72 protein-coding genes and 5 tRNA genes (1 of these 77 cut by a window edge) are annotated in these 54,307 nt (G+C 54.2%); 8 read left to right on the top strand and 69 right to left on the bottom strand.

Annotation, left to right across the window (positions count from 1 at the left end; translation table 11 throughout):
• Nucleotides 1–468 carry the 3' portion of an ATP-dependent DNA ligase gene (locus ACFOTD_RS25915; RefSeq protein ID WP_378122845.1) on the top strand. Its footprint begins 366 nt before the window's first position, so only the last 468 of its 834 coding nucleotides appear in the window; its start codon lies off the left edge, out of view; it ends in the stop codon at nt 466–468.
• A gap of 39 nt (nt 469–507) precedes the next feature.
• Nucleotides 508–1,113, top strand: coding sequence for a hypothetical protein (locus ACFOTD_RS25910; protein WP_378122844.1), 606 nt, complete (start codon nt 508–510; stop codon nt 1,111–1,113).
• A 1-nt stretch (nt 1,114) separates the two neighbouring features.
• Here the strand turns inward: ACFOTD_RS25910 and ACFOTD_RS25905 are convergent, their stop codons facing one another.
• From ACFOTD_RS25905 to ACFOTD_RS25830, 16 genes are all read right to left on the bottom strand, one after another.
• Nucleotides 1,115–1,963: a glycoside hydrolase family 25 protein gene (locus ACFOTD_RS25905; RefSeq protein ID WP_378122843.1), complete on the bottom strand. Its 849-nt coding sequence runs from the start codon at nt 1,961–1,963 to the stop codon at nt 1,115–1,117.
• Nucleotides 1,944–2,318, bottom strand: coding sequence for a phage holin (locus ACFOTD_RS25900; protein WP_378122842.1), 375 nt, complete (start codon nt 2,316–2,318; stop codon nt 1,944–1,946). Before ACFOTD_RS25900 ends, ACFOTD_RS25905 begins: the two co-directional genes overlap by 20 nt.
• Nucleotides 2,318–2,695 carry a hypothetical protein gene (locus ACFOTD_RS25895; RefSeq protein WP_378122841.1) on the bottom strand — a complete coding sequence of 126 codons (378 nt, stop codon included), beginning with the start codon at nt 2,693–2,695 and terminating at the stop codon, nt 2,318–2,320. The genes ACFOTD_RS25900 and ACFOTD_RS25895 overlap by 1 nt, the downstream gene beginning before the upstream one ends.
• 4 nt (nt 2,696–2,699) lie before the next feature.
• Complete coding sequence (locus tag ACFOTD_RS25890; RefSeq protein WP_378122840.1) at nt 2,700–2,879, bottom strand: hypothetical protein; 180 nt, start codon at nt 2,877–2,879, stop codon at nt 2,700–2,702.
• A gap of 3 nt (nt 2,880–2,882) precedes the next feature.
• The gene (locus tag ACFOTD_RS25885) at nt 2,883–3,158 is read right to left on the bottom strand and encodes a hypothetical protein (protein WP_378122839.1); all 276 of its coding nucleotides are present in this window, start codon (nt 3,156–3,158) and stop codon (nt 2,883–2,885) included.
• 337 nt (nt 3,159–3,495) lie between these two features.
• Nucleotides 3,496–4,185: a DUF6338 family protein gene (locus ACFOTD_RS25880; RefSeq protein ID WP_378122838.1), complete on the bottom strand. Its 690-nt coding sequence runs from the start codon at nt 4,183–4,185 to the stop codon at nt 3,496–3,498.
• Nucleotides 4,186–4,279: 94 nt separating this feature from the next.
• Nucleotides 4,280–4,429, bottom strand: a complete 150-nt coding sequence (locus ACFOTD_RS25875) for a CD1375 family protein (RefSeq protein ID WP_378122837.1) — start codon at nt 4,427–4,429, stop codon at nt 4,280–4,282.
• A 55-nt stretch (nt 4,430–4,484) separates the two neighbouring features.
• Nucleotides 4,485–4,592, bottom strand: a complete 108-nt coding sequence (locus ACFOTD_RS25870; RefSeq protein WP_378122836.1) for a CD1375 family protein — start codon at nt 4,590–4,592, stop codon at nt 4,485–4,487.
• Nucleotide 4,593: 1 nt separating this feature from the next.
• Nucleotides 4,594–5,115 (bottom strand): hypothetical protein, encoded by a 522-nt coding sequence (locus ACFOTD_RS25865; RefSeq protein ID WP_378122835.1) that lies wholly within the window; start codon nt 5,113–5,115, stop codon nt 4,594–4,596.
• A 13-nt stretch (nt 5,116–5,128) separates the two neighbouring features.
• A complete protein-coding gene (locus ACFOTD_RS25860) occupies nt 5,129–5,713 on the bottom strand; it encodes a hypothetical protein (RefSeq protein ID WP_378122834.1) in 585 nt (194 codons plus the stop codon).
• A gap of 4 nt (nt 5,714–5,717) precedes the next feature.
• Entirely contained in the window at nt 5,718–8,531 is a 2,814-nt protein-coding gene (locus tag ACFOTD_RS25855) for a hypothetical protein (protein WP_378122833.1), read from the bottom strand.
• A 12-nt stretch (nt 8,532–8,543) separates the two neighbouring features.
• Entirely contained in the window at nt 8,544–9,107 is a 564-nt protein-coding gene (locus ACFOTD_RS25850; RefSeq protein WP_378122832.1) for a putative phage tail protein, read from the bottom strand.
• The gene (locus tag ACFOTD_RS25845; protein ID WP_378122831.1) at nt 9,100–10,173 is read right to left on the bottom strand and encodes a baseplate J/gp47 family protein; all 1,074 of its coding nucleotides are present in this window, start codon (nt 10,171–10,173) and stop codon (nt 9,100–9,102) included. The genes ACFOTD_RS25850 and ACFOTD_RS25845 overlap by 8 nt, the downstream gene beginning before the upstream one ends.
• The gene (locus ACFOTD_RS25840) at nt 10,166–10,555 is read right to left on the bottom strand and encodes a DUF2634 domain-containing protein (RefSeq protein ID WP_378122830.1); all 390 of its coding nucleotides are present in this window, start codon (nt 10,553–10,555) and stop codon (nt 10,166–10,168) included. Before ACFOTD_RS25840 ends, ACFOTD_RS25845 begins: the two co-directional genes overlap by 8 nt.
• Entirely contained in the window at nt 10,552–10,848 is a 297-nt protein-coding gene (locus ACFOTD_RS25835) for a DUF2577 domain-containing protein (RefSeq protein WP_378122829.1), read from the bottom strand. Before ACFOTD_RS25835 ends, ACFOTD_RS25840 begins: the two co-directional genes overlap by 4 nt.
• Nucleotides 10,835–11,824: an XkdQ/YqbQ family protein gene (locus ACFOTD_RS25830; protein ID WP_378122828.1), complete on the bottom strand. Its 990-nt coding sequence runs from the start codon at nt 11,822–11,824 to the stop codon at nt 10,835–10,837. The genes ACFOTD_RS25835 and ACFOTD_RS25830 overlap by 14 nt, the downstream gene beginning before the upstream one ends.
• An 83-nt stretch (nt 11,825–11,907) precedes the next feature.
• On the opposite strand from ACFOTD_RS25830, the gene ACFOTD_RS25825 reads away from it, so the two are divergent.
• Nucleotides 11,908–12,693, top strand: a complete 786-nt coding sequence (locus ACFOTD_RS25825) for a DUF4393 domain-containing protein (protein ID WP_378122827.1) — start codon at nt 11,908–11,910, stop codon at nt 12,691–12,693.
• Here ACFOTD_RS25825 and ACFOTD_RS25820 read toward each other — a convergent pair whose 3' ends face one another.
• The 25 genes from ACFOTD_RS25820 to ACFOTD_RS25700 form a co-directional block, all read right to left on the bottom strand.
• Entirely contained in the window at nt 12,694–13,416 is a 723-nt protein-coding gene (locus ACFOTD_RS25820; protein ID WP_378122826.1) for a LysM peptidoglycan-binding domain-containing protein, read from the bottom strand.
• Nucleotides 13,417–13,461: 45 nt separating this feature from the next.
• Entirely contained in the window at nt 13,462–14,205 is a 744-nt protein-coding gene (locus tag ACFOTD_RS25815; RefSeq protein WP_378122825.1) for a stalk domain-containing protein, read from the bottom strand.
• A gap of 69 nt (nt 14,206–14,274) precedes the next feature.
• Nucleotides 14,275–16,662: a hypothetical protein gene (locus ACFOTD_RS25810; RefSeq protein WP_378122824.1), complete on the bottom strand. Its 2,388-nt coding sequence runs from the start codon at nt 16,660–16,662 to the stop codon at nt 14,275–14,277.
• Nucleotides 16,663–16,679: 17 nt separating this feature from the next.
• Nucleotides 16,680–16,808 (bottom strand): hypothetical protein, encoded by a 129-nt coding sequence (locus ACFOTD_RS25805; protein ID WP_378122823.1) that lies wholly within the window; start codon nt 16,806–16,808, stop codon nt 16,680–16,682.
• A 56-nt stretch (nt 16,809–16,864) separates the two neighbouring features.
• Nucleotides 16,865–17,287, bottom strand: a complete 423-nt coding sequence (locus ACFOTD_RS25800) for a phage tail assembly chaperone (RefSeq protein ID WP_378122822.1) — start codon at nt 17,285–17,287, stop codon at nt 16,865–16,867.
• Between the two features lie 23 nt (nt 17,288–17,310).
• Nucleotides 17,311–17,778, bottom strand: a complete 468-nt coding sequence (locus ACFOTD_RS25795; protein ID WP_378122821.1) for a phage tail tube protein — start codon at nt 17,776–17,778, stop codon at nt 17,311–17,313.
• Nucleotide 17,779: 1 nt separating this feature from the next.
• A complete protein-coding gene (locus tag ACFOTD_RS25790) occupies nt 17,780–19,093 on the bottom strand; it encodes a phage tail sheath family protein (RefSeq protein ID WP_378122820.1) in 1,314 nt (437 codons plus the stop codon).
• A gap of 3 nt (nt 19,094–19,096) precedes the next feature.
• Nucleotides 19,097–19,330, bottom strand: coding sequence for a hypothetical protein (locus tag ACFOTD_RS25785; RefSeq protein ID WP_378122819.1), 234 nt, complete (start codon nt 19,328–19,330; stop codon nt 19,097–19,099).
• Nucleotides 19,323–19,745, bottom strand: a complete 423-nt coding sequence (locus ACFOTD_RS25780) for a phage tail terminator family protein (RefSeq protein WP_378122818.1) — start codon at nt 19,743–19,745, stop codon at nt 19,323–19,325. The genes ACFOTD_RS25785 and ACFOTD_RS25780 overlap by 8 nt, the downstream gene beginning before the upstream one ends.
• Nucleotides 19,746–19,749: 4 nt before the next feature.
• Nucleotides 19,750–20,151 (bottom strand): HK97 gp10 family phage protein, encoded by a 402-nt coding sequence (locus ACFOTD_RS25775; RefSeq protein ID WP_378122817.1) that lies wholly within the window; start codon nt 20,149–20,151, stop codon nt 19,750–19,752.
• Entirely contained in the window at nt 20,151–20,543 is a 393-nt protein-coding gene (locus tag ACFOTD_RS25770) for an ABC transporter ATP-binding protein (RefSeq protein ID WP_378122816.1), read from the bottom strand. Before ACFOTD_RS25770 ends, ACFOTD_RS25775 begins: the two co-directional genes overlap by 1 nt.
• A 2-nt stretch (nt 20,544–20,545) precedes the next feature.
• Nucleotides 20,546–20,938, bottom strand: coding sequence for a hypothetical protein (locus ACFOTD_RS25765; RefSeq protein WP_378122815.1), 393 nt, complete (start codon nt 20,936–20,938; stop codon nt 20,546–20,548).
• Nucleotides 20,925–21,272, bottom strand: coding sequence for a Rho termination factor N-terminal domain-containing protein (locus tag ACFOTD_RS25760; RefSeq protein ID WP_378122814.1), 348 nt, complete (start codon nt 21,270–21,272; stop codon nt 20,925–20,927). The genes ACFOTD_RS25765 and ACFOTD_RS25760 overlap by 14 nt, the downstream gene beginning before the upstream one ends.
• 42 nt (nt 21,273–21,314) lie before the next feature.
• The gene (locus ACFOTD_RS25755; RefSeq protein WP_378122813.1) at nt 21,315–22,358 is read right to left on the bottom strand and encodes a major capsid protein; all 1,044 of its coding nucleotides are present in this window, start codon (nt 22,356–22,358) and stop codon (nt 21,315–21,317) included.
• A 27-nt stretch (nt 22,359–22,385) separates the two neighbouring features.
• Nucleotides 22,386–22,757: a hypothetical protein gene (locus ACFOTD_RS25750; protein ID WP_378122812.1), complete on the bottom strand. Its 372-nt coding sequence runs from the start codon at nt 22,755–22,757 to the stop codon at nt 22,386–22,388.
• A gap of 15 nt (nt 22,758–22,772) precedes the next feature.
• Complete coding sequence (locus tag ACFOTD_RS25745) at nt 22,773–23,396, bottom strand: phage scaffolding protein (RefSeq protein WP_378122811.1); 624 nt, start codon at nt 23,394–23,396, stop codon at nt 22,773–22,775.
• 332 nt (nt 23,397–23,728) lie between these two features.
• Nucleotides 23,729–25,546 (bottom strand): minor capsid protein, encoded by a 1,818-nt coding sequence (locus ACFOTD_RS25740; protein ID WP_378122810.1) that lies wholly within the window; start codon nt 25,544–25,546, stop codon nt 23,729–23,731.
• On the bottom strand, nt 25,543–25,764 hold the full coding sequence (locus tag ACFOTD_RS25735; RefSeq protein WP_378122809.1) for a hypothetical protein: 222 nt from the start codon (nt 25,762–25,764) through the stop codon (nt 25,543–25,545). The genes ACFOTD_RS25740 and ACFOTD_RS25735 overlap by 4 nt, the downstream gene beginning before the upstream one ends.
• Nucleotides 25,754–27,232, bottom strand: coding sequence for a phage portal protein (locus tag ACFOTD_RS25730; RefSeq protein ID WP_378122808.1), 1,479 nt, complete (start codon nt 27,230–27,232; stop codon nt 25,754–25,756). Before ACFOTD_RS25730 ends, ACFOTD_RS25735 begins: the two co-directional genes overlap by 11 nt.
• A 17-nt stretch (nt 27,233–27,249) precedes the next feature.
• The gene (locus ACFOTD_RS25725) at nt 27,250–28,533 is read right to left on the bottom strand and encodes a PBSX family phage terminase large subunit (RefSeq protein ID WP_378122807.1); all 1,284 of its coding nucleotides are present in this window, start codon (nt 28,531–28,533) and stop codon (nt 27,250–27,252) included.
• Nucleotides 28,526–29,395: a phage terminase small subunit gene (terS, locus tag ACFOTD_RS25720; protein ID WP_378122806.1), complete on the bottom strand. Its 870-nt coding sequence runs from the start codon at nt 29,393–29,395 to the stop codon at nt 28,526–28,528. Before terS ends, ACFOTD_RS25725 begins: the two co-directional genes overlap by 8 nt.
• A gap of 34 nt (nt 29,396–29,429) precedes the next feature.
• The gene (locus ACFOTD_RS25715; RefSeq protein ID WP_378122805.1) at nt 29,430–29,645 is read right to left on the bottom strand and encodes a hypothetical protein; all 216 of its coding nucleotides are present in this window, start codon (nt 29,643–29,645) and stop codon (nt 29,430–29,432) included.
• 134 nt (nt 29,646–29,779) lie between these two features.
• Nucleotides 29,780–31,075, bottom strand: a complete 1,296-nt coding sequence (locus tag ACFOTD_RS25710; RefSeq protein ID WP_378122804.1) for a site-specific DNA-methyltransferase — start codon at nt 31,073–31,075, stop codon at nt 29,780–29,782.
• A 49-nt stretch (nt 31,076–31,124) separates the two neighbouring features.
• Nucleotides 31,125–31,316: a hypothetical protein gene (locus ACFOTD_RS25705; protein WP_378122803.1), complete on the bottom strand. Its 192-nt coding sequence runs from the start codon at nt 31,314–31,316 to the stop codon at nt 31,125–31,127.
• Nucleotides 31,317–31,411: 95 nt separating this feature from the next.
• Complete coding sequence (locus tag ACFOTD_RS25700) at nt 31,412–31,654, bottom strand: sporulation protein Cse60 (RefSeq protein ID WP_378122802.1); 243 nt, start codon at nt 31,652–31,654, stop codon at nt 31,412–31,414.
• A gap of 70 nt (nt 31,655–31,724) precedes the next feature.
• Between ACFOTD_RS25700 and ACFOTD_RS25695 the strand changes: the two genes are divergently transcribed.
• Complete coding sequence (locus tag ACFOTD_RS25695; RefSeq protein WP_378122801.1) at nt 31,725–31,919, top strand: hypothetical protein; 195 nt, start codon at nt 31,725–31,727, stop codon at nt 31,917–31,919.
• 370 nt (nt 31,920–32,289) lie between these two features.
• On the top strand, nt 32,290–33,267 hold the full coding sequence (locus ACFOTD_RS25690; RefSeq protein WP_378122800.1) for an OmpH/Skp family outer membrane protein: 978 nt from the start codon (nt 32,290–32,292) through the stop codon (nt 33,265–33,267).
• 677 nt (nt 33,268–33,944) lie between these two features.
• On the opposite strand, the gene ACFOTD_RS25685 is transcribed toward ACFOTD_RS25690, so the two are convergent.
• From ACFOTD_RS25685 to ACFOTD_RS25575, 23 genes are all read right to left on the bottom strand, one after another.
• The gene (locus ACFOTD_RS25685; protein WP_378122799.1) at nt 33,945–34,385 is read right to left on the bottom strand and encodes an ArpU family phage packaging/lysis transcriptional regulator; all 441 of its coding nucleotides are present in this window, start codon (nt 34,383–34,385) and stop codon (nt 33,945–33,947) included.
• A 96-nt stretch (nt 34,386–34,481) separates the two neighbouring features.
• Complete coding sequence (locus ACFOTD_RS25680; protein WP_378122798.1) at nt 34,482–34,901, bottom strand: LexA family protein; 420 nt, start codon at nt 34,899–34,901, stop codon at nt 34,482–34,484.
• 287 nt (nt 34,902–35,188) lie between these two features.
• Nucleotides 35,189–35,347, bottom strand: a complete 159-nt coding sequence (locus ACFOTD_RS25675; RefSeq protein WP_378122797.1) for a hypothetical protein — start codon at nt 35,345–35,347, stop codon at nt 35,189–35,191.
• Entirely contained in the window at nt 35,340–35,837 is a 498-nt protein-coding gene (locus ACFOTD_RS25670; protein WP_378122796.1) for a hypothetical protein, read from the bottom strand. Before ACFOTD_RS25670 ends, ACFOTD_RS25675 begins: the two co-directional genes overlap by 8 nt.
• Entirely contained in the window at nt 35,837–36,070 is a 234-nt protein-coding gene (locus ACFOTD_RS25665; protein ID WP_378122795.1) for a hypothetical protein, read from the bottom strand. Before ACFOTD_RS25665 ends, ACFOTD_RS25670 begins: the two co-directional genes overlap by 1 nt.
• A gap of 316 nt (nt 36,071–36,386) precedes the next feature.
• On the bottom strand, nt 36,387–37,427 hold the full coding sequence (locus ACFOTD_RS25660) for a DUF5131 family protein (protein WP_378122794.1): 1,041 nt from the start codon (nt 37,425–37,427) through the stop codon (nt 36,387–36,389).
• 687 nt (nt 37,428–38,114) lie between these two features.
• Nucleotides 38,115–39,344, bottom strand: coding sequence for a hypothetical protein (locus tag ACFOTD_RS25655; protein WP_378122793.1), 1,230 nt, complete (start codon nt 39,342–39,344; stop codon nt 38,115–38,117).
• 53 nt (nt 39,345–39,397) lie between these two features.
• On the bottom strand, nt 39,398–40,483 hold the full coding sequence (locus ACFOTD_RS25650) for a hypothetical protein (RefSeq protein ID WP_378122792.1): 1,086 nt from the start codon (nt 40,481–40,483) through the stop codon (nt 39,398–39,400).
• A gap of 3 nt (nt 40,484–40,486) precedes the next feature.
• Nucleotides 40,487–40,906, bottom strand: a complete 420-nt coding sequence (locus ACFOTD_RS25645) for a RusA family crossover junction endodeoxyribonuclease (RefSeq protein ID WP_378122791.1) — start codon at nt 40,904–40,906, stop codon at nt 40,487–40,489.
• Complete coding sequence (gene dnaB / locus ACFOTD_RS25640; protein WP_378122790.1) at nt 40,903–42,345, bottom strand: replicative DNA helicase; 1,443 nt, start codon at nt 42,343–42,345, stop codon at nt 40,903–40,905. Before dnaB ends, ACFOTD_RS25645 begins: the two co-directional genes overlap by 4 nt.
• Nucleotides 42,342–42,689, bottom strand: coding sequence for a hypothetical protein (locus ACFOTD_RS25635; protein WP_378122789.1), 348 nt, complete (start codon nt 42,687–42,689; stop codon nt 42,342–42,344). Before ACFOTD_RS25635 ends, dnaB begins: the two co-directional genes overlap by 4 nt.
• The gene (locus tag ACFOTD_RS25630; RefSeq protein ID WP_378122788.1) at nt 42,676–43,524 is read right to left on the bottom strand and encodes a hypothetical protein; all 849 of its coding nucleotides are present in this window, start codon (nt 43,522–43,524) and stop codon (nt 42,676–42,678) included. The genes ACFOTD_RS25635 and ACFOTD_RS25630 overlap by 14 nt, the downstream gene beginning before the upstream one ends.
• Before the next feature lie 13 nt (nt 43,525–43,537).
• Nucleotides 43,538–43,690 (bottom strand): DUF6906 family protein, encoded by a 153-nt coding sequence (locus tag ACFOTD_RS25625; RefSeq protein WP_378122787.1) that lies wholly within the window; start codon nt 43,688–43,690, stop codon nt 43,538–43,540.
• Between the two features lie 201 nt (nt 43,691–43,891).
• Nucleotides 43,892–46,426, bottom strand: a complete 2,535-nt coding sequence (locus tag ACFOTD_RS25620) for an AAA family ATPase (RefSeq protein ID WP_378122786.1) — start codon at nt 46,424–46,426, stop codon at nt 43,892–43,894.
• Nucleotides 46,423–47,610, bottom strand: coding sequence for a metallophosphoesterase family protein (locus ACFOTD_RS25615; RefSeq protein WP_378122785.1), 1,188 nt, complete (start codon nt 47,608–47,610; stop codon nt 46,423–46,425). The genes ACFOTD_RS25620 and ACFOTD_RS25615 overlap by 4 nt, the downstream gene beginning before the upstream one ends.
• Before the next feature lie 3 nt (nt 47,611–47,613).
• On the bottom strand, nt 47,614–48,639 hold the full coding sequence (locus tag ACFOTD_RS25610) for a hypothetical protein (protein WP_378122784.1): 1,026 nt from the start codon (nt 48,637–48,639) through the stop codon (nt 47,614–47,616).
• A gap of 1 nt (nt 48,640) precedes the next feature.
• A complete protein-coding gene (locus tag ACFOTD_RS25605; RefSeq protein WP_378122783.1) occupies nt 48,641–48,976 on the bottom strand; it encodes a hypothetical protein in 336 nt (111 codons plus the stop codon).
• A gap of 327 nt (nt 48,977–49,303) precedes the next feature.
• Complete coding sequence (locus ACFOTD_RS25600) at nt 49,304–49,510, bottom strand: hypothetical protein (protein ID WP_378122782.1); 207 nt, start codon at nt 49,508–49,510, stop codon at nt 49,304–49,306.
• Nucleotides 49,494–49,766 (bottom strand): AbrB/MazE/SpoVT family DNA-binding domain-containing protein, encoded by a 273-nt coding sequence (locus ACFOTD_RS25595; RefSeq protein ID WP_378122781.1) that lies wholly within the window; start codon nt 49,764–49,766, stop codon nt 49,494–49,496. The genes ACFOTD_RS25600 and ACFOTD_RS25595 overlap by 17 nt, the downstream gene beginning before the upstream one ends.
• A gap of 489 nt (nt 49,767–50,255) precedes the next feature.
• The gene (locus ACFOTD_RS25590) at nt 50,256–50,459 is read right to left on the bottom strand and encodes a hypothetical protein (protein WP_378122780.1); all 204 of its coding nucleotides are present in this window, start codon (nt 50,457–50,459) and stop codon (nt 50,256–50,258) included.
• An 18-nt stretch (nt 50,460–50,477) separates the two neighbouring features.
• Nucleotides 50,478–50,675, bottom strand: a complete 198-nt coding sequence (locus tag ACFOTD_RS25585; RefSeq protein WP_378122779.1) for a hypothetical protein — start codon at nt 50,673–50,675, stop codon at nt 50,478–50,480.
• Nucleotides 50,672–50,971 (bottom strand): helix-turn-helix domain-containing protein, encoded by a 300-nt coding sequence (locus ACFOTD_RS25580; RefSeq protein WP_378122778.1) that lies wholly within the window; start codon nt 50,969–50,971, stop codon nt 50,672–50,674. Before ACFOTD_RS25580 ends, ACFOTD_RS25585 begins: the two co-directional genes overlap by 4 nt.
• Nucleotides 50,972–51,006: 35 nt before the next feature.
• Nucleotides 51,007–51,192, bottom strand: a complete 186-nt coding sequence (locus ACFOTD_RS25575; protein WP_378122777.1) for a helix-turn-helix domain-containing protein — start codon at nt 51,190–51,192, stop codon at nt 51,007–51,009.
• A gap of 228 nt (nt 51,193–51,420) precedes the next feature.
• Between ACFOTD_RS25575 and ACFOTD_RS25570 the strand changes: the two genes are divergently transcribed.
• From ACFOTD_RS25570 to ACFOTD_RS25560, 3 genes are all read left to right on the top strand, one after another.
• A complete protein-coding gene (locus ACFOTD_RS25570; protein ID WP_378122776.1) occupies nt 51,421–51,852 on the top strand; it encodes a helix-turn-helix domain-containing protein in 432 nt (143 codons plus the stop codon).
• A 14-nt stretch (nt 51,853–51,866) separates the two neighbouring features.
• Nucleotides 51,867–52,283 (top strand): ImmA/IrrE family metallo-endopeptidase, encoded by a 417-nt coding sequence (locus ACFOTD_RS25565; RefSeq protein ID WP_378122775.1) that lies wholly within the window; start codon nt 51,867–51,869, stop codon nt 52,281–52,283.
• 100 nt (nt 52,284–52,383) lie between these two features.
• Nucleotides 52,384–53,595: a tyrosine-type recombinase/integrase gene (locus ACFOTD_RS25560; RefSeq protein WP_378122774.1), complete on the top strand. Its 1,212-nt coding sequence runs from the start codon at nt 52,384–52,386 to the stop codon at nt 53,593–53,595.
• A gap of 129 nt (nt 53,596–53,724) precedes the next feature.
• Here ACFOTD_RS25560 and ACFOTD_RS25555 read toward each other — a convergent pair.
• The 5 genes from ACFOTD_RS25555 to ACFOTD_RS25535 all read right to left on the bottom strand — a co-directional run bounded on the left by ACFOTD_RS25555 (nt 53,725) and on the right by ACFOTD_RS25535 (nt 54,174).
• Nucleotides 53,725–53,807 (bottom strand) — tRNA-Leu (locus ACFOTD_RS25555).
• A gap of 34 nt (nt 53,808–53,841) precedes the next feature.
• A tRNA-Gln gene (locus ACFOTD_RS25550) sits at nt 53,842–53,916 on the bottom strand.
• A 17-nt stretch (nt 53,917–53,933) separates the two neighbouring features.
• Nucleotides 53,934–54,009 (bottom strand) — tRNA-Val (locus ACFOTD_RS25545).
• 7 nt (nt 54,010–54,016) lie between these two features.
• A tRNA-Glu gene (locus ACFOTD_RS25540) sits at nt 54,017–54,091 on the bottom strand.
• Nucleotides 54,092–54,098: 7 nt separating this feature from the next.
• Nucleotides 54,099–54,174 (bottom strand) — tRNA-Thr (locus tag ACFOTD_RS25535).
• Nucleotides 54,175–54,307 lie beyond the last annotated feature (133 nt).

Below are 54,307 nucleotides of genomic sequence, written 5' to 3'. Positions count from 1 at the left end.
TGGCCGCTTACAAGGCGTAAGGAATTGCTGCAGGAAGTGCTGCGGCCGAACTTATTCTATAGTGATGTGATGAGCGTAGAAGGATCGGGAACGGACTTGTTCGAGGTGATCAGGCAGCGGAAGCTTGAGGGTATCGTCGCCAAACGTGCGAACAGCCCTTACGTCAGGCGCCGGGATCCGCGATGGATCAAGATCATCAATTACGAATACGCCGAAGTGACGATCGCCGGATACCGCCGTGATCAATTCGGTTGGCTGACGCACTATAAAGACCGCCCGACCGGAATCATTGAATTCGCGCCTGCAGCCCAAAAGAATGCTTTTCGTGCCGTTGCCGGTGGACTGATCACGGGTCAGGACAAAAACTTTGTATATGTAGATCCGCAGATACGGGCGCGAGTGCGATTTCGGAATTGGACAAGGCGTGGGATGCTTCGGGCTCCAGAGTTTGTGAAATTCATCTGTTAATAGAAGGAAATTTGGAGGATTATGTAGAATTTCAATATCATGAACAATCTAAATATATTTTCAGTTGTGTCGGTGACAGTATCAATTGTAATGGCGGTTCTTTCTTTTATTAATGTGAATAGACAAAAAACGGCTTCTTTGATAAATGATCAAGAAAAGTTTGTTCGGGAACTAAATCTAAAAACAAATGATGAAGTAATCGATAATTTATTTAACTTGCTTGAAATTTTAAAAAATTATCGGACTCTTGATACTTCGTATAAGTTCTTCCAGGGTAATGAAAAAGAAATCAACAAAGAATTCAACGAGAAATATTGGAACATAAATCGGTCTTTTTTCTCTCAAATATTTACTATTGAATCTATTTTTTTAAAACGAAATATTATCTTAAAAAAACACCTGCATGACTTTAATATATTAAAAGCATCCGGTCTAAACGCGGATAAATATTTTTGGGATATTAAGACTAGAGTCGACAGGGGGAGCAATCTCAAGGATATAATTCAAGAAGTTCGGCAAGCACAAATACAAGCTGAAGAAGTTATAAATCAAACCGAGAATTTGATTATAAAAATTCAAAATGACTTTATGGGGCACCTGTATAAACAAAATAATGCCCGAAAGCCGAAGCCCCCGGGCTTCTAAATCACAGCAGATAAAGCTTTTTCGTCTCGTTGTCGTATGCAAACGGGACACCGGCCGCCTTCAACACTTCGGCGATGGGAGCGACCAGCCGGCCGTCCACGATCTCGCCAGTCGTAATGACCACGTTCCCTTCCATACGTACGACCTTCGGCACGATCTCTGCCGCCGTAGACGCGGGCTTCCTGCCGAACGCGAGCTGCAGGTCTGCAAGCGTGCCCGTGTACTCGTTCAAGTCGACGTTACCAGATACGCCTGAGACCTTCCTGGTGCCATTCTTACGCGTGCCGCCCGCGCTGCCATCGCTATACTGCCAGATCGTCCATTCCCGCCAGGCTTGATTGTTGTCCGGCGGGATAGTCGCGCTGTACCTGGCGATCCAAAGCGGATAAGACGCCAATAACGGACCGAAGTTGAAACCGAAAGCGTTGCCCGTGTACACCATCGGGCGCCGCCCTGTCAGCCGCTCGAGCTCGCCAAGGAACGCCATTGCGACGGCGTTGATCTGCGTCTGCTTCAGATTGCCCGGATTGTTTTCGTAGTCCATGACCGGCGGTAGATCGAGCAACTGAACGCCGCCCGCTGCCGAGATCGCGCCCGCGAAGTTCGCCGCCTCCGCTTTCGCATCCGCCTCCGACCTTGCACCGACGAAGTGATAGGCGCCGACCAGCAGTCCCACCGCGCGCGCCTCTTTCAGATGGCCAGCGAACATATTGTCCCGGAAGGATTTTCCCTCCGATGCTTTGAGGAAAGCGAACGAGATCCCGTCAGCGGCCACCTTGGCCCAATCCACTATACCGTTATGATGGCTGACGTCGATCCCCTCGGCGTTGTTATTGCTCCGTTTTTGCAACTGCTGTCCCTCCCTTTATTTGAGCCTTGTAATCGAGCACTGCCTTTTCGATGGCCGCGCGGATCGACTGTTCGCTCACTTTGATGCCCAACGTCGCCGCGCGGTCCGATACGTACTTAATGGCCTTGTCGAGCTTGAGTGCGCCGGCCCCGCCGCCCATCATCGACTCCGCCAACGCCGCCGCCTCCGTCGCCAGCTTGTGAAGCGTCTCGCGCTGTGCGGCCGTCGTGCGTGCGTTGAGCCAAGCTGTGAACCGATTGCGCAAGCTGACCGCATAAGCGACCAGAACAGCAAAAATAAGCTCCAGCAGGTGATTTGCTAGAGCGGTCATGAACGCTCCCCAATCGTTATGCATTATTTCTCGTCCTCCTTCTGTTTGTCCCGGCGTCGCAGCCGGATCCACAAGTCGTATTTGCGCGTGTACGTTTGATACGCGAGCAGTAGCAGGCCGACCATCGTTCCACCGGTCGCAATTAACCACGTCAGCCGCTGGGCCGCGTCCATGCCCGGCGTCTGCCACCCGAATGCGATGCTCGCGCGGATCCAGACGGCCGTAACCATTTTGAAGTCGTAAGCGACAAGAAAAAAGAGCATCGACAGCATAAACGCGCTGACGACGCCCTTTTGGAAGCGTTCGTGAAAGTATTTGCGATGAGCGGCCAAAATGTAAGTAGCGGTGCCCACCGTCACGGTATACACGGCAAGCAGCGCATAGTCGATCCAGTCTAGCATAGGATCAATCCCCTTTATCGTATATAAGGTACTTGGCAAAGTTGTTACTCCGGATCTCCTCCTGCAGCTCGCGGGACGCGGTACGATATTGGATGATGGCGCTGCGCGTCTTAAGCGAGGCACGCTGCAGCTCGGATTGCTTGTCCCGGTACCAGGGGGATAGCCGCATGAGCCATTTAAACATGCGTTATCCGCTCCTCTCGTTTGGGTCATCCTTTTTAAGATTACTTACCACGCCCGCAATAGAACGATACGTATCTTTTTGCTCAATTAGCGCCGTCAGCAGCTCGTCGCGATCGTGCTCCACTTTATCGAACAGCGACCGCGGCACAAGCTTGCCGGTCACGACCATGCGCACGACATACAGCATCGTCACAAGGAAGATCAGCGCGAAGATGAGGGCGACACCATATTTCTCTGCCAACTGCGCCAGCTTGGCGACTTGGTCAATATCCTGATTCATTGCCGCCGCACCGCCTCCGTTTTAATTATTCCTGCCGGTGCAGGATTTACTACCATGAACATTGTTTTAAAAGAATATCCATTTACAAGGAAAAACCTCCCTTAATGTCGAAGAATTTAGGAAGCTTATCCTATTCTTCTAAAAGGAGGTCTGATTTGAATGCCTGGTACAAATTTAAGACCGACGTCAAAACCTATCATAAAACCCGATCATTCAGTGGACAAACCGCCAATTGTTCGCCCACCGATTAAGCCATCTAATAACGTATTCTTCGAGGAGAGATCAGTAGATAAACCACCAATAAGACTTCCCAGAAAGTAAGTCTGCGGCGTCAACCTTATTGGGTGACGCCGTCTTTCTTACCTATAGCAATCATCACGGAGTCGAGGTCGAATATTTCGATTCGAGTTCCTGACTTAGTGTCGATGAAGACTCGGTCCACTTTAACAATATTCGGATATTCAGATATCAATTCTGAATAATAAACCACTTCATCTAGACAAATGCTTTTGTCTGGTTCAAAAGGCCTTGATACCTTCTGCAATTGTCCAACCGTTCCGGACTCTTTCTCTTTGTCAATTTTGCTTACTCTCACCACTTGTGATTCATTTCGGCCAAAAACCTCATCCCAAACAGAAGGATATTCCGAATACCCTGCAACGCCGATTTTTTTTCGTACATTGTTTACTAAAATCCTTTGTTTGGGAAACACCCACTTTGCATAAGTGTAAGACAAGAAAAAACTAATTACAGCACTGATAAATAAAAATGAAATAAGAAAGTTTAAACGTCCCGAGTTATTCTTTATAGCTTGAAGACTCCAAATCAAATCTCCTCCAGTTGCAATACCGACCAAGTTGAATATTAACACCGAGCCTATTGATACCGGCAACCACAAAATAGCAGCTATTGCCGTCACTTCCGGAACCGAATGCTTTACAACGGGATTGATCCCGAACATTTGAATCCATAAATAAGCCATGAAGCCAGGAAGCAAAAATGCTAATGTGCCAATAAAAGAATCCATAGAATCACCTCGCCATAATTATTCTTTATGCGGCAAGGATATTCCTTTGTGCTCATCTTAAAATAAAGTCCCTACCTAAGCGGAGCCCGTCGCCTTACTCGCCAGTCGGTTCCGGAAGAGGCGTACCGTCAATATCGAGATCCATAGCGGCCAGATACTCCCGTACTTTTTGTTGCTGTGCGACCGGTACCCGGTCAAAGGTATATGCTCCCTTGATGATCAGCGTTGCGTACACGATTGCCATGTCAATCATTCCTCTCGAAATTTGGATTAAAAATAAAAGCCGCCCCATCAGCCGCTTAAACATCGGCATCAAGGATGGCTTGTACTTCAGCGCGCTTGCTTTCCGGTACGTCGTCGATCGTCTTCAGTCCGCGTCGAATGAGATTCGCATAAACTAGCGCCATATTAGCTTCCACCTCCTTCGAGCGCCGCCAGCCGCGCTTCCAAGTCGTCGATACGGACCTGCTGCTGCACGATCGTATCGTATGCCTCGGCAAGTCCAAGCATCGTATTGACCGCCTCTTCCTCGCGCGCTGCATCCGCTGCCGCTGCCGTCTCATACGCCTCGGCCACAGCGAGCATGGTCTGCACACTTTCTGCTTGAAGCGCGGCGACCTGCTCAGAAAGAGGTGGCAGGTAGTTGGGCGGCTCCTGAGGGTTCTTCGGATCCGGGTACGAAAAAAGCAGCGAAGGTTCTTCGCTGCTTACGTCGATACGGTATCCGTTTGCGGTTATGAAGTCTTGGGCAAATTCGCCGTATTCCAGCTGGAACATGCCGACAGTTTCCGGGTCGCGATCCTTCAGCGCTAGATAGACCTCGAAGTCCTGCTCTACGGTCGTCTCGATGACTTCCCCGGAACGCTCCCCGGTGTCCTGGATGACGTTCCCCGCCGCCTTGTCGTAATAGATTTTCCGCCCTATTTGCATTTGGCACCCCCCCCTATTCTATCGCGTACCATCTTGAGGTCAAGCTGGCCAGGCCTGCGTAAAAACAAAACCCCGTGGCAGATAAATAAAGCGGTGAATCGGGATACGACGGGGAATTAAAGTACCAGTTTATGACGCCCGTGCCTCCCGATATTTGCCGCTGAACATGATGGCCGTTTGTAATCGTGGAATCGTAGTAAGCGAAGAACTGAAGGTTGTTTTGCAGCACAACGACTTTACTAGCTAGGAAGGTCAGGCCGGATACGGTTAGACGCGCGTTTCCGTCCGTTGTCCCCGTTCCCGTTGCAACCCGCTTGGCGGTCCCGTTAACTCCGAAGACGTTCCTTCCCGACAATATATAATCCTGATAGAAGTCCCCGTTCCACGCGGTAAGCCGACTTGTGCTGTCATAGTACCCGGACGGCATCTTCATAAATAAGCCGCCTGTGCCGTCCGTTGTTACGGCAGAGGCTCCAGTATCGACGCCCGCCTTGTTCGGCATCGCGCCCGCAGCCTGATAGCTCGCCCCAGCGCTGAAGGATTTGCCTGCTAGGACGTCGCTAGGCGCGGCAGTCCCTGGAATAAAGATTTGCGCCATCGATTTACACCCCCAGGATTGAAGCGGATACTTTCACAGCGCCAGATACGGACGACGACGCCAGAAGAATGATATTCGAATTCGCATTCGCATTAAAGAACACGGGCAGCAGCGAGTAGCTCCCAGCCGTGAACGCCTGCGCGCTAACAACGACTGTTGACTGTGCTCCTGTTGCGTCTGCGTAATTCACTGATACTGAAACGGTAGTCGCCGCCGTTACCCGAAGATAAATCATAGCGTTGTAGTTTCCAGCAGGTACGAAGGACGCTGTCAGGAACTGTGCCAAGGAAGCGCTGGTTACGTTGAATTCGCTGATCGACGTGGGTTTCGCAACCATGCTCGCGGCCAGGTCGGGCAACGTGACCTTCGGCGCTGGGAATACCGTTGTGTCCGTCGTGTAGACGGAGCCAAGCGCTGCGGCCATAAAGCTAGCTGCGTGCGTCGAACTTGTAGCGCCGCCGTCGACGATAACTGTAAATGTCTCCGCGCCCGTACTCGTGCCGATCTTAGCAATCTGAATGCGCCAACGGCTGTTTGAAGAATCCCAGGATAGGTCACTAATCGCGATCTGACTTTTTACGCCGCCCATCGCTTCGGTGTACCGGGTTTCTTGCGCGCTAACGGTACCACTGTTTGAGAGAACAAACGTGAAGCGCTTCGTCAGGCGCCCGATTCCGTTTACGACGTTCCAGCTGCCCGTGATCGTAACGTCAACATACCCTGACAATGGCGTGGAAGCCGGGAAATATATGTCGGCCTTTTGGTTTGCTGTGCTAGCGGCAAATACGACGTTACCGACAAGTTTTTTAAATGAATTCCCGTCTGTCATCATCGGAGCGACAACCTTGCTCCGGAAGTTTGCGCTATAGTCGGCAGCAAGTCGCAGGGTTGCATTTGCGTCTGTCCCCGAATCACCGTTGACGGTGAAATTCAAATATCCTCCAGCAGCAGAAGCCTGAAAATAGTTGCTGGATGCCCGGTTAAAAATAAGAGCAGTTCCCGTGAACGATCCTGTTCCTGCGCCGCCAGCCGTCGTAAGAATGGTTCCTGCTGCTTGCACATTTCCCGCGAAGGCTGCCGCGCCTGACGATCTGTTGATTGATAGTGCAGTTATGACAGAGTTTCCAGCGTCATTATAAGCCCACAAAGCAAAGTTTGATCCCGTATTGTCGTTGTTCTCATCCCCAATTAATCCAAATTGAAAACGGCCACCGCCACCGGTAGATGGGCGCATAGAAAAGTGGATCTTGCCGCCACCGGCTGTGCCTACGGTAGAAATAAAGGTTCCAGCGCTGGATACGTCCCCCGTATTTTTGTTAACCTTGAATTTCGCGCCGTTAATATTCGCATCTGCGGCGACGCCGAAGCTAGTCCCATCCGCGTTACCGACAAACACCCCACCCGCCGTCGTTCGGTATTCGGTAGCTGCATTCGTGCCCGAGTCAGATCGAGATAATACCGAAAGCAGGGCTGAAGTGCTTACGGCGTCCATCCTCTTAAACGATGCGTATCCAGAGCCGTCGTCAAGCGTGTTATTTTTGGTCCAAACTTTCCCGTTTCCATCCAATTGCAGCGCATCAACCGTTACAGGTGTACCGCCCGCTCCACTGATAATACGCAGACGAAGAATGGAACCCGTAGCGCTATCACCTTCGCTTTTTTCTATGGTCGAGTAGATATCATCCGTGAAGAGCTTCAGAAATTCCGTGGTACTGCTTCCACGCCGGAATAGTGCTACGCCATTTCCGTCATCCAAAGTATTATTTTTGGTCTTTACAGAATAATCGGCAGAGAGTTTCAATGGAGACAAAGGGTAGCTCGTAGTGTCGCCATTAACGTTAAAAACGAGCCCGCCCCCTACAGACGATGCATAAATGTAGTTATAATCTGCGCGACTAAATCCGAGGCCCGCTCCCGACGATGCAAGAGTTATATTTCCTACTGAGCCTTGAACAGTTATGCCTTTAAATGACGGGGTTGCTGTAGTCCGTACATCCTGGTCAAGATGGTACCCGTCCACCATATCAGCATTCATACCACTTCCGGAGCCCATCGCCCTACCATCCCAAACTCTGTACCACGAACCCCAGACGTTACTGTAATAATTGCGCGTCCATGTTCTTGCCGTGCCATCGTTCATGTATTCGGTCAACGTTTGCTTATATCCGGCGTGACGTTCCACAAGTAACGAAAACGCATTTGTCGTCGGGCTATTTAGGACCGAGGTCGATACTGAGTTGCTATTGGAGTAGTACATGCCGCGCGCGGTTAAGTTGTTTAGGTCTTGCCCAGTTGTAATAATGGTCGGTTGCGTCAAGAAATCCGATGCGTGCATACCGTCCACCGTATCGGCGTCCAAACCTGCGCCGCTCGTTTGTATAAATGTGAGCGCCGTTGTCCCAAGCGTCACCGCGCCGGCATTACTAAGCGAAAAAACCTTCGCACCGTTGACTGTGCCAGCCCTCACGTAAACGCTTATGCCTGCGGCAACCTTTGCCGAGCTGTCAGCGTCCGCCGCCCGCGTCCAGGCTCCTGATGCAGCAACATAGATGCCGTTCTGGCTTCCGGTCGTCTGGTTCTTCACGAGCACACGGTCGCCGGCTGCTAGAACGATCCCGTCGACCGTCTGCAGTCCGGACAGCGTGATATTCGCCGTCGTCGCGACGCGCACGTCTCCATCGACGCCCTGCAATGCCATAGCGGCGTCTATCTTGTCCCAGTTGTCGTTCATCATGGTCTGAATATTGAATTTGTCAGTTGGCGGATCAATTCCGACGACCTTTTTTAGCAAATTTAGCAACGGTGTGTAAATCGGCATGTAAACCCTCCTCTATACGAATGGTGCGAAGTCGCCCAGTGGATGATCGTTCATTTCTAGCCAGCCAAGCGCCTCGACCTCTCCAATCGACAAGTACCGATACGTGTAATTGACCAGCAAATGCGCGGGCACAATCTCTGCAATTGCAGCCATCAAACTATTGATGTTCGGCGGCATTCCGAGCGTACTGACGAATCGGACCGTGAAGGTACTGCTCGGCGCATCGAACGACACTTCGATCTGACCGTTGTCGTATGCTTCGGCCACGCTCTTAAGCAATGCGCCGCTGAATTTGCCAAAGCCGCGCAGCTTGGAGCGGATAACCGCTCTCCGTTGGTCGGCCGGCTGCCCGGCGGCCGACACGATCCCAAGCTCCTCCTCCCACGAATCGAGATCCCATGTGGCGGAGCTGATGAATCGTTGCGCGAGCTGGTCGGCGATATCCGTCTGCAGCCGATCGAATTGCTCGCCGCTCGCCTGCAGGAGCACGCGCATTTCCAGGATCGGCGCGTAAAACCCAGGCAGATCCTCAAGCATCTCCGCTCCAGCTGGCGACGTAATCGGAAATTCACTCACTGACCGTCACGCTCCCTTGGACTGCGACGGAGCCCGCCGGTACCGGGACGTTGCCCGTGCCACCATTGAGCATCAGCTCCGAATAATCCTCTACGCCGGGCACGTCCAGCAGCACCGAGCCGACCCTAGCCACCTTGACGCTCGGGTCAGCCTTGTATGCGATGCTGGCCAGGTAAGCAGCAAACGCAGCTTGAAAGTCAGCCTTGACCTGGGATAAAGTGCGAGATCCGGTCAGAACTACTTCAGCCACTACGTCGACCGTCACGGCCGGCGCCGCCACCACCGTCACCACGGCTCCTGCCGGTGCGACACCTTCGCCCATTCCTTCACCGAGGCCGGCAGCCGGGTCGATGTACGCTTTGACCGCGGCGACGACGCCCGCAGTTGCCGGCCGCTTGTCCGTGCCGAGCAGGCTTACTTTGACCGTGTTGGGGCCATCCCATGTCGGCACGACGTACGCGTCCCCGACGCCCGGTACCTCGAGAGCCCACGCCCGGTAAGCAGCCCGGTTGCCACTGGTCGGCGGCGTCCGCACATGGGCATACAGCCGAGCTCGATAAGCGTCGTCCGTCTCATCATCCGTCCCTGGCGTCAATACGCCGCCCAGCGTCGCCGTGGCCAACCCATTGACGTAATCGATCGGCTGCAGAGCGCCGACAGGGACGTTCCCGGCGATGCCTGCCGTTTCGCAAGTCAGGCGGTAGTCGCCCGCCGCAATCCGCCCGGTCACATCGTAGACGAGCCCTCCGGCTCCGAATCGCGTGCCGATCGGGACATCAAATGGAGCGCCCGCGCTGTCATAGAAGAATCCCTCCCGTACTGCAGGCGTTGCGGGCTTCGGGTCGACGCCAAAGTCAGCTCCGCGCGCCCGCAGCGCGTCGCCGCTTGCCGTCTGCGCATGCTCCTGCAGATTGGCCGTTGCCATCGCCGCGTACGCTTCCGCCAGTTTGCGTGCGGGCGGCGCCAGCGCGTCGTAGATAACGCTCCCTTCCCGCCTGTCCAGATCCGCCGGTACAAGGTCCAGCATTTCAGCCAAAATGTTCTCAAATGTACGATCCTCATACATTTACCGTCACCGTCCTTTCTACCGGTACAGACCCGAAAATAGAAACGACCGTGAAGCTGACGATCGCCTCGTCCCCGCTTACGGTCGTTTGAAAATCCTCGATCGCCACGATCCGGTCATCTACCAGGAGGGCCTCGGATACCCAGCGCTCAATGTCGTTGCTGTAAAGGCCGCCGAATCGCCGCTCCGTGCCGTAGTTGCTCGAGTAGATGAAATGAGCGAAACGGTCGGTATCAAGGATCTTGTACACGGCCTGCCGCACCGCGGCGACGCCGTCAATCGTGCCTGCCATCCGCTCATTCTCCAAGTCTATCGAGAAGGTACGGCTCGGCTGTCGTTCTTCTTCTTGCACCGCTCCGAGAGACGCACCAGGGATAATCATTCAACCAGCCTCCCCGCCACGTAAAAATTGAGTGCGCCCTGCTGCCGGATCAGCACGACCTTGTCGCCCGCTTCGAGCGCGCGGCGGATCAGCACCTCCGTGCCGCCGATCGTCACCTTGTACTCGGTCAGGTGCTCCGGGACCAACAAAAAATCCTCGTCTAGCTCAAGCCGCTGATCGGCCAGAACCAGAAGAGGATCTACAGTGCTTACCACGCCATACATCACGTCCGCCAGCTTAAGGGATTCGATGTACCCCTTCGCGAGTGCCTTTACATTGTCATTTATACTCATCAGGAAACACCACCAAATCCAGGCTCATTGTGTGATCGTCACCGGACAGCTTATGCGTGCACTCTTCGACCAGGAAGAAACTATCAACGCCCACTTTGTCGATAGTGACCTGCACCTTCACACCGGCGCGCATCCCGAAATAGCCGATCGACTCGAGAGTAAACTTCCGCTGCTCCCGGTTCTTGAGCTGCAAAAGCCGCAGGGCGATGCCTTTGATCTGCTCCTCGTTGAGACCGTCGTCGACCTTTTGATAATACTGCAGTCGGCCCCACCGATCGATCGCATTGCTATTCTTGTACAGATAGGCGTCCCTATGCCCGGTCTTTTTATTGTCGCGCACCAATTTGATCTGGTTGTACGTATCATCGTCGATCGAGTCCTTTATCTTGTAATCATAGACCAGACTGGCCTCCCCCAAGATTAAGTCGATCGTCATGTCGCGGACATGCGAAAGCTTTACATTGCCATAGTCATCGTACAGCACAAAGAGATTGCCGGTGCACATCAGTGTCGTGTCGAGCGCGCGATACGCGATGTCGAGACGCTTCTGGCCATCCTCGGACACCTTCGGGATGACGAATCCCGTGTTGGCGAGCGGACCGACGGAGATCCCCACCGCCTGGCACTGGTCCCGGATGACCTGGTCGGCGCGGATGTTCTTCTTAACATAGGTATCCGACTCTGCGAGGTACCGGAGCTGATCGTACGCCAGGATCCGCACCGGGGCGTCCCTGCTTCGTTCGACGCTGAATATGCGGCCCCAAAACATCCCATCGCCATCGACCTTGACTCGGAGGACGTCTCCGTTTTTGACCTCGAAGCCAACTGCCTGATACGAGTCGTCGCGCAGGAAAGTCAGGTCCAACGACGAAGGCTTCCCGATCCGCGTCGTCTTCCAGGTCAGCTCGGATGTGACATTCGTGAGGTCCCAAAGCGTGCCGTTCAGGTTGTCTATGACGATCTCAAAACGAAACATCTGCACACCTCTGTAATAGTATTAAAGGAAAAACCTCCCTTAATGTCGAAGAATTGCATGATTCGTCTAAAGGAGGCGTTAATATGGATATTGAAAAAACAATAGATGCAGCAAAGACTCTTGAACTTCCGGTAAAGGAGTTGAGCACGAATGCCTTGGGCAAGCCAACTACGGAATTAGGAGAAGGTCTTGCTAACCTGTTTTGGCTAGTGTTCGCTCCGATCCATGCCGCAAGGAAAGCTTTAGAACCGCGAATTAATAAATTTGGCAAAGATATTGCTTTCGAGGTTTCCAAAATTCCACAAGAGAAATTAAAGGAGCCACCTCTTGAAATTGTAGGCCCCTCTCTTGAGGCGGCTAAATATCATATTGAGCATGATGAAATAAGAGAAATGTTTGCAAAATTGATAGCTTCCTCTTTGAATTCTGACTTTGAAGAAAAAGTGCATCCTTCTTTTATCGAAGTAATTAAGCAACTCTCCCCGTTTGATGTTAAAATATTAAACCTCTTGAAAGAAAACTCCAGAATATGGGGAATAGGAAATATCCACTATATAATTGATGGAAATAGGGGCATTCTTGTACCCAACTTTTTCCCCTTTCCCGATATTTCATTGGATAACTTTAGACAGTATAGTGCAGCAGTTCAGAACCTTAACCGCCTATCGATTATTAATTGGGATTTCCAACAAATTTTCGCAGACTCTTCGAAGTATGATATCTTATTTAATCACGTGCTCTATCAACAATATGTTGAAGCTATTGAAATAAGAAATGACACTAGCGATAAACCTGCATTCGTTAATTTAGAAAGAGGCATGTGGCGGTTCACTGATTTTGGGGATTTATTTATAGAGTGCTGTACATAATCACCCCTTCTTCGCCGGCAGCTGCAGCACCTTGCCTATCGGCAGTCTATTCAGCTGAGCCTCTGTAATACCATTCAGCTTCTGGATCTCCCGCCAGCGACCGGAGTCGCCGAGTTGCATGCGCGATACGTACATTAACGTGTCCCCCGGCTTAAGCGTGTACGTTGTGGCAGGCACGCGCTCGTCCGGACGCTTGGCCGGCTCCTTCTGCAGCACAGTCTGCCCATTCTTCTGGACGGCCTTAATTTTCTGCGCGCTGTAAAAGACGTACTCCTTCAGCTTGAGCGTATAGAAAATATCGCCAGGCTGGCCGGCAATCTCATAGCGCTCGAAGGATTCGATAGACATGGCCAGGTTAATTTTGTATTTGTCGTTTTTGGCATCTTGACCAACATAAATGAATCGTACAGGATATCCGCTATGCATCCACTTGTTCACGTAGTTTACATACCGGTTAGGGTCAGGTATGTCCGTTCCATTTTTTGTAAATATTCTTTTATCTACGAAAGGATACTTCTGAGCCGGAAAAAAACTCTCAATATTTATTTCCGCAAGTTCTGTTCGCTCAATTGTCCTGATCTTGCCATTTCCTAAAATATCGTAATCTTTTCCACTCCCAGAACGCTTTATATCAATTCTCTCTGGAAGAACAGGAAATACCCATTCCTCAGCCCCGTTGTTCCAGCTAATCACCATTGTAAAGGGTTGGGTCTCACTCGCCATCACAATCCCCCCGTTCCAATAAAAAGACGCCTTTCGGCGTCGAGGTTAAAGTGCCCCTAATTTTTCAAGATCGGAGATATTATAAAATATGTTGCCATAATACTTTTTAATATGGATTCCACTAAAAATGAAATCCCCCTCGTCTGCAATACGATATTCTTCGGTGTAATAGAATCTCGCTATGACTTGCGGATTTAGGAGAGACCCTTTCGCGAAAATAGTTTCTCCTGGAACAGTCCCCGTTGTATAAAAAGTGCCAATCATTTCTTCCAGCATGGCTTCAGATATCCAACCTTTACTCATTACCGGTGGATAATCATTATCAGCCCTCCCCATTGCCAAAGCCATCTGATACGACGGATCTTCCGAATCGGCATGGCCCTTGTAACCGACGACCGGCGGCTTCTCGATCGGCGTATCCGGATTGAGTGTGCAGCCCTTCTGGCCCGTGGACTCGCACGGCGTAGCAGGCGTGCCGTTGTCCGTCGACGATCCGGTACCGCCCGAGGACGAGCTGCTGCTCCCGCCGATCTCTACTTGGTTCTTTGCTGCGTTCCATTTGTACTGGACGCCGGTCAGGTCGCCGATCTTGGCCAGCGGAATGTACGTCTTGCCGTTATAATTCAGGATCGGGTTTGCGGCGTCAGCGTATTTGGTCCCGTTCACAATGACCGGCTTCTCGAACAACGTTAGCACGTACTGTTTAGCCGCACCGTAAGCCGGGGAAGCCGCCGTCGCTACCGCTCCGAGTAGCATTCCGAGAGACAGAGTCAAAATGGTCTTTTTCAAGTAAAGCCCTCCCATGACCTTTGTATATTCCCATATATCGGATTATACGGCAATAGTCATAAGATTGGTTCATTCAAAGACGCTCTGAGCGCTCGAGGCGATCTCCTCTTCCATGCTACGATTGATCCGGACAATGATCTCGTCAACGTCCATCCCTTTATTGATCGGTCCGGTCGTCACTTGCACCGTCGGCGTCAGCGTAACGAAGTTCTGTATCGCCTTGATCTCGGCCAGATCCCGCATGACCTTCAGGTCCTCGCTGCTTATGTCGACCGTGTCGCCGATCTTACCGACCTCTCCGACCTTGCCTATGTTTCCGATGTTACCTTTCCCGTCACCTTTAGGAAGATTGAACCCATCAAGCGAATCCTTGATCTTTCCAACAAACCCGCTGCCGAGGTCATATCCTTGTTTCGCTGCGTCGGTATAGCTCCATTCGTCCAAACGCGGGATGTTAACGACGTCTTTGTCGGTCGTCGGAGCTTCCAAGTTGTTCATTAAATCTTGGACCGCATCGCTCATCGCATGGACGTTGTCAGTGTCAAAGAGATCTGGCTTTGAAATATCGAACCCCGGCAGTTTGTTAAGTGCGTCCGTCAACCATCGAACACCTTTGAGGACACCATTAATTCCATCCAGCACGACCTTCATGAAGCCTTGAGCAAAACCTTCCGCTCCCATAAGCATGTTGTACATGTGCCCTAAGAACGTCATAGCCAGGTCGTAGAATAGCTTTTTTACCGAGTACACAGGATCTATAAACAAGTTGATCAGAAACTCTGCGAATGAAGCAAAGATATTCCAAAGGTAAACGACTTTATTATAAATAAATGCTGCAAGAACGAAGAAAAATCCCATTACAGCTCCTACAATCTGCTCAACGGTGACTCCCATTTGCAGCAGCACATAAATCAGGACACCTACGGCAGCCGCCACGAGAAGCACCGGCCAATACGCCGCCAACCATGCAACTACTTGTCGATATATGGGGACAAGCATTGCCCAGAGCGCCGGTGTAACCTGATAGATAATTATGCCAGCTACAGCGATCAGAAGGCTTGAGATTATCGGCCAATAATCTACAAAGACATCCCCAAACCACACGGCAGCATGCACCGCGCCGTTGATGGCATTTGAGATGAGCCAGAATCCTGCGCTAATAATCTTGAAAAACGGGTCGAACTTGCCAGAATCGAACGCCTTAAGCAAGTAATCGAAAAGCGGCTCCAAAGCGGAGAGCGCGTCGGCGCCTGTCTGCTTGAACTTAAACTTGAATGTCTCCAGCACCCCGTTCCATTTGGCCGCCGGGCTGTCCAACATCTTCATGAATGCCTTTTCGGACATGTTCTGTTGGTTCAGCAGCTTGTCCATTCCCTTGATGAAGCCGTCGATGTCCCCGGCCTTCCCCGCCTTTAATGCGTCGCTATTTTTAATCTGCGCTCGACCAATGTTAAATCGTTCAACGATTGAGGTGTAATCTCCCGAGAGGAGTTCTTTCATCGAGAAAGCAGCGCCTTCAAGATTTTCGAAGGGATTAAGCTTCTGCAGCCTCATAGAAAGTTTGCTCAGCTCAGCCAGGCGCTTCGGGTCAGTCGTGTTACTCATGAACGACATCGCGCCCGACAAAGACTGATCCACGTTTTGGCGGAGTGCCAACGCCTGCTTTGTAAGCGCGTCAAATATCGCCCCGCCTGCCGCCTCACTGCCAGCTCGAGCCGAGAATGTGTCGAGCGTTTGCTGCTGCTGCATGGCGCCGCCGACTGCCGACTTGTACGCGGATCCTACGCCCAAAGCCGCTAGCACGCTGGACACAACCCCTACAATTCCGCGAATACCGCCGAAGCCTCCACTCCCTCCAGGTCCGCCCCCGCCGCTGTCGATCTTGGTGATCAAACGGTCGATGGCATCAATCAAACGATCAAACGTGGATTCGAGGTTGCCCATGACACCGCTGAGCTGCGCATTCACAATGAGCTGCACATGAGCGACGATCGTGCCGATACGGCCGATGATCTGCTGACGCAGAAGCGAAGCTTGCCGCAGCGCCGCCGCGGTATCCAGCCGCACTAGTGCATTGATACGAAGTGCCGTGCTATGCAGGCCGCCCAAAGCGGAGCTGACCTGCGCGCGCAGGTGGGCAGTGTCAATGTTAAGCCGCAGGGCAGCTCCCGCGGCGCCGGATCTGACTTGCGTTTGAATCCGAGCGAGCTCCCTGGTCACTTGGCTTGAATCGATCAGTACATGCAGCACACCGCTGCCCAATGCGTTAATACGCGAGCGGAGTCGCTCCATCTCACCGACGGCCCCGCCCGCATCGATGCGTACGGTAAATTCGGACCGCATTGCCCCCTGCAGCTGCGTGGCCAGATTAATCGTCCGCTGCATGGCATCATTTACACTGCGGAGTTTGGACGTGAAGCGATCGTACAGTGACATGGATGCTGCAAGTGTGGCCATCCTAATCTCCCCCCTTCCTATTTCTTTCTGGACTTCACTTTAGCTTGCGCTTGTGCCTTCTTCTCGGCATCGACGCGCACGCGGATCATCCCGATCAGCGCCGCCTTCTTTTGAGAAGAGAGCCCGGCAAACTCCCATGGCATCATGCTATATTCGTTGAGAGCGTAGTACGCATAGACCCACTCGCCTACGCCCTCCTCGATCAGTTTTTTACTTCGTCGGCCATTTCGGAGAGGTCACGATCGAAACCGTTAATCTCTTGAACCTTTGCAGCCAGCGTAGCAAACTCGCCGGCGAGCAGCATCTTTCGGACGAGCGCAGGCGCACCCTTGACGCCGTATGACGTCTGCAGGGCGGTATCATTCAGATTCGGGTAGACGACACACTCCGAAATAAGTCGGCCAAGGTAGGCTGCGAAATCCGTCTCCGGCACTTGCATGCCGTTTTTGCCCTTGACGCGCTTGGTGGACAAGTTGCGGAGTTCGTCGTTACGATCCTCCGAGATCGCGCGCAGGCGCCATGCGACTGGCTTGCCTTCCTTGTCCTTGTATCGATCCGAGACGACCACTTCTACCTCCTCGGTCTGGGCGACGTTCTCCGCGAAAAACAAACTCATATCAGACATGGATTAATCCTCCGTTTCGATTATCAGCCCAGCGTAGGGACGGTGAATTTTGTTCCAAGATCGATGCCCTGGAAGGTGAACGATACTTCCTCGTCCAAAGCATCAGCTTCGGTATCCAGCGCAGCCATGACGACCTCGTCTAGGTTAACGTCGAGCAGTGTTACGATCTGCTTGCCCGTGGCGGACGTCGGATCCTCGTTCGTGATCTGAATGTCGAAATAGGTGTCCTTGCCGTTCTGGATGTAGTCGTACATCATTTCTCGGAAACGGGACGTCACGTAGTAGATTGTCATCGTGCCGGATCCTTCCCAGCCCGTCGCCTTCTTTTGGGTGTTCCGGTTGCCGAGGACCCGAACGTCCGCTTTGTTCTTGGTCGCAGTCGCCCGCAGGTCCTTAACCATGAACATCTCAAACGTCTCCTTGCCGATCGTGGCGGTAGCCGTGCCGGCGTTGCCGGCGATCGTGTCGCCCGCCTTCAGAAATCCCGCCATCTTACCTCACCTGCACTTTCATGTAGATTTTCTCGATAGCGTCGACCGGCTGAATGGCAGCCGTCACGACCACCGAATCGGCATCATCACCTTGGACGACGGAGATGTCGGTCAGAGGGTCGAAGTTCTGGATGGCGCCGATCCCCTGATATGCCGTCACGATCTTGACGCAATCCTTCCGGAAGAGCGCACGGCCGGCGTCATCGTTACCGACCTTGCCGATGTATGCGGCCTCGAATGTGTTCTTCCAATCATTAGCCAGGCCATCCAGCACCCGAAGGGTCCGGTTTTTCGCAAACAGCCGGCTCTTAGTTGGCGAAAAAGAGTGGAACGAGTTGATGTCCTGCTCCACCACGACTCCGCCGGCGCGCGCGGTAAAGACGAGCTCTCCGTTCTGCAGCGCTGCGATGGTCTGCGCATTGGTGAAGCGCGTCCCCGCGTCCACCGCACCATCATAGGCGGTATATGTTAGGGACAGGTTGGCCGCCGCGGCCGCGGTCGCCCCCGCCACCCATGCCGTTGCCTGGCCGGCCGTCAGCGTCGTGCCGTCGTCGAGTTTGACGCCATTCTTAACGCTGATAACGCCCTCAAAGTCAGCAGACGGATAGTTTTCGACGACGACCTGGATCTTACGGCCCTCATCGTCGCGGAGCCGGCGCGCAAACGCTGCATAGACTCCCTTGAGCGTACTGTCCGTGCCCGCATAAGCGACGGTCTGAAAGTCCTGCAGCTCGACCGCATTCAGAAAATCGGTATGATCGCCGTTAACGACCGTTCCGTCCGCGCCGCCCGTGAGTGGAGCGCCGGCGGACGCGGCGAGCGCGCCGGTACCGGACCAGTCGATCCAATTGTTAGACACGAGGCCTGCGATACTGGCAACCGTCTGCTTATTGACGACGGTGCCGCTAAGCAACGTCGAGACGTCGTACTTGCTGTTGTCGTCGACGTTTACCGCGATCGCGATCGACAAGTCGTTGCCGCGGACACCGCCGTACCGCGCCGTCGCGGTCAGGTTGCCGGACGTGACCGTCGCCTTCGTACCGGTATTGAGCCGGAATACGAGTAGCGTCTTGGCACGCTTGAGAGCCTCGCGCACCAAAAGCAGAGGGGACCCCGTGATGTCGTATCCGAGTTTGGTCGACGGATCCTCGCCGGCCTCGAGCGTGACGATCGTCTTCGACGCACCCCAAGGGAGCGTCAGGCCGATCGCGGCGGTACCGCGATCGCCCAGCGTCGCCGCTGATCCCTCCGAGACAAAATTGATATAGACGCCCGGGCGGACCTTGTTCATAACCGTATATGTGCCGCCTGCCATGTGTTAGTTCGCCTCCTTGTTCAGAAATTCATTCAGCCGCTCGTCAACTTCGGCAGCTGTGTAGAGCTCGCCATCCTGCAGGAGAGCGGCGATCGCGTCGCGGTGAGCAGCATATCGCTCGCTTGCAATCAGTTGCGCGCGGGTAAACTGCGGCGCCGCCGCGCTTGCCGGAACATCAACAGGCACGGCCAATCCGGTCGGCTCTTCGTAGGCAAGTTCTTCTTTCTGCTTAGCCAATCAAATCTACCTCCTCGATCAGAGTTTGCATTGTCGGCCCCGACGTAGGCTGCCGCGCTACGCGAAACTGAACGACAAAGAAAAAATGCAGCACGCCGTCAACCGTTTCGTGCCGCATACGGATCCCGCGCAGGTCACCGCCCGGCGTCGGCATCATCTCCAGCACATCGTAGAGCCGCTCGGCCACATCGTTCAGTTCGGCGTTGTCTGGGCCGAAGTAGTGGACGTCAAAGGAATGTTCCCGACGGTACCGGCTGCCCACCTCCGCCAGCTGAGCGGCGTCGAGCAGTTTGACATAAAAACGCCGTTGCCCGAGCCCCTGCTTGATCTCTTCATCCGACACCTTAATGCCAGGGAAAGAATCAGCAAGCGCACCGACGACGGCGTCGCGTATATCGTTAATCGTAATGCTCACGGCATCACCTCATGTGCCGGTTGATGAATTGCTGCAGCTTCCGTTCGAGAAACGCCGGCAGCTCGCGCTCGAGCTCCTGGATAGATATCGTCAACATGAAGCGGCCATCCACCCAGCCGGCATGATCCCGGGTCCTGTGGCCATGTTCGACGTACATGGCGTATTCGACCGGATTAATGATTTCGACCTCAATGCCTGTCGGCGTCCACTTAATTTCACCGATCTGCCAGCTCCGGCGAAGCAGCCCAGTGTCTACCGGCGTCCGGGCGACCGTCTTGGCCAAGAGACGCGCGGCGAGCTCGCGGATACACTCGACGAGAAAGCCCGGGAAGCCTGACTCGATTTCCTTCAGGCTCCGTTGCAGCGCGCGCATGTCCGAGAAATCAAAGTCCCCCAGCCTGGCCATCAGGCATAATCCTTCCGGTGCAGGCTGATCTCTTGATGCGTCGGGTAGATGAACGGCTCTCCGGCCCGATAAGTTCGGGCGTCGCCCAGCGGCGTCCACGTGCCCGCGACCGCTTGACCGCGCTGTACGGTGATCGTATCGCCTTGAAGGACCTCCAAGTCGGGTGCAATGAACAGCTTTGCCAGATAGTCGACGTCATTCTGCGCTTCCGTCTGGCCGTCTCTCGGCAGTCCGGTCTGCGAGATCCGACAGGGCTGGTCAGCGTAAGCGACGATTGGCTCGGTCACGGTCGCCTTGTTCGGCTTGACCACTTCATGCTGTCGCTCGACCGTCGCCCGATCCGTATACTGCCGCTCAAGCGCGGCGCGGTACCTGGCATAGTTGATACCCACAGCTACCACCTCATCCGACGAAAGCCGTTGAGCTCCGATTGGTAGTCAAACAACACGGCGTCCTGCACGGTGAGCGTGGGTCCGGTAATCGGCTTGGCGACCGGCTTGATCGGCTTAACCGTCGTGTCGCCCAGGCTGACCTCATATGCCTCCGCGTCATCCGGATCCGGCGGAAACAGAACGACCATCTGCTCCGCCTGTAGCGCGGCCGCCGTCATCGCCGCCCAAGTGTACTTGAGCCCATCCGGCATGCTGCTATGGTGGACGTAATTCAGGATCCGCTGTCCAATGATGTCCATATACAGCGTGATCAGGCCGTCATGCTCAGTGCCCGTGGGGTCAAGACCAACGAGCTGCTTGATGATGGCCAATACCTCAAGCTTATTGATTGCCACCAGCAGCACCGCCGTTCGGCGTGCCCCCAGGCTGTTCATCTTCGTCCGGATGTTGTGCAGCCAGGATTACCGCGAGAATCTGAGACTTCTTCGTCGCGTCACCCAGATCGATTTCAAGGAAATCGGCATGCTCGCGAAGCTCGGGGACGGTCATCTTCTCCAGAGGTTTGTCGCCGCTCTCCGCGGCCTCCGTATCCGCCGGGATGACTCCGTCTGCAATGAGGCCGGCGACATCATCGGGCAGCACGTCCACCTCCGCGCCCGCCGGGTACGTGATCGTACGGTATTTTGCCTGGACGAGGAACTCGACCGGCTGCGTTTGTTCTTTTGCCATATGGTTCTCTCCCTTCTACGGGAGGGGCCAAGGCCCCCTCCGTTACGCCACCTTGGCGATGAAAATGTTGTCGATCTGCTCGAACGACGGAAGCACGATCTCCGAGACGATCGTCTCGACATTGACAGGATGCGGCTCCTTGATCGTCATGATAGCGACGCCGGTGTTGACGATCGATACTTCCGCCTCCGTCGCGCCGCTCATGAGGTCCGCCTCTTCAGGCGTCGTGCCGAACCAGGTCTTGCCGAGATTGCCGTCCGGAATGAGAGTGAAGACGTCGTCCGGGAAGAACAAGTTTGCGCTGCCGTCCTGCAGAGCGAACTTCTTGTTGTAGACGGCGACGGTCAAGCCGAGTTTGTTCAGCAGGTAAGCCTTCATCAGCGCATCCGTCATGATGATGTTTTGGCCGCCCAGCGGGTTCATGTCGAGCTTGATCTTGTTGTTCTTCAAGATGTAGCCCCACGTTTTCCGGGTGCAGATCGCTTTCGTGGGCCGTACGCCCTGCTCGTCTTCAATCTGCTCTTGCCAAGCTTGGATGTCACCGATGATGTCGGCGTCCGGATCACTCCACTTGTCCGTTCCCGTCAGCGTGACCTTATGGCCGGATTTCATTTTGAAATCGTAGTCGTAATTCTGCCGATTGGCAGTAATCAGAATCTTGCCGGTCGAGAGCAGTTGCATTCGCATCCGCTCCGCGTTGACTTCAGCACCGCCGACGAGGCTATTCACGTCGTCGTAAATCTGGCGAATGATCGCCTCGACATAAGCTCCGTTGTTGGTCTCGGCTAAGCGCAGCAGCTCCTGCCGCTCCTTCTCCCCGATGCGCATCGATTCGCGGAAGAACGGCATTTCCGTTTCGACCTTGCTGAAGCCGATGCGATCCCGCAATGTCGCCTTCGTATCGAAGGCCGAAGGCATCAGCGCGACCGGGAGTCCGCTGGAACCTTTAATCCAGCTCAGATCGAGACCGAGCTTCTTATCTGCAGGAAACAGTGTCGCGCCCAAGTATGGGATCGCGTTGGATGGATTCGTCTGGTAGTAGGCGGCGATCTCCGGCGCCCGGACGAGATCATAAATGGTTGGCATGGTAAGTTGTCACCTTTCCTTTCTGGTTTACTTGATGAATGTGATTTGCTTCAATGCGACGATCTCTTCAGCCGTCGGTGCCGCTGGCAGCGGGTCGAGCGCGATGAAGCCATGGATGACCATAGCTCCCGGCGCCGGACCGTAGGTCACGTCCACATTGTTGAGCAGCACGCCTTCGGCGTTCGATACTCCCGTTGTCGTTACGGCCTTCTTCGCCAGCTTGGTCTGGTCCGTCAGGATGCCATTGCCGACGATAGTGCCCGCTGGGACGATCTTCTTGCCGTCTGCGTTGGCGCTGATGCCGGTATTGTCCACGGTCACCGCCAGCGCCACGTAGTGGTCCGGGAATTTCAAGATCTCCTTCTTGTTCGTGTACGTCGTTTCGAAGAATTTGCTCACTTGGATCGACCTCCGTTAATCAAAATAGGATTGCTGGGCCTTCGCCAGTCCCTCGTTCACCTTTCCTTGCTCGGCCAGCCGCTTACCGAAGTCGCCGTCCTTCTCCCCGCCAGCTCCGCCACCTCCACCGCTTTCCGGCGGAGTCGCGCCTTTGAAACGCGGCTTGCCGCCTTTGTCTTCGGGGATAAACAAAAAGGCCTTGCTCGTCTGCAGGGCCTTCAGCTGATCGTCGAGACCGCCCTTCACGGCTCCGGCGTCATCCAGCTCAATCTTCGTCTTGTCCAGTAGACCGGCAACGATGTCCGGATCATGCACCTTGCCGGCGAGAGACAACTTCAGCGCCGTCGAGAGCCGCAGCTCCTTCGCGTCGGACTCGTACTTGTCCTTGGCGGCCTTGTTCTCGTCCTGCAGCGTCTGGATTTGCGCCTTCAGCTTGTCGTTGTCGCCGGCAGACTTCTTCACTTCCTCGAGCTGGCCGGAGACCTTGTCCCTATCCTTCTCCGCCTGCTTTTTTGCGTCGTTCACTTCGTCGAAGCGCGCCTTCGGCACAAAGCCCTTCAACTCCTCGGTCGATGCGGCTGCCGCCTTCGTGGCCAACTCTTCCGTCAAGCCCAATGCAACGAATTGCTCTTTGTTCACGTTCGTTTCCTCCTGTCATCTACGCTTGGTATCCCGGTCGCGTCCGGTGATGGCCACTTGTTTTGCGCCGCAGGCAACGGCGAAGAGGGCTCCGGCAGTCTCATCCGAAGCCCATTTTCGAGCAAACAAAAAGCACCCTCGCCGTGGCGGGAGTGCTCAAAGTTTAGGGAACGTTCCGTCTTTCGGGAATGCCCTCGCATATGCATTGTCCATGTCCGACTTCAGTTTATCGAAGAGAGGCTTCACTTCATCCGGCGACCCATCTTTCAGGTGGACCGTGTTATTGCCGAAGGTGATCCACGGCATGAGCTTGGGAGGTACATATGGCTGCACTACATCCCCGCCTCCTTCATTCTTCGCTTTAGAATCTCCAATATTTTCACGGCCAGCCGACGCGGGTTGTCGGTACCGACAGCCTCCGCGACCGCCTCTGCCAGCGTCTCTTTGCTGTTCGTGGCCGCATACTGGCTCAGCTCATCTACGATGTTCTGCGGCGTGTTCTCGATGCCGAGGACAGCGAGCGCTTCAGCCACTATCTCCTTGGACAGCTTCCCGCGGTCGAGTCGCATTAAGGCAATCTGTATTTCATCTGCTAGCATCTGCAAGCCTGTCCACCCGCCCAACAATTTCAGCGCGTGCGCGTACTCGACGACATGACCAAACTCGTGGATGAATACAGACTGTCGGTTGGAGCCAGCAGGCCAGTACTTCGCGTCGACTGATGCCTTGATTGTATCATCAATATCAGCGACGTTGTAGTAGTGCGTCGACACCGTGAGCTGCGCGTGCATCACGTCAGGAGCATCACGCAGCCCCATTGCCATCTGTGCGACATACTCGTCAGTATCGACAGCTTTCAGCGTCTTGACGAAGCCTTTGACACTGGGGAACTCTCGCAGGGCGATATTGATCGCCTTGTTGAGATCGTTCGCGTTCTCCAAGTCCATGCCGGCGAAGTCGACATCGTCGAACCCGTAGTCCCGGCGGGCCGCCTCCTCGGCCTCCTTGATGGATCTGGCCGGCTGAAACGGTCGCGGCGCGGGCAGACCGGCGTCCGTCGGCGCGGGGATCGGATTGGATGCGGGCGGAGTCTTCGGCTTCGGCGGCTCTGGCGCTGGAGAATCCGGCGGAACGTTCTTTTCTGCCCATTCCTTGTACGTCATATCGCCGGGAACGTCGTACGTCTTGCCATCGTCCCCGCGGGCCGCGCGCTGCTGCACGTTGTCCTCGTAATGCGGGATCGTCGTCGAACGGCAACGGACATGCAGCGGCGGGTAGTTGACGCCCGGCTGCAGCTCGACAACCTGAAATACCTTGCCGTCCATATCCCGGCAGATCGTCGATGTCCGCCGGTCCAGCGTGGCCGTGAACTTGTACGATTCGACGCCGAGCTCGCGGTACCCGTCGGCGCGGCTCTGTCCGGCGAAATAGGCCGACTCCGTCAGTACCAAGCTGGCAGCCGCGGAACGGGAGACACCCATCCGTGCCTGAATCTGGTCAATCATTGTGTCAGAGCTGTCACCGCGGATGAGCCCCTGCGTCAGTGTCGTCTGCAGCTCGGCGACCAGCTTCGTTCTGTCCCCCCAGATCCGCGCGGAGAAGTTACTGCCGTCCGGCGCCCAAGGTGTGACAAGTAGTTTGTCGACCTGCCGGCTGTCGAGTTTGGCGAATGAGGATCCGATGCCGACGCCCTGCTGCAGCTCGAACACCGTCCGATAATACCCATCTTTATAGATGCCGCCCAGCGCCCCTGCCGTGCCCGTATGCCTCTTGGCTGTCAGCGTCTCGACGTGCTGCCTCATCTGCAGTTGCAGCGCTTCGAGCCTGCTCACGCGGACACGGATAGATGCGTTCTCCAACTCCTTCATCCAGCGCTGGTCGACGGCGTTTTCCCGGCCCGCCTTGATGTAATCCTCGACCGTCCACTTGAACTCGCGCAGCTCGCCAGCTTTGAGTATCTGCCGGGCCGACGCCAGGTCGACGCTGTTATTGAACGCAAAGCGCTGATAAAAGGCGTCGATATCCCGTTGGATCGAAGCAGCCGCCCGACCGTACTCCGCATTCATCGTCCGGATATACGCCTCGCCCCGTCCCAGCAGCGCCTCATTCAACGCATCCATCCGTGCAGCCCAATAGGCGTCGGTCCTCATTCGCCGTCACCGACGGCGGGCTCATCCGGCTCCACCCGGAAACCCATGAACGCCATGCCCGGCAGATCCGGCGGGCAGCTTCCAGCTTCCAGAAGGCGGACAATCGAGTCAACCGTCTCCGGAAACGGCGAGCTTCCTGCCCGGACATGGCCAAGCGCTTGGTCGCACAGCTTCTCGATCAGCTCATCTACCTTCGCTCGCAGAGCGTCACCCAGCATTCAGATCACCCCCAGGCGGATCATCCTTCGATAACCCGCCGTACTCCTGGGCTTCCTTCAGTGCCTGCTGCTTTTCCGTCTCCAGTCGATCCAGCTCGGCCTGCGGATCCGTCACCCAAGGATGCTGCGCGACCTGCGTCTCCTTGGAGAGGATCCCTTCGCTGTTACGAATATTGGTAATGATGGCTGATTCGTCGATCGGCATGTCGCGGTTGAAAATGAATTTGACCTCTTCCTCGCTGTAGTCCGTGCCGGTCGTATTGTAGAGGTGCATGTCAACGAACCACTTGAGCTGCTCGAGGCTGGCCTGGAATTCCGTCTCGATCATGTTTGCATCAAGATCAAGGTCGCTGTAAAGGAAGCGCAAGGCTATCCCGGACGGCGCGCTGCCAAACTCCGCCTGCTGCGTATCCACGCCGCGGCCGAACTCGTAGATATCTTTGCGGGCTTGCTCCATATGCGTCTTATAGGCTTCCGTGTCAATCTCCAGGCCGATCGTGTCGACGCCGCCCTCGCCTTCAACAAAGGCTGTACGATAGATGGCAATGTTCCGCCTAAACTCCGAGGCCTTCGTGCCCCCGAAATTCTTTACGACGAAGATGCTGTTCGGCAAGTCCTCCAGATTGTTACTGTTATCGGACTTGTTCCGATCGTAATCGTCCGCCAACGACTTGATGATCTCGACGAGCGGCTGCTCCTCTTCGTTGTACTTGAAGCAGATAAACGGGACACGTTCCCAGTTCAGACCTTCTTCTGTTCCATCGCGCTGAACGGCGAAGTGCGTCGACTCGTCCCCAGCCTCCACATCCGGAATGAGTCCGGTACCGCCGGCGATATACCGTCGGACGCCATTGGTATCCCACCACTCAATCTTGCGGACCGTCGTCCTGCGTAGCCCCTCGTATACGACGACCTCATATTCGCGGATGACGGCATCGAGCACCGTATGCGCTTCGTCACGCCAGAGCGGTATGATCTCCTCGGAATTCATCAACCGGAAGCTGAGCTCGCCTGCTTCGTCATAGTGAACGAACCACCAGGCCAATCCCTTGTTGACCGCTTCCTTGCCGGTATTCTGCAGGCGGCGCATGAACGCGTCGTTCAGTAGATCCGTCCACGCCTTCTGATACTCCTCGTTTTCGGCCTGTACGCTGATCGGCTTCCCGAAAAGATACCCGACCTTCTGGTCGACCAGCTTCCGCACGAATCCGTTGGCCAACTTGTTATTGGCCAGGTTCGTCACCGGCTCCCGCGCGCCGCTCTCGCCGATCGCAGTGCGCACGCGATCCAGGATGTCAGGCTTCACGCGATAATACCGCTCGCCGGTCAGCATCCACTTCCTGCGTTCGTCTCTCTTCCACTCGCCCGTCTCGATACTGATGATCTGCAGGACCGTCGCGGCCGACTTAGCCCCGTCCTGAATTATCTTCTCGAGCGCCTGCAGCTCGTTTTCAAAATTGAAAAACACGTTCAATTCCCTCCTCTCTATCCGGCATCCGGGAAGTACACGCCGCCCTTGCGCTTGACGACCCGTCGAACGAAGTAGCGATCCGCATCCATTTGATGGTCGTGCTCTTTGAGCGGCTTGTCCTCGCCACGCTGCTGCGCCTTCGGGTCCCATGAATAGGAGCTGAACTCCCGAAAAGTCTCCACGCAGCCGGCGTTGTATTTGATAAGTCCTTCGACCAGCGCGGATGCGACGTCGCGGATCCCGTCGACCACGTCGTTGTCGGCCTTTATGACACGGAGCCCGCCTCGCTTTTTCACAGCAGCAATAAAAGAAGCTGCCGAAGGGTCGATGATGACTCCCTCGATCGGCAGCTTCCCGGCAAACGCTATGAGTTCGTCGCAATACTCCTCGTCCGTCTTTTGGCGGCCGCGGGCGCGCCCATCGTAATGATATTCCTTGACCTTGTACCATACGCCCTTGCTCTGGCCCCATAGCCCGAACGTCGTCGGGTTCTGCGTGCCGTAGTCGCAGCTGATGTAATATTGCGTATACGGGCGCTCCTCGGCTGGCACGACGTGCTTGTCCTTGTCGAACATGTCGTAAATGACGCCCTCAGCCAGCACCCACAAGCCCAGGATGTAGCGGCGATAGAAGACTCCGGTGAACAGTCGGCGATAACCTTCCTTAATTTTTTCCGACAGCGAAAGATTGTCGTCCATCGTGAAGTGCAGGTGCAGAACGTTCTTCGCGACTGCCTGATCAAGCCATTCAACCTTGAACCAATGAAACGGCCCCGCGGGGTTGCAGTTGAACCAATATTTCCGGCCGTCGACCGAGCAACGCGCCACGGCCTGGTTCACGAACGACTGCGGCATCAGTGCGACTTCATCGAAGAACATGCCGGCCAGCGTAATGCCCTGAATCAGATCCTGCGACCGCTCGTCCTTACCGCCGAACAGGAAGAAGTAATTCACGACGAGCCCGCGGCTGATCGTCATGACGTTGTCCGTCAGGTTGTCATGAACGCTGTACCCGCGGCTGGCCAGCATCCGCTTGAGCGGACCGATCACGTTTCGGCGTAGTGCGCCGATCGTCTTGCCTGCCATGCCGAACTGCTCACCGTTGAATGACTGCATCGCCCAGAACACATAACTGAGCGACATGGCTACGGTCTTGCCGGCGCGGACGGATCCGTCGCAGATGATCCCGTCCTTGTCATGGTGCGAGCTCTCCGGCATCCACCATGTCAAGATCTTGATCTGCTTCTCCGAGAACGGCTTCCATTTGAACGGGGGCGGCTTGAGCTTCAGCCTAGCCATCGGCCCACACCTCGGCCGCCTTCCCCTTCAGCGCTTCGATGAAGCCGTCGTCGTGGACGTCGTCGCCCTCGCCGCCGCGGAGCATCTGCAGCTCGAACTTCAGCTTTTCGATCCGGACCGTCTTCTCCTCATCCATCAGGCGGTTCTTCAGATCGAGTGCCTTGATCTTCTGGTTCTGGACACGCGTCAGTGCCTCCTCGATCCGGAGAATGTCCTCGATCACCCGATAGGAGGTCTCCTCGACCTCCGCGACGACGAGCTCGTCCTTCGACTTCACGATAGTGCTGGTCTTCCCGGTCTTTTCATCGTGAAGCGGTATCGCCTCTTTCTTCGTGCGGAGTTGCTGCAGCACGCGGCGCTGCGGCTCCGTCAGTCCGTCGGTCAATGCCTTGATTCGTTGCATCATCCGGCGCTCCCGAATCGTCAGCAGCGTGATGGACTCATCGGCCTGCCGGATCAGGTCCGTATTGATCGAACCCAGCAGTTCCTGCTCATCCTCTTCGAGCATATCCATCCATATCGCCTCATACTCACCGGTCCGGACCGCCTTCTTGTTGCCGACCGGGCCGCCGTGGCCGCCTCGGTTCCCCTTCGCGTTCTGATTTCCTTTCGGCGCTCCTGGACCTTTGCCCGCCCGCGGGGCGCCCCCCTGTGTTCCCTTTCGATTGGTAACGTTACTATTGGATTCATTGGTAACGTTACCTTTGAGCTTGGACGCCCAAGCGTCCTGACTCTTCCACTTGCGGATCTGAGATTCGCCCAGGCCGAGGGCGGCAGCGATGTCCTTCAGCTTCATCTTCCCGCCGCTCTCCAGCCACATACGTTCCGCCTTGTCCCTGTCCGGGCTGCGCTCTCTGGCCACTACACGATCACCACCCCCAACAAAAAGAGAGTCGTTACAGCTCGTCCTTTTGCAGCTCTATGTCCATCTCGATCAGCTTCCTCAGATCGTCGACGGTCTTGATCTCGATATGTCCGTCCCGGAAGTCCTTCACCCAGCGGGCGACAGCCGCCTTGATGATCTGCCGGTACTGCTCCTTCGATTCCACGATGCCCAACAGAACAGCCGTCTCGTGCTCTTGCAGTAGATCCTTGTTGTCTTCTGTTCCCATTGTCGTTCCCCTCGGCTCTCATATAGAATTGAGAACGAGATGGCGGATGTCTGCAAAATGCCGCGCGCGGCGGGCCGCCATCTCAGCCGGGGGAACCCGGTTCGGGGAGGGGGCGTTCGCGCGCCCTCTCTTTTTTATGCTGCCGAATCAATGCGGGAGACGAGCACCGGCTCGATACCAGTCGCCTCCTTGTAACGACGCCGAATGACGTCGCAGAAGACCGGATCGAGCTCCATCGTTCGACACGTACGGCCCATCTGCTCGCAGGTCATGAGCGTGCTGCCGGACCCGCCGAAGAAGTCCGCGATGTCGTCGCCGGCAACGCTGCTGTTCCTAATCGGAATGGCCAGCAGCTCGAGCGGCTTTTGTGTCGGATGGACGTATTTGCTCACGTCGCCCCGTGAAATCTCCCACACCGTGGAAGGCGCCGGCTCCTCGCCGGGCAGTCCGGACCGCCACACCGTAGACTGCCGGCGGTCGCCGTACCAGGCAGGAGCCCGGCCGCGGAGATGCCCATAGAAGACCGGCTCATGCTGCCAGCGATATTGCGACCAGCCGAACGAAGGATTGTTCTTAACCCAGATGCACTGGCTGCGGACGACGATGCCAGCGGCCTCCATCGCATCCTCGAACTCGCGCTGATACGACGAAGAGTGGAAGACATATATCGCGACTGCCGGATCCATGATGCTGGCGTACCGCTGGAAAACCGCATGCAAAAAGCCCGCGAATTCCTCCGCGGGCATGTCGTCGTTTATGATGCTGCTGCGGCCGTCGGCGGCCAGCCGTTCCGAATCGCTCTCGACGGCCACGTTGTAAGGCGGATCCGTCACGATCAGTGCGGCGCGGGCGCCGTCCATTAGCCTGGCCACGTCATCCGGATCCGTCGCGTCGCCGCAGACCAGGCGATGCCGCCCGAGCTGCCACACGTCACCCCGGCGGGTATCCGGCTCGACGATCTCTCCGAGCGCCTTGCCGACGTCGAATTCGTCCTCCGTGACCGGATCGTCGACCGCCGTGTCAGCGGGGAGCCCGCTGATCAGCTCGGCGATCTCCTCCGCCCCGAATCCAGCCAGGTCCATGTCTGCGCCGTCCGCCTGTAGTTCGGCCAGCAGCCGGGCGAGCGCCTCGTCGTCCCAGCGGCCTTCCACCTTGTTCAACGCGAGGTTCAGCAGCCGTTCTTGCTGGCCGTCCAGGTCCACAACGGATGCGTCGACAGCGGGATCGCCGCGGGCCTTCAAGATCTTGAATCGCTGGTGCCCGCCGACGAGGTTGCCGGTCCGCAGGTTCCAGACGATCGGTTCCACATATCCGAACGTCTCGATGCTGCGGCGCAGCTGCTCGTACTCCGGATCGCCCGGCTGCAGGTCGACGCGCGGGTTGTAAGCGGCCGGCTTGATCTGTTCGACAGGAATACGCTGAATGTTCATAAGTACCTCCTTCTAGGCAAAAGAAAAAGCACCCGAAGGTGCCCTTTGATTAACGTGTTTCACTAACTGATTTCAAAATTGTTTTATACAATGCCGAAACCGCTGTGTCACTTAAATATGTTGTTATAAGGCTACCTGTTGCACTAACTGAACTATTACCCGTATTAGAAATGGCCACTCCCCTTGCCCGAATTACTTCTTGAACGATTTCAGCTGCAATCTCATAATCAGTTTTCCCCATATTTCTCACCCTTCTCATCAAAATCATCCGCAAGCCATTCCAATCCAACAATTCACAAGATTGAGTCGGTTTTTAAATAAATATCCCGAAGGGACTTAAAATTGGGGAACTGGTGGCAAATCGTACGAATGGGAAGCCCGGCCATTGTAAATAATTAACGCAGTATACGATGCGCTAGGGTAAACTCCAGTTTCTGTATCCATGCTTATTGCTTCCGGGACAATGGAGTACTTAATATCGACAAGGTCTTCCACTGCAAGTTGCTCCAGGAATTCATTTATTTTTTCCTCGAGACTCTCGATATCTCTAGCTTCAAACATTCTAACTTTCTTTTTCATGACACACCTCACACATTTATAATACAGCATCTTCCAATATTCTGCTATATTAGACATGGGAGGGATTGGTATGTTCATACGCGGCTTCGTTCTCGATACCCATGAGAAGTTAGCAGCTGCTCAGCATAACCAGCAGGAGGTTGAGGTGTACAAAGACGGCCAGTTTCTCCACAGCGGCATGATCGGCGACCTCCAAGACGAAGCCGTCTACATTAACGAAGGCTTCTTCTTAAAGGACCGCCATGTTTTCAAAATCCGGAAATAACAAAACCGCCCCCGAAGGAGCGGTAATGGGTGGGGGCTCATGTCCTCACCTGGCACGCTATAAATATATCATCGCCAAAAGCAAATGTTCTGCCGTTTTCCTGCCAAAAGCCTGCCATTTCTCTGCCATGCTGGCATGCAAGCGTGAAAAAAATGTACTTTTATGTCGTTGATTTAGGCCATTAATTTATATTCATTAGGACCATTGCTTCATTTAGTATTAAGTATTAAAAAGTAATATATTATTAAGTGGCTAATATTGGATTAAAGGGGGCTAGATTACATTACTTCCTGTCACGAGTAAAGATGTTTTTACTTAAAAATTTAGTTGTACTTGAATGTACATCTAAAACTAGGGAGGAAATACAAAAATGAAAACAAAGCTTATCTCAACTGTAATACTGGCATTCACTTTAGTATCAAGTCCAATGGCGCTTGCGCAAGATTTGAATAGTAATGAACAACCTCCTAAAGAGAATATTGTAAGAGTTCCTGTACTACAGAATTCACCTACTAGTGCAAAATTGAATGCGGATTATGAAGCTGACTACAGCGACCTTTTAGAGCAGCTCAAATCGGTAGATGAAGCTTATCACGAACTGAATGCAGAACTTGAATCGGGGAAGTTAACAAGTGAAAGATCAAAGGAATTGAATTTCCTTTTGCAAGCTAAAGAAAGTGGTTTTAAAGCTACAGCTGAAGAACTGCTTTCTTCACGTTATACTTCGGATAAAAAACATCTCCGACCTGAAATTATCGCCCCCGATACGAAAACGAAACTCTCTACTCTGTCAACTGATGTGGTCATATACCCAACTGACGATAATCGTTACGAAGGGAACTATGGATCTGCCACTGGAACAACAGCTGGTTATACTCATGGTTATAACAATAATCTTTCACATTCTAATGTATTGGAGACTACTGGAAAAACTACAAAAACAGCGACAGTTCTACACGGTTGGGAATTTGTTCCTATAATTGCTTACCCCGCTACGATTATTCCAGTCTCAGAGTTTAGATTTAGACAAGTAACAGCAGATTATACAATTGGCTGCGGATGGAATGGAGCATCTGTACTAGAGATAAACGCACAAATTTACGACGTTACTTCCAACAGCCTAATTGGTAATTATGCTTTGACTAGTGGTTCGTCTTGTTACGCTGGCGGAGCAACATCTGTGCATTTGACTCCTACAGTTGTAACCTTTTATAATTTCAACTTTACTGATAATCACACATATAGAGCTTATCTAAAATCTTCTGCGACAGCATACGACGGTGTTGTTGAGGGCACTTTGGCTGCAAAAGAAGGAACCAAGTGGGGATACATGGAAGTGGATTTTTGATATTAGGAATAGAGCAGAGGCAATTCTCTGCTCTATTCCCTTTTTTCTTGTACTATATTAAGACCTCTTTTAAAACTGGATTTTAAAATTGAAAGAAGGAGATGCAGCTAGATTAATTCTCACAGTGAAAGTTTATAATTTGAAATTTTAATGTAATAAAGCTAGAGAGAGCTTAATATATAGTGTAATAAAGCATCTTTTCACATTATTCCACAGACTCATGAAAGAGGTGATCTACAATTACTCTTCGTGACTTATTGATGATAATCATGATTTTGATTATAATTACCGGAATTATCATTTCAAATAAGGGTTCATCATCGGATAGGCATTTTTTTCGTGGATTAACCATATTTCAATTATTACTTTTGCTGGCAATCATCTATCCTCGTATAATAGTATGGATTTACCAAGACAAGGATATTACATCTGAGAACTTTAATTCTGTAATAAATATTCGGGAAATACCTGAAAAACTATTATATGTCGCGGCTTTTCTAGTGCTTGTAATTACTCTAAAAAAAATGAAGGAAAAACTAAATAAATAAACTTTCTTATAATGACTTCCTCCTACAGTTAACCTTTTTAAAGGGTATAAACACAAAGCCATTCTAACGGCATACGTCGCTAAATTAAACAAACAGCAGCCAATTATAGGCTGCTGTTTTTATATCGTTTTATTCCTGTTCGATATATATCTCCAATCTCAACGCGAATGCCAGCTTGTATATGGCACTGCTCTTAATTCGATAATACTTCCGCTCACTCAAGTGAAGCTCGGCGACGACGTTGTAGTCGAAGACCTCGTCATCCTCCAGGTAACGCAGCTCGATCAGGCGGCGCTCCATCCTCCCCAGCCGGCCGACGGCTCGCTCGACCTGCTCGTATTGCTGAAGCATGCGCTCCTCGGCGTCGACGTTCTGGACGGCGATTTCCTCTGCCGGCTTTCCTACCACATTCGTCGCGTCGTGAAACCGCGGTTCCCACGCCGGCGTCGTTTTCATCTCCCGGCGTACGAATCCGACTTGCTTGTATATGCGGGCTGACTCCAGGCGTTCCTCAACGGCTGCCCGGGTCGCCTCTCTGTCTATCTCGAAGGGAAACTGTATCTGTGCCATGCCCCACACCTCCATGATGTGCTATACTTTCGGGTGTGAAGCATGACGATACTTTTACGATTCCCCCGCGGGCCGGCCAAGGTGCGGGGGATATTTTTATTTTATAGCGTCACCTGTAAATGCCGCCATACGTCCTCGAAAGATTACGTGCGACATCGATGAGCAACCGAGCTCGTTGCAGGAATGCGATTCGTCATCCTCCCTCGGCTTCCCGATCAGTACGATCTCCCTCGTTTCAGGATTGAAAAAGACGGCGCTGGATCCGATCGCATGAAAGCCCGCTGGTACCGGAGGCTGCAGATCCTCAAGCACACGCATCGTCCGCGGCCCCGCATCCGCTTTGCTTAGGTGTCCCTTAGCCTGCAAGCGATCGATCAGCGCATGTACTGTAGAGCTTGAGCTGTACTTCAGATCGGAAGCCAGCTCCCGGATTGTTGGCGAATAACCGTTCCGGCCGATGAATGATTTAATAGCCTCCAATGTGTCCGCTTCTTTTTTCGTCAATGCCTTCTTCATTGGGATCCTCCTCTACTGCGATGAAAACAAATCGTCTCGCCAAATTCTGAACCAAGTTGCAGCGCGCAATTGCGCTTCTTGAAGTGATCCGCACTTTTTGAATACTGCAACTCTATTCCCTCGGTACAGGTTGTTGGGGACTCCGTCTTGTTCCCTCGCCCTGACAGAAACGTATAATCGCCACTCGCCTTTTTTCGTTCGCGGTTGATACAATGTCAATCTTATAGAGAGTCCGACGTCCGCGACGGTTCCCGGCTGGAAGCGAGCGTCTTGAACATACCAAGGGATCATTTCGGCAATTCCTCATCTGTGCTGCCCGACGCTTCAGCCTCCATCAAGACCACAAGCCCGTAATAGACATGAGCCAGCATCTTTTCACGCTCGGTCAACTTGGTCTTGTACGTCTCCTCCATAAGCGCGAAAGCTTTTTCCGAGATATTAGGCATCCGTCTCTTCCTCCTCCGTGCTGGCCTTCAGTCCGTAGTCGCAGGCCCCCAACCCGGCGTCCCCAGCGTTGCTACACCATTTTTGGCCAAATCCATTGACCAGTAGACGCGCTCCGCATCGCGGGCATTTCTCCTCAGACCATTTGCCCGTCATATCTGGCAGAGTCGGATCCCGACCGTTTGCAAATCGCTCCCATTGCTTTTGGCGGTATTCGCCTGGCTGCTTTCGATTCACGTGCACCGGATCGCTTTGCTCGTCCGCATTCAACTCTTCCATTCGCTTCCGGCTCATTTCCTTGAATGCTTGGCGATGGTATTCCCGCGCGTTCGCTTCTGTGATTGCCGCGCGCATGAAGTCGAACGAGCACTGGGCCGTCATAATCAACTTCTCGACCTTGTCACTCGGCGGAACATGAAACAAGATGAACTGATCGGCATCGTGCACTTGGTCAGGGCGGCCGTCATCGTATTGAACAACAATCCGTGCCATCAGTGGCCCCTATTCTGCCGGCGAGATGCCTGCGCGGCCTTCTTCTTCTCTTTCCGCCGGCGCCGCGCCCACTTGGACAGCTTCCCGCCGGATGCCAACCTGACGACGGCGAATTCCCGATCGGCCAGCTTCTTCTTAGCAGCGGCGCTCAGCTCGCGTGGGACACGCTCGAAGTTCTCCGGCACTTGCTGATCCTTTCCCAACAGCCTCAATTCCCCTGTATCGATGTTCATATGGCACTCTCCCTGTTGATAAATTGTGGATAAACTCTCCACTTACGCACATAGTTGGCTCAACCTGAATGCCATAAGCGGAGGCTTTGTCAATCGATTCAAGGCGGCTGCCCTATCGCGAAGAGAACAGAAGGTCCCTGTTAATATTAATCCTTAGGTGGAACCGGCTGCATCGTTCCGTTCAGCGAAGCAACGGTGTTCACGTCCCGGCAGTAACCGAAGAACTTAGCTATTGCATGCTGCCCGGCTGCGTCGGACGGATCGATCAGAAGCAAGCTATCCTTTCCGTTTGCGTGATTAATTTAAATTCGGATTCTCATGCTCGCATCTTCCTTTCATTAATCTGTGGATATTCATCCCATGTCCGCCCGTCCAGCTCACGGCCCGCGGCCGCCTTACCTATCCGGCACATGGACGTGTCAGGATCCCAGGTGTACCATAACTTCCCGACGTAGCCGGGCTGTCCGGCACACAGGTCGTGCGTCTGGCGCCATTCCCCCCACTGTTTAAAGAGGAACGGAACGCCCGCTGCCTGGCATTGATCTCTCAGGCTCCGCGCCCAATCCGGAATCATCGGGCGGGCCCTGTGGCCGCTTTCGCCGCCGGCAACAATCCAGTCAATGCCGAAAATAAGAGGCGGATCAATAGGAAGCCCCATGCACCCGCATTCCCTACCGTTGCAACAATAAGTCGGTGGATTTGATGTATCCGGATATTGCAAATCGATCGGTCCCAGTAACGGCTCGCAGCTCAGCCAACGGACCGCAGCTGGCGTCTGCAGTAGCAACGGGATCCTCTCATCGGCCGCCTTCTGATTCTCCACGCTGACGCCGAGCCAGGCGTTTTTCAGTGGCCAGCCCGGCTTGCTCGTTGCGCCGGCGCCGATCCGGTTAGCAACAAAGATTCCTGCATCCTCGTCACCGGTCACTGCCTCGGCCGTGTCTGCCAGCACTTGGCGGGCACCGCGTTTTTCAAGCCCCTGCAGGTAATGCAGCATGCGCTCCGGCCGCTTGGTCAGTATCTGGAAGGTATGCTGCGGCGCCAGAGCCATGACTGCGAAGACCTTGTCAATATAAGCCTGTGGCACCTCCGGATGGAATAGGTCGCTCATGCTGTTCACGAAAATGAGCCGCGGGCGCCGCCAGCGTATCGGCTTGTTCAGCACTTCCAAAACAAGGCGGATATGGCCATTCCAGCGACCGTCCGTTATGGTTCCTTCATAAGGCTGATCAGGACCGGAAAAGCGGTTAGCTACAGTCTCCGCGTAGCAGTTGCGGCAGCCGTCGCTCACCTTGCTGCAGCCTCGAAGCGGATTCCACGTCGCTTCCGTCCATTCGATCTTGCTTTTATCGCTCATAGCGTCCTCCCGCCTTGAATTTTCTGGATATAAAATGGGAATTCTTCTTTTAAGGCAGGTGACATTTGAAGTGGGAATGTTCTTTCTCGTGGTATCAACGGTTGTGCTAAACGCTTGCACATTGCTCATTAAAAAGAACCTTTCACGAGCTGAGATTTACTCGACCATCTGGTTGGCTATTGCGTTCCAGCAATGTTTTGATTCCTACATAGATCTAAAATTCGACCTATACGGATACTTCATAAAAGGAGTCGACTGGGAATATTTATTAGTCGTTTTGGGTTTATTTCCAAGCTCGGCCCTGCTTTTCTTGGGACGATACCCTTTCGGGAAGAAATTGTGGATTCACCTGTTGTACATTGCAGGCTGGACAGCATTTACACTCACATATGAACGAATTGCTATTTTAACGCGATTATTTTACCTGAATGGTTGGAAATATTGGTGGGACATCTTCACAACTCCGATTCTGTTATTGCTTTTGGTCTTCCATTTGAAATTTATGCGAAAGTATATTCAAAGCAATCCCCAAATCTAAGTCAACTCCAACTCAAGACCGCCTCCGCCTTTGTGGTATGATGATGGGTTTCTTCTGCGGCAGCCCGACCGAGTTGGTCGGGGGCTTCGAGGGAATCGCCCGCAGGCGTTCGAGTTCCGCGGGCGATAATGTGGTGGTCGTGACTTCGTTCATCCGGCAGCCTGCTGATTCTGATAAATCTCGTTATGCCGGCGGTTATGATGGGCGATGAAACTCTGAACATATTCGTCGACCGGCTTGTCAGGAAGCAGCTCGCCCAGCTCCGCGGCTACGAAGCTGACGTATGCCTGGACGAGTGCGAAGAGTTCCTGCGCGGCGAGCTCACGATTAATAGCCTGCTCTTCGACGGCGGCCACAAAGCTATCCATGTTGCGATAAACTTGCGTCCGCTGCCGGATTGGTTCAGTCGCCGTTATGATGGGAATGAGGATCCGAGCGAATCCTGGGGTTGATTCGGCGGCAGCGGATACGGCTACCTCGATCGTCTGCAGGAGGACGGTGCACTCCGTCTCAAGCTCACCGATCTGCGCTTTTGCTTGATTGAGCTCGTTCACCACGTTTTCAAATCCGTCTTTCAGCCGGTTCCGATCTTCTTCGAGATTGGTCACCCGGGTCTTGTCGAGCTCGTACTGTCCCTCGTAGGCCAGGCGTTGGGTCGACAACCGTTCCTCAAGCACAGCAGTAAGTGCCCGCTCTTCCTCCAACTCTGCCCCAAGCGCTTTAACCTGCATATCCTTCTGTTCTGCGGAATGCTTCCAGAGAGCGACGGCCGCCTGCAGACTCGCCAGCTCCTGCTCACGATCCGCCGCGCGCTGTTCAATCCGTCCCGAGATCTCAGCGCACTCAGAAAGAGGCTCCGCGCGCAGTTCATCTGTTTGCTCTAGCATCTCTGACGTCCGCCGATCGACCTCGCTTGCGGGAGCAACGCTGACTGTCGGGGCGAGCAACTCCAGCTCTCGTTCCTCTGCGTCCATCTCCCGGACGCCCCACTCCTCTAATTGCTTGTATGCCTTATTGGGTGAAACACCCCAAGTACGAATAATTTTAGCCCGGCCTTCACCAGCCATCCGGCGCTGCAGGTAATCCTGCTTCGTGACCTTCAATTCCGTTTTGACGCCTTGTGCCAATGCCTCCACCTCCGCGGCTTCATCGCTTGCCGAGCTCATGCCCCAAGTTTTCAACTGCTTGGTCAGCTTTGTACGCTCATTGTTAAAGTGCTTCAAGGTCATATCCTCAACCGACTTGCCGGCGGCGCGCTCGGCCAGGTACTTCTCCCGGTCAATCTTCAGTTCCCAGGGCTTGGCGCGCCGTGGCCCCATCGCTTCAAGGCGTTGCTTCTCAGCTTCGAGTTGTTCCGGCGTTAATTTGTACGAGTCCAAGCTATGCTCCCCTCCAGGGAACCCGCCGCCCGGAAGGGGCGACGGGCGGTTAATTAAGCGGCGCCGTGGCCGCGCTCTTCAGCAACGCGCTTTTTGTACTTGGACCATGCGGCCGACAGCGTACCGGAGGACTTGCCCAGGGAGCGAGCGATCTCAAGCCACGTTTCGCCGGACTTCCTCCTCGCCAACAGCGACGGGAAATCGTACTGAATGTCGGGATACGTCGGTTTAGCGGTCAGGATGTAGGATTCGATATCCTCTTCCGAAGCAGCTGGTCCTGCGGCGGCCGCCGGCTCCGCGGGAGTCGCAGCCTTCGAATCGTTACCGTTCATGACCTCCCGTTCCCAATCGCTGAGCTCATCTTCCGCTGGCTTGCCGGACCCAGCTTCTCCTTGATCAGAGCCGGCAGGCTGATCGCCTTGACCGTCCCCGTCTTCCATCTCGATGTCGGATCCGCTCGCGTTTTCTTCGGATGTGCCATCAGCATCTCCGCTTTCAGCCGTTCCTTTCTCCGCCGGCTCTCCGTCGCCGTCCGTCTCCTGCTCCTCCCGCGGATTCTCATCCCTTGCTCCGCCGTTCCCTTGGCGCCATTCGTCCCAAGCCTTGGCAAGCGGCGCGACGCGGGAGCGATATTCATCGATCAACTCGGCGACCTTGGCGGCCGTCAGATCTTCCTCGCGGGCAAACTTGCTATAGGTCTCCCCGTCTTCTACCATTCGCGACACCCATGCGTAGAATGGATACGGAAGATCTTCAAACTGCGGCGCCAGCAGCTCCAGGATAAATTCGTCGACGATCTGCAGGTCGATTTCCTCCGGAACCTCCACGATCTGCTGCTTCTCCTTCGGCAGCCCCAACTCCAACTCGACTTGCTCGCCCTCCGGCTTGACCTCAGAAACGACTCCCTTGTCGTCGACCCGATATGATTTGATCGGCCGCTCGGTCCGTGCATTGATCTGCACGCTGTAGCGAACGACTTCCGAGTCAATCTGGATGGCCACCCGGCTATCGATCAGCTCGGAGAGCAGGTCGATCTTCCCGGCCAAGGCGCCGTCGGACACCTCGAGCACGATTTCCTTAACGCCCTTTGGCTTCAGGTTGATCTTCTTCAAGCTGGCTTTAAATTCTGCGTATCCCATATGTCACACTCCCAGTTCTCTGATTTTGACTTCGATCCGAGGCTTCGCGGAGTAACGCTTACGGACGTAGGCGTCAACAACCTGGCTGTCGTCGACCCACATCACGCCCTTGAGCGCATCCTTTACGCCCTTTAGGTAGTTGTCTGCGTCCGGCTTCGAAACCGGATATAGCTCGCCGGCTTCAGCTGCAGCGGCCTTTTTCTTGCTGAAACTCTTAGGAATCGATCGATAGGCGATCAGCATGATGGCTAACGGTCCTTCGAGCAGTTTCGGCGGCGCGTGTTCTGCAGCAGCCAGCCGGACGTAATCCTTGTAGTCCCGGCTCTTGGCTGGATCATATAATTTCACAAATCCACTCGCCGTTGATGCGCGGGGGCGCCCCTGGGCGACGGGTTCTCCGAAAACTGTAAACTCAATCTTCACGCGCCGCGCCTCCCCTGTCGGTACATGTCCGGGATCTTGGCGCCTGACTTCGGCGGCTCCGGATCCGTCTCCTCATGGTGCGAGCGGTCCAGCGTGACGAACTTGTTGAATTCCTTCAGGAAAACGAGCTCGACGGTGCCAGTCGGCCCGTTACGCTGCTTGGCGATGATGATCTCGATGATGTTCTTCTTTTCGGTTTGCTTGTCGTAGTAGTCGTCCCGATACAGAAAGGCGACGATATCGGCGTCCTGCTCGATTGCGCCGGATTCACGCAGGTCCGACATCATCGGACGCTTGTCCTGACGCTGCTCGACGCCACGCGACAGCTGCGACAACGCTATGACCGGAACTTCCAGTTCGCGGGCGAGTTGCTTCAACGTCCGGGAGATCTGAGAGACTTCTTCCTGTCGATTGACCCCGCGGCCGCCGCGGCCCTGAATGAGCTGCAGGTAGTCGATCAGGATCAAGCCGAGCCCTTTCTCCTTCTTCAGCCGGCGGCACTTGGCGCGGATCTCATTTACCGTAATGCCCGGTGTATCGTCCAAGAAGATATTCGCATCCGCCAGTCTGCCGACAGCGACACTCATCTTCTCCCAATCGTCACCCTCGAAGTATCCGGTCCGCATACGGCTCGCATCGATCTGAGCCTCCGCGCAGATCATCCGCTGTACGAGCTGGCCAGCCGACATTTCGAGACTAAAGACGGCGACGGTCTCCTTAACCTTCACAGCCACGTTTTGTGCGATATTCAGCGCGAACGCAGTCTTCCCGACTGAAGGCCGGGCCGCGACGATGATGAGATCGCCCGACTGGAAGCCCGCCGTCATCCGGTCCAGATCCGGATAGCCCGATTCCGTCCCGCTGATGCCCCGATTCGTTTCGCGGGCATTGTACCGCGTCTCGGCTTCTTCCCAAACCTGCAGGACGACGTCGCGGATCCGCAGGAACTCTTTCGCCGGCGTCGCCTGGTCGGACAATTTGGAGACGGCCGCCTCGGCGTTTACGACGAACCCGGTCACATCATCGGCCCGTGCAGCTTGCCGCAGCAGGTCCATTGCCGTCTCGATTGCCTGCCGCCGCAGGAACATCTCGTGAACCCTGTTCGCGTAGAAGTCGACATTCGCGATGGTAGGAACCGAATTCGCCAGCTTTGCGAGAAACGTCACCCCGCCGATCGCTTCGATCTCTTCCGTCTCCTTGAGCCGTGCAGTGACCGAGACAAGATCGATTGGCTCCTCGAGGTCTGCCAGCTTACACATTGCACGGTAAACGCGGGCATTTTCACGGTTAAAAAATTCCCCGCCCTGCAGGGTGCTTTGAACCGTCTGGAATGTCTCGGCAGCCTCCCCTGGAAAGGCCAAGATCGCGCCGAGCACCGCCCATTCAGCCTCAACGTCCGCCGGCGTCTCTATGCCAAGAAATTCATCAATGCTGCTCACCGGTTCCGCCCCCGAATCTTTGCTTTGACTCCATCCCAGTAACCGGGCGGCGGCGGGCTCGTGTCTGCGTCTTCTCGCCATACTTCAAGCTGTGCGGCGTAGGCAGCAGCCTCAGCCTTGCTCCGCTGGCTGTCGAGCTGATCGCCGATCCGCCCGCGAATGTCGGCGAGCACCGGCGGGAAACGCTCGGTCAAGATGTGGCGCTCCACGTTCTCGAGCGCTGATTCGAACGGAAAGTCCTGGAGCCGTTTGGCGTAATGGTCAATGCTCGCGGCACTAACGTCGAAGCTCGGATACGTCCGCTTGATGACCTCCATGATGCGTATAACCTCAGAGCGATTCAACGCGCTCGGCCTCCTCTCTCATGCGCTGCAATTCCTCAAGCTCGCGCTGCTGCTTGGACTTACGCGGCGACGGCTCACCAATGGCGACCGGGGGGAGTGGCACCCCCTCGGGGAGTGGCACCCCTTCGGTTATGGCTTGTTCCGTCTTCCAGGCGTCCAGGATGGCTCCCTCGTAAAAAGCGAAGCTGGAAACTCGCTCTTTTTTCGCATCCTTGATCGCTTTGACCTGCTGCATGACTCGGACGATTAAGGGGAATGGCACTCCTTGGGCGATCATCCTCTGCATCATCTGCACGTCTAGCGGCCTGACCTGTATGTCCAGTTTCTGGTGGATGTCGCAATAGGCTTTCATGACTTCAGCAAATGCCGTATTAGCATCAACAGCATCAAGATCTTTAAAATCTTTAAGATCTTTAAGATCTTTTAGATCGGAAGTATTTTTCCGATCACTACCCGGTGATCGGAAGTTTTCTTCCGATCTCTCGGATGCTGGCTTCGTCAAAACTTGCGGTTTATTACTGCCTATCTTGGAATTTCTTACAGTCAAAATGAGTCCTTGCGGCGCCCGGGTGACCCGAATATACTGGTGCTCTTCGAGCGCCTTAATCCATGATCGAATCGTCCGCTCCGTCACCCCGAAGATAGGCTCCAGGTCACTTAAGCGGATCGGCTTGTTCCCAAGGACGATGCCCCAGACGATTCCATCCTTCTCCTTCTCGGACGTAGTGGAGCTGATGCACCACAGGAAAAGCCAGATCGCGCTGCCTATGTTTTTGTAATGTCCTGGCTCCAGCAGTCCGGAGTACAACGGGATTGGATAGCTGTCTGCGGCCATCGCTGCTCATCCCCTAAGCTGGTATGACCCTGGTCTTGTCCGACACGCGATGTACGATCGTCATAGTTGGCTTCGTATCTTTCACGACGAGCCAGTTGTCAGGGTTGAACCCGGCCGCCTTAATAGCGGCTTTCTGGCGCCGCGTTGGGCGCTTCCCATGTTTCAAATGTTTCGCCCCCTATCATCTCGAATCCAAATTATGCGCTGTTTGTAATTGGCCTTGACCACTGCCCAGCCCGGGTATCCACGTGCGAAATAGGCGGTGACCTCGCGCTTGAATGCGTCCGGATCCGGATGGTATAAGGCCCAAATGCGCTCGCCCACGCCGGATTGCGTGAGCGGCACACCATATTCGTCGTACTGCGGTTCAACCGACAAGGACGGACACCGCGCCGTCGCTGTTGTCGAAGCGAATGACCTGATCGAAGGCCGCCTGCGCATCTTCGATGTGGGTGATGAAGAGCACTTTCCGGAAACGACCGGCGACGGACTTGATCGCATCGAGGACAAGCGCGCGATGCTCAGCATCCTGGCTGCCAAGCCCCTCGTCGATCGTCAGCCACTCGACCTTGCTGCCGGCGCGCTGTGCAAGCAGCTCGGCCAAGGCGAAGCGAATCGCGTAATCGATGCGGAGTTGCTCGCCGCCTGAGAACGTCTCGTAAGGTCGCTCCGCCGACCAATCGCCGATCAGGATGTCGAGCGTCTCGGACAAGCCTGCACGCGTCTTCAACTCGCGCTGCGTTTCGAATCGGACGTAGTGCTTGCCCTTAGACATCTGGCCAAGGATCTCGTTAGCGATCCGCTCAAGCTGCGGCACAGCGTTTTCGATGATCAGCGCAGGGATCCCGTCGCGTCCGTACGCTTTGATTAGCGTCTGGTACCGAGCCCAGCGCTGCGATTTCGGCACCAGCTCGGCAGATAACCGGTTGCGTTCCTGCTGATCAGCCTCGAGGGCGGCGAGCGCAGCCTTGATACCGCCAATACATTCGGCGAGAGCGGCAAGCTGGCTGCGGTGCTCTCGGAGTATCCCTTGCTGCCTGGCCAACTCGGCCAGCTTGGCGTCGTAATCCAGAGTCTCCATTAGGAGTCCATCTCGCTCCAAGGAGAGCTCCGCCTGGCGTGTTTGCTTCGAGTCGATTTCCTTGTCGATCGCAAGCAGCCGTTCTCCCGCCGTTGCGGCGGTCTCGCGGGCGGCGGAGAGCTGATCACGAAGCTGCGCCCAACGCTGCAGTTCAATTGATTGCGTGATGAGGGTTGGTAGCGGCGCCAGAACGTTCGCGAGCTGATCAATCTCACGCTCCAAATTGTCCCTACGAGAAATCAATTCAGTTACGTGATTTACCGTATCCGCGTGTTGCTGGTGAAGCTGCAGTAGCAATTCTTCCTTGATGGCCAACTGCGCGTAAGCGGCGGTTGCCGATCGCAAGGCGTCTGCTCGAGCCTTGCAATTGCAATGCTCCGCGGCGTCGTATCCGAGTCCCTGCTGCGCGACCTGCTTCTCCGCGACGGCCAGTGCAAGTCTGGCGATCTCTTCGCGCTCCAAGTCCGCCCGCCGCTGCCGCAGCTCCGGAAGCTCGGCAATCGCCGCGGCCGCCGCCAGCTGGAACTTACACGTCGGCAGACAACCGCTATCGTGGATGTGCGCCTCCTGCTTCTCGAGCGCGGTGATCTTGTCATCAAGAATCCGCTCCTCCATTAACAAGCGAGATGCTTCTCGATCATGCAGCGTCTGCAGATCAGCGACTTCCGCCCCCAGTAGATTCCACTCTTCCGCCTTCGCCTCATAGGCGAGCAGCCTCTCAGACTCTTCCGCATGCTCGTCGGCTTGCTTTCGGAGCGTCTCCCTATCAGCCATTTGCCGCTCAATTGAAGTGATCCTCGAATGCAGCGAGGTAAGAGACTCATCTAAACGTCGCAGTTCCTCGATCGTGCCTACCAGATCCCGCCGAAGCCGCTCGGCTTCAGGCTCGCGGGCCTTTAGCGTCGTGATCTGCTGGCGAAGCTGTTCGAGCTCCTCCGACTTGGCCACGATGGCCGCTTCGTTGGCGAGTATCTTCTCGGACCGTTCTCGGCGGGCGACTTGTTCAGCACGCTCTGCCTGCAGACCAACGACCTCATTCTCGATTAAGACCATATCCTTGACGAGCTGCCCTGCACGCTCAGCCTTCGCCTTCAGGTCGGCCAACGTCGTCTCCGTATCCCGGATCTGTTGTTCATCCCATGCGATCAAGCCGTAGATCACATCGTGCTGATCCTCGGCGGCGAGCAACTCGGCTTGCTTCGATTCCCGGCCACATAGACGTTCATCCAGCGCGAGAAGCTTGTCCTTGCCCTTCTCGATCTCCAGATGAAGAATGCCGGCCTTCACCCTGGCGCGCTCCTGCAACTGTTCATAAACGTTGAGCCCAAGAATCTGCGACAGGATCTCCTTCCGCCTGCCGGCCGTGGCGCCCGTGAAGGCGTTGGCCTGGCCCTGCAGGATCATGGAGCTGGCCGTAAACGTCTCGTCATCGAGATTGAGCAGGCTGCGAATGACAGCCTCGGTGTCGACGATCTTTTCCGCGGACCGACTCTCCCATTGGCCGCTGACAAGCTGCTGAAACTCCAGCGTCGACTTGCCCTTGCCTTTCGTGCTGCGCGTTCGTATAGTCCGGTACACACTGCCTTGATGCTCGAATACGAACACCACGGCCATCTCCTGCGCGCCCTTACGGACCAAATCATCCAAGCTCACGCCCGCGATTACGTCGCCAAAGCAGGCAAACCGCGGCGCCAGCGTGAAGGAGGAGGACTTCCCCGCACCGTTTCGCCCTGCGACTGCTGCAAGAGAAACTGCCGACAAATCAATGTCGGCGTACTCCACAGCGCGAAAATTCTTGAGTACTAGGCGTAAAGGAATCATAGCCCGGCCTCCAGCAGTTCCGTCGTCATCGCTTGCAGTTCGCTGATTTCGGCATCTTCATAGCCCTGATTGCTCCCCCACGCGGCGAGCGCCGTCAGCGGGCTGAGCGCCTCGGTCACCTCGGCGTCCCGGATCCGTTCCGTGCGCTCGATCTCCGCGCGGATCTCGGCGACGAAGAATGCACCAGCATCGTACAGTGCCTTCTCCAGCGATCGGCGATCGAACCGCTTCTGCAGGTCCTCGCTGCAGGCGTATCGTACGCGGACGATCGCGTCGCGGACTTGAGAAAAGTCGTCCACTTGGCCGTCCAGCCATGCCTCGATGTCCATGTCACACCAGTCAATCGTCCGGAAGCGGCGGGCGGGCGTCTCGATGAATGAAGATATGAATCCGGAGTATACAAGGTGCTCATCTACCCCGGTCTCATGAATCCAGAACCCCGGGACCGTATGCTCATCGCCGAAATTGTGCCGCTCAGGAGCACCGCTATAAAAGACGTTGCTTCCAGCGCGCTGCGGGCGGTGAATGTGCCCCAGGCAGACGAGGTCGAACATCCTGGCCGCCTCGTCCGTCAGGATCGGTTCGTTCTGCATCAACGCGTCCTCGAAGCCCAAGTCAGCCAGCTCGTAGGATAAGTGCGACAAAAAGGTGACCGGTTGCCCGCCGACTTGCCCGCGGAGATCACGACAGGTCGCCGTGATTTCGTCCGTCATCCGCTGGTGAAATTCGTGCGGCGGCAGGCCGACAAAATCATCTCGTACCGCGAATGACGAGCGATTCATGCCAGGAATACAAGCGACGGTGACATCACCGTTGCTCGGCAGCGACGCGATTCCCGGATCGGTAAAGATCCGCACGCCCGGGATCTGCATCTCTCGAATCAGATGATAGGCGCTGATCGCGTCATGCGACGGCGTGCCACTGATAACGACCACTTCAATCCCGGCTCCAGAGAGCCGGCGGAGCCAGGCGACGAATGCCTGAATCTCCGCCGTTGCCCGATCGATGAAGACGCGCGCATCCTTAAAGGCGTCGCCCGCAAACAAGACCAGCTCACAACCCTCATCGATAATCCGGCTGGCCACCCAATCCATAGTCCGAGTGATGTCCTCGAAGCGCGCAGCCGGCGTCGGCCCGGCGTACCCGAAGCCCCAATGCGGATCAGCTACATGTGCGATTTTCATGGGTCACCTCAAGTCTTCCGGAAGGTCTTCAAAATTAAAATCAGGGTCATCTTCTGGGACAGTGCCATATTGCTCCAAATACTGCACAATGGTACGCCACTCATTGGCTTGGACTTCTTGCACGACTTTTTGAACCTGGCGACCAAGCGCCTCAGAAGCGCGCTCAGCGAGCCACTTCCAATCCATGTTGCCGCCGTTCAATTGCTTCGACAAATCCAACGCCCGGTTCTTATCACCGGTTGCAGCTTGTCCGTTAGCCGCCCTGTTGCCATTAGAACCTTGGCTCCTATTCCCCCCGCCCTGCTGCCGGTTCTGACGCGGAGGAGGCGGCGCTTGGTTCCCTTCTGGATCGCCATCGGGATCATGGCCACTCAAGTACGCGTCGAGCTCCTCTTGCGTCTGAGCAAAGATGCCGCTAGATCGCGTCGCAGAAAGTACTGCGTCAACCAACGCGCGTTTTTTGGCCATCTTCAGCACTGTGTTCCAGATCGAGTGCATATCGTCATTCTCGATCCGATACTGCACGAACTTTCCGTATTTCCCGTCACGCTCCTTACTGACAAGATCACGGGGATCAACACCCTTCGGCAGGTCGCGCTCAGAGACCCATCGCCATCGGTACCTACTCTCGTAGGTATTTGCATGGCCAACGCCCTCAGCGATGATCGATCCAGACATTCGATGGATTAACCGAATCGTAATGTCGACGGCGTAATATCCAGTTGCATGATTTTTATCCTCGACTTTTCCTTCAGACGGAATTGTAGGAGCGAGATTATAAAACTCGCATAGCCCTTCAGCCCCGGCTTTGAACAGTGCAGGCTTGTCGGTTCCCGGAATAATGCCGTAGTCAACGCCCTCCTGCATAACCTCGCGGAAGAATTCCTTCGTCAGGTTCAACTTCTGCTTCATCGCATCCAGCTTCTTTCTGAGATCGGCCGCGCTGCCGAACTCCAGATCAACGATCGCCCCGCCCCCGGCGCTGCCACCGGAGGACTGAGGCAGAACCGTAAGGTTCCCCTCGGACAATTTAGTTCGCCTCCCTCAGCAGATCTGCGATGGAACGCAGCGCGGACATCTCCGTATGGAGAGCCGACAGCGTTGCGCGCGCGCGGACCTGATCGTATTCCCGAGCAGTAAGCCATTCGCGCTGCTCCGTGGTGAACGAGCGGAGCTGCGCGGAACGAATCGTCTCGTTCTTTCCGTCTATTGGGTTTGCCGGACTCGTCAGCAACTCTGCTTCGCGCTCCTGCAGGGCGGCCTTGGCCTCTAACACCGCTTGGCTGGATTCGATGACGATGATTTCTGCTCGTGCAATCTCAGCCGGCAGAGCCAGCAACCTCGCAATAATCCCTTGCTTATCCATGAGTGCCTCCTTGTCGCCCCCACAATCGCGTGGTATCATGAGGGCATCCATTGGTTTGGGCCCGTTACCGCGGGCCTTTTTCTATTCGTCGCATTCTTCGCAGCTGCGCGGGTGACCCGGCTGTTCGCCGTCGATCAACTCACCGCAATGCTGACAGAACAGACCTTCCAAAACTGCTTCAGCCGCATCGCCCAAAGCGTTCGCCTCCGAAAAAAATGGTTTATATAAAGGGCCGATCTGCAGCTCGACCTCATTGCGGGTTCCCGCGACCATCCCGCGCTATTGCACGGGATGGTTTCGGACCGTACCCAGCGGTCCCAAGGCGCATTAGCGCTCATCAGGCGGGTAATGCTCGTCCAACACGGCGTCGATATCATCGGCCGCTTCTTCCAATTGCTCCAGATACGTCTGCATCCACGCGTCAAGCTTGGCCAGGTTAAATCCTCCGCCTGCTCGGCACGCGGTCAATGCGTCCAACGCTTGGCGGATAGTGGAGACGGCGGCGGGCTTGTCCGGATTAGGAATGTACGCCACGGGCGTTATCTGCAGCCTTCACCAGTTCGCGAATTGCATCGCGGCTGAAAAGCTTGCCTTGGAATTGGATGAGATCGTCTTGGCTGCCGGTGATGATGCAGCCGGGGGCGTATTTCTGAAGGACGATGCGCTCACCGTCCGTGAAGATTTCGAGGGGATCTTTCTCGTTGATGCCGAGGGTACGGCGCAGTTCCATTGGGATAACAACACGTCCCAGTTCATCGGTCTTACGTACAATACCTGTAGATTTCAACATGAGGCTTCTCCTTGTGCTCCTCCGCCATCTGCGGTATCATAGGAGCAATCAAATTTGTGTTTTGCGAATCAGTCGCCGTGCCGGGCGGCTTTTTTGTTTTACCAAACCGGGCATTGATGCCGGCTTAGGATGTAAATTTCAATCATGGTGAGCATCGCCGGCCGAAACTCGTACCTTTGACGCAATTCCTTCAATACCGCCTGCTTCCCGAGCTCGGTCAGCTCGTAGCCACTGTCCGTCAGAACCAGTTTGCCGTCCTCGATAAGGTCACGCCTGCATAGGGCCTGGAAAGACTCTTGCGAATCTGCATAAGACCGTGCTCCTACTGCTCCCACCTCAATCACCTCTCCTTGTATATTTGTCCGACCTGCTTCTGCAGGATGGCATTCTCCAACCTAAGGGTCGCGATTTCATCTTCCAGTTCGGCGATCGTGTTTGATGGCAGCCGCAAGCCAATTAGAAAACCAAATGACGCTGCCAGGACCGCCGTCAGAATAATTGCCTGCCAGATGGTTTTTGGCCGAAGGGAACGGCGATCGCATGCAGACCATAGACCAGTTGCGGCGGCTGCTCAAGTTCGGGTATGAGATAAAATTTTTCACGGCTGTACTTGGCGACCGCGCCGTTCTCGGCGAGAACGATATACTCGGCATCCTCACGGATCGGTATGCCGGTCAGTGGTGTCTTGCCCATGTTCCTGTTCACCTCCCCTCAATCACCGATGACTCGGCATTCTCCTTTTTCTGCCGGTACCAAAGGAGCTGGCTCGGTTATCGCATCAAAGATCTCCTCCAGTTGTGCGATCTTCACTGCGATCGGAACATGTTGGGCGCTGCGTATCGTTCGCAGCTCATGACGCGCCTCCCTCAGATGCTCGATTGCTTTCGCGATGTGACTGGCTGCGCTCACCGTACGCTTTCCTCCTCCCGCTGCCGCATCCAGGCGTCCAATACCGATTGCCGAAAAAGGAATACTGGCTTCTTCGATGTGAGCGAGCCGGCAGGAATGTGCCGGATCTGCTTCTGCTTGCAGAGAGTGTAAAGCGTCTGCGGAGAGATGCCGAGGTATTCGGCCGTCTCTTTGCTGCTCAGCGTCCGGTCCTGGTAGGACTGCACAAACTTCGCTTCAAGGTCTTTCGTGACTCTTTCGGTGACCTCGGCGACCAGCTGCTCATACATCACGCTAAAGGCGTTTTGTGCTTTCATACTCCCGCCTTTCTTCCACCCAAATTAAGCGGATATTAGGACAAAAAATAATCAACCGTAACATCAAAGTAGTCAGCTATAACCTTCAGTTTGTCTGCCTTAGGGGAATATTTGCCTTGCTTCCAATTGGTTAAAGTCGCCGTCGATATACCTGTTTCTTTGGCTACTTGATATGGTGTTTTTCCTGACTGCTCTAAAAGACAAAGAAACCTCTCGTACACACCCGCCCCTCCTTCCAGACAATTTTTTACATGAGTATTGACGATTAACTAAGGTTTCTTATATAATCAGAGCGTCACCTAAGTTATATAAGAAAACTAAGCCAATCCTTTGCTTTAGCTCAGCTATCTAAGCTATGTTTGTATCCTAGCATAGATATCTAAGCTAGTCAACGGCTATTAGATAAGTTTTCTGATACATTTATTTCAGAGAACGGTGGAGAACAGCCTATGTATGAGGTATTTGAGGAATTATTGAAAAAAAACAATGTCACTGCTTATCGCGTTGCAAAAGAAACAGGCATAACCACTGCTACCTTTACTAGCTGGAAACAGGGCAAATATACGCCCAAAAGAGAGAAGCTTCAGAAGATCGCCGATTACTTCGGCGTATCTATCGATTTCTTGACGGGAAAAATTGCGGAGGAACCCTCAGAAAATGAACAACAACCAGCTTCTGATCTGAGTGATAAAGAAGAGCGCGACATAGCAAAAAAGCTTGAAGCTATGATGAACGAGCTGGAGAGCGACACTGCACTTTCATTCCATGGAGAACCGATGGACGATGAAGAGCGCGAACTAATGAAGATCTCGCTTGAGAATACACTTCGCCTCTCACGCCAAATGGCCAAAAAGAAGTACACGCCAAAAAAATACCAATAACCCGGAGGCGCAGGATGGGCTTTATACGCGACGAGGTACGCCGACTGACGAAGTCAACCGGAACCAGCGACCCTCTGCAGATCACAGCTCAGAAAAACATCCTAGTACTCTACGAGGCGCTCGGCAATTTCATCTGGGGATACTTTACGTACGCGAATCGAATCCCCATCATCCACATCAACAACAAGCTTTCTGAACTTGAAGCCAAATTTACAGTTGCTCATGAACTTGGTCATTATGTACTCCATCCAAGAATCAATACACCGTTCTTGAGACGAAACACCCTTATGTCGGTAGATAGGATCGAACGGCAGGCAAATCAGTTTGCTATTAAGCTGCTGACGCATGAATCGACGCCACGCATTGGACAAACCTATTTTGAATTCCTGACGAGCTTTGGAATTCCGGAGGAACTGCACGATCTGTTTTGATCTCATAATTTCGTCATGCAAACTCGCGCTTCCCCGCCGCGAGGCGGTTCATCATATACCACAATCGAACATACGTTCTAATCATGGAAGGAGTATGGGAATGGCTTATGTTGAGAAACGCAGCGAGAACACCTGGAGACTGAACGTCGTTGCCGGTTACCGGGCCGACGGATCTAAGATCATGGAGCGGCGACGTGTGGAAGTGGAGGATGCAGCACTTCTTCGAGCACCGAAGAAACTGCGGGAGTACCTACAGGAGGAACTGATCAAGTTCAAGATGGAGGTCGAATCCGGAAGTTATGTCACTCCGGAGAAAATGACCTTCGCAGCATTCGTCGAGGAATGGCGTGAAAAATATGCCCGGAAGGAGCTAGGTCATAAAACATTGAAGGAATACAATGGACATATCAAAAATCACATCTTGCCATTTTTCGGTCACATGAGAATTGACCAAATCAAAACAATGCATATCGTTACATTTATGAATGACTTAGAAAAACCAGGCGCACGGAAAGATGGCAAAGGGGATACTCTTTCCCAGAATACCATCCGTTATATTTATGCAGTACTAAAAAGCATTTTGAACAAGGCTGAAGAATGGCGAATCTATAAAGAGCATCCAATGAAGGGAACGAAAAAACCAAAGGCAGAGAAAAAGGAGATGCAGTATTACACAGAAGAAGAAGCACAAGCTGTAATTAGGGCTTTATTTGAGGAACCCATGATGTGGCGCATGTATATGCTCGGAGCCTTAATAGGTGGATTTCGTAGGGGAGAATTAAACGCTCTGGACTGGGATGAAGATATCGATTTCGAGGAAAATTCATTTTTGATTAACGAGAGCATTTCCGATACGATAAACGGAGAAGCAATCATTGGGGAAACGAAGACAGAAGCTTCAACGGCAAAAGTAGATATGCCACAATGGTATATGAGCGAATTAAAAATTTACTATCGTGAATGGCAAAAAAACTTTTTTAAAATGCAAGATAAATGGGAATGCACTGATGGGCGCCGTTACGTTTTCCATGCCGGTAAAGGTAAGCCTCTGTATTATTCCTATCCGACGCAATGGTGGGATCGCTTCTTAAAGCGTCATGGTTTGAAAGACATCCGTCTTCATGACCTGAGACATACGATGGCCACGTTGCTTCTTGAGTCGGGTACCGACCTAAAAAAAATTCAAAAGCGTCTTCGCCATTCCGTCCTATCTACAACTGCCGATACGTATACTCATGTGACGAAGAAGGCCAGTAAAGAAACGGCAGAAAAGTTCGATCGTTTTGATCCGCGCTCCGAGATACGAGGCTAAAAGTTCGCTCCCACGCCGCTCCCACGGACCAAATGTGAGAACAAACAATCCCCTTGTTGATGTGCAACCCCGAAACCAAAAATAAAAAAACCCCTTCTGCATCAAGGGATTTCAGGCATTTTATAAAGTTGGTGCGCGTAGAGGGACTTGAACCCCCACGGTTGCCCGCCAGATCCTAAGTCTGGTGCGTCTGCCAATTCCGCCATACGCGCAAGGCGTTAATACATCCATAAAAGATAAACCAAATGGCTGGGGATCTAGGGATCGAACCTAGGAATGACGGAGTCAAAGTCCGTTGCCTTACCGCTTGGCTAATCCCCAACGGATAAGATAATGGATGGTGGAGGCTGAGGGGATCGAACCCCCGACCCTCTGCTTGTAAGGCAGATGCTCTCCCGGCTGAGCTAAGCCTCCGTATGTATGGTGACCCGTGGGGGAATCGAACCCCCGTTACCTCCGTGAAAGGGAGGTGTCTTAACCGCTTGACCAACGGGCCATAAAGCTGGAGCTCTCAACCGGGATCGAACCGGTGACCTCATCCTTACCATGGATGCACTCTACCTACTGAGCTATGAGAGCTTATGTTTTACAGAGCTTGCGCCCTGAAAACCGGATGCGAAACGAATCTGCGCTAGAAATTCTCTTGCCTGTGCGGCTTGCCGTTTGTTCCTAGATCGGAACAGTAGGATAAGCCCTCGACCGATTAGTACTC

The organism is Cohnella sp. GCM10012308 (genome assembly GCF_042649185.1).
Lineage (GTDB): Bacteria > Bacillota > Bacilli > Paenibacillales > Paenibacillaceae > Cohnella.
The sequence above is the reverse complement of the archived record's forward strand: the minus strand, read 5'-3'. Positions and strand labels throughout refer to the sequence as shown.

Bases quoted from the DNA above. Each gene is read 5' to 3' on its own strand.
- ACFOTD_RS25605 (WP_378122783.1), bottom strand. From the start codon at position 48,976: ATGGATAAGCAAGGGATTATTGCGAGGTTGCTGGCTCTGCCGGCTGAG.
- ACFOTD_RS25790 (WP_378122820.1), bottom strand. From the start codon at position 19,093: ATGGCAGGCGGCACATATACGGTTATGAACAAGGTCCGCCCGGGCGTC.
- ACFOTD_RS25740 (WP_378122810.1), bottom strand. From the start codon at position 25,546: ATGAGGACCGACGCCTATTGGGCTGCACGGATGGATGCGTTGAATGAG.
- ACFOTD_RS25830 (WP_378122828.1), bottom strand. From the start codon at position 11,824: ATGTTTCGTTTTGAGATCGTCATAGACAACCTGAACGGCACGCTTTGG.
- ACFOTD_RS25775 (WP_378122817.1), bottom strand. From the start codon at position 20,151: ATGGCCAGGCTGGGGGACTTTGATTTCTCGGACATGCGCGCGCTGCAA.
- ACFOTD_RS25875 (WP_378122837.1), bottom strand. From the start codon at position 4,429: ATGGCAATCGTGTACGCAACGCTGATCATCAAGGGAGCATATACCTTT.
- ACFOTD_RS25595 (WP_378122781.1), bottom strand. From the start codon at position 49,766: ATGTTGAAATCTACAGGTATTGTACGTAAGACCGATGAACTGGGACGT.
- ACFOTD_RS25900 (WP_378122842.1), bottom strand. From the start codon at position 2,318: ATGCATAACGATTGGGGAGCGTTCATGACCGCTCTAGCAAATCACCTG.
- ACFOTD_RS25910 (WP_378122844.1), top strand. From the start codon at position 508: ATGAACAATCTAAATATATTTTCAGTTGTGTCGGTGACAGTATCAATT.
- ACFOTD_RS25615 (WP_378122785.1), bottom strand. From the start codon at position 47,610: ATGAAAATCGCACATGTAGCTGATCCGCATTGGGGCTTCGGGTACGCC.
- ACFOTD_RS25580 (WP_378122778.1), bottom strand. From the start codon at position 50,971: ATGAAAGCACAAAACGCCTTTAGCGTGATGTATGAGCAGCTGGTCGCC.
- ACFOTD_RS25835 (WP_378122829.1), bottom strand. From the start codon at position 10,848: ATGAGTATAAATGACAATGTAAAGGCACTCGCGAAGGGGTACATCGAA.
- ACFOTD_RS25690 (WP_378122800.1), top strand. From the start codon at position 32,290: ATGAAAACAAAGCTTATCTCAACTGTAATACTGGCATTCACTTTAGTA.
- ACFOTD_RS25630 (WP_378122788.1), bottom strand. From the start codon at position 43,524: ATGGCCGCAGACAGCTATCCAATCCCGTTGTACTCCGGACTGCTGGAG.
- ACFOTD_RS25820 (WP_378122826.1), bottom strand. From the start codon at position 13,416: ATGGCGAGTGAGACCCAACCCTTTACAATGGTGATTAGCTGGAACAAC.
- ACFOTD_RS25695 (WP_378122801.1), top strand. From the start codon at position 31,725: ATGTTCATACGCGGCTTCGTTCTCGATACCCATGAGAAGTTAGCAGCT.
- ACFOTD_RS25570 (WP_378122776.1), top strand. From the start codon at position 51,421: ATGTATGAGGTATTTGAGGAATTATTGAAAAAAAACAATGTCACTGCT.
- ACFOTD_RS25795 (WP_378122821.1), bottom strand. From the start codon at position 17,778: ATGGCGGGATTTCTGAAGGCGGGCGACACGATCGCCGGCAACGCCGGC.
- ACFOTD_RS25725 (WP_378122807.1), bottom strand. From the start codon at position 28,533: ATGGCTAGGCTGAAGCTCAAGCCGCCCCCGTTCAAATGGAAGCCGTTC.
- ACFOTD_RS25890 (WP_378122840.1), bottom strand. From the start codon at position 2,879: ATGTTTAAATGGCTCATGCGGCTATCCCCCTGGTACCGGGACAAGCAA.
- ACFOTD_RS25760 (WP_378122814.1), bottom strand. From the start codon at position 21,272: ATGGCAAAAGAACAAACGCAGCCGGTCGAGTTCCTCGTCCAGGCAAAA.
- ACFOTD_RS25800 (WP_378122822.1), bottom strand. From the start codon at position 17,287: ATGTCTGATATGAGTTTGTTTTTCGCGGAGAACGTCGCCCAGACCGAG.
- ACFOTD_RS25590 (WP_378122780.1), bottom strand. From the start codon at position 50,459: ATGGGCAAGACACCACTGACCGGCATACCGATCCGTGAGGATGCCGAG.
- ACFOTD_RS25620 (WP_378122786.1), bottom strand. From the start codon at position 46,426: ATGATTCCTTTACGCCTAGTACTCAAGAATTTTCGCGCTGTGGAGTAC.
- ACFOTD_RS25675 (WP_378122797.1), bottom strand. From the start codon at position 35,347: ATGCCTAATATCTCGGAAAAAGCTTTCGCGCTTATGGAGGAGACGTAC.
- ACFOTD_RS25715 (WP_378122805.1), bottom strand. From the start codon at position 29,645: ATGGGAACAGAAGACAACAAGGATCTACTGCAAGAGCACGAGACGGCT.
- ACFOTD_RS25805 (WP_378122823.1), bottom strand. From the start codon at position 16,808: ATGATGCCATGGGAGTTTGCCGGGCTCTCTTCTCAAAAGAAGGCGGCG.
- ACFOTD_RS25870 (WP_378122836.1), bottom strand. From the start codon at position 4,592: ATGGCGCTAGTTTATGCGAATCTCATTCGACGCGGACTGAAGACGATC.
- ACFOTD_RS25880 (WP_378122838.1), bottom strand. From the start codon at position 4,185: ATGGATTCTTTTATTGGCACATTAGCATTTTTGCTTCCTGGCTTCATG.
- ACFOTD_RS25705 (WP_378122803.1), bottom strand. From the start codon at position 31,316: ATGGGGAAAACTGATTATGAGATTGCAGCTGAAATCGTTCAAGAAGTA.
- ACFOTD_RS25710 (WP_378122804.1), bottom strand. From the start codon at position 31,075: ATGAACATTCAGCGTATTCCTGTCGAACAGATCAAGCCGGCCGCTTAC.
- ACFOTD_RS25670 (WP_378122796.1), bottom strand. From the start codon at position 35,837: ATGGCACGGATTGTTGTTCAATACGATGACGGCCGCCCTGACCAAGTG.
- ACFOTD_RS25840 (WP_378122830.1), bottom strand. From the start codon at position 10,555: ATGATTATCCCTGGTGCGTCTCTCGGAGCGGTGCAAGAAGAAGAACGA.
- ACFOTD_RS25895 (WP_378122841.1), bottom strand. From the start codon at position 2,695: ATGCTAGACTGGATCGACTATGCGCTGCTTGCCGTGTATACCGTGACG.
- ACFOTD_RS25665 (WP_378122795.1), bottom strand. From the start codon at position 36,070: ATGAACATCGATACAGGGGAATTGAGGCTGTTGGGAAAGGATCAGCAA.
- ACFOTD_RS25810 (WP_378122824.1), bottom strand. From the start codon at position 16,662: ATGGCCACACTTGCAGCATCCATGTCACTGTACGATCGCTTCACGTCC.
- ACFOTD_RS25685 (WP_378122799.1), bottom strand. From the start codon at position 34,385: ATGGCACAGATACAGTTTCCCTTCGAGATAGACAGAGAGGCGACCCGG.
- ACFOTD_RS25565 (WP_378122775.1), top strand. From the start codon at position 51,867: ATGGGCTTTATACGCGACGAGGTACGCCGACTGACGAAGTCAACCGGA.
- ACFOTD_RS25855 (WP_378122833.1), bottom strand. From the start codon at position 8,531: ATGCCGATTTACACACCGTTGCTAAATTTGCTAAAAAAGGTCGTCGGA.
- ACFOTD_RS25560 (WP_378122774.1), top strand. From the start codon at position 52,384: ATGGCTTATGTTGAGAAACGCAGCGAGAACACCTGGAGACTGAACGTC.
- ACFOTD_RS25660 (WP_378122794.1), bottom strand. From the start codon at position 37,427: ATGAGCGATAAAAGCAAGATCGAATGGACGGAAGCGACGTGGAATCCG.
- ACFOTD_RS25845 (WP_378122831.1), bottom strand. From the start codon at position 10,173: ATGTATGAGGATCGTACATTTGAGAACATTTTGGCTGAAATGCTGGAC.
- ACFOTD_RS25755 (WP_378122813.1), bottom strand. From the start codon at position 22,358: ATGCCAACCATTTATGATCTCGTCCGGGCGCCGGAGATCGCCGCCTAC.
- ACFOTD_RS25650 (WP_378122792.1), bottom strand. From the start codon at position 40,483: ATGGGATACGCAGAATTTAAAGCCAGCTTGAAGAAGATCAACCTGAAG.
- ACFOTD_RS25865 (WP_378122835.1), bottom strand. From the start codon at position 5,115: ATGCAAATAGGGCGGAAAATCTATTACGACAAGGCGGCGGGGAACGTC.
- ACFOTD_RS25735 (WP_378122809.1), bottom strand. From the start codon at position 25,764: ATGCTGGGTGACGCTCTGCGAGCGAAGGTAGATGAGCTGATCGAGAAG.
- ACFOTD_RS25680 (WP_378122798.1), bottom strand. From the start codon at position 34,901: ATGAAGAAGGCATTGACGAAAAAAGAAGCGGACACATTGGAGGCTATT.
- ACFOTD_RS25700 (WP_378122802.1), bottom strand. From the start codon at position 31,654: ATGAAAAAGAAAGTTAGAATGTTTGAAGCTAGAGATATCGAGAGTCTC.
- ACFOTD_RS25885 (WP_378122839.1), bottom strand. From the start codon at position 3,158: ATGAATCAGGATATTGACCAAGTCGCCAAGCTGGCGCAGTTGGCAGAG.
- ACFOTD_RS25825 (WP_378122827.1), top strand. From the start codon at position 11,908: ATGGATATTGAAAAAACAATAGATGCAGCAAAGACTCTTGAACTTCCG.
- ACFOTD_RS25860 (WP_378122834.1), bottom strand. From the start codon at position 5,713: ATGGCGCAAATCTTTATTCCAGGGACTGCCGCGCCTAGCGACGTCCTA.